Below are 57671 nucleotides of genomic sequence, written 5' to 3' on the forward strand. Positions count from 1 at the left end.
GCAGAATTGGTCATCGAGGCCGTCCCGGAATCACTCGACATCAAGCAGGCCACCTACGAGGCCCTGGCGGCCGTGGCGCCGGAGAACACCGTGTTCGCCACCAACTCCTCCACCCTGCTGCCTTCGGCCATCGCACCGCACACCGGGCGCCCGGAGAAATTCCTGGCCCTGCACTACGCCAACCACGTCTGGCAGAACAACACCGGAGAAGTCATGGGCACCGAGCTCACCGGCAGCGAAGCCTACGACGCCGTGGTCGACTTCGCCGAACGCACCGGCCTCGTGGCCATCCGCGTCCTCAAGGAGCAGCCGGGCTACCTGCTCAATTCCCTGCTGGTCCCGTTCCTCCAGGCCGCAAGCCACCTGCTGGTCAACGGCGTGGCCGACGCACCGACGATCGACAAAACCTGGAAGCTGGGCACCGGCGCCCCGAAGGGGCCATTCGAGATCTACGACATCGTCGGACTGAACACCGCCTACAACATCTCCAGCAGGGGTGACGAGACCAGCCAGAAGTTCGCCGCCATGCTCAAGAGCGAGTACATCGAGAAGGGCAAGCTGGGCGCCGCTGCCGGCGAAGGCTTCTACAAGTACAACTAACGGCGCGGCCAGCTGAACAGCTCGGGCAACTGCTGACCGTGATCGACCAGCAGGTCGATTTCGATGCCGTCGCTGTCATAGTCCACTCCATCGGGCAGCGTGGACAGCGAACGCCAGACGCGGCGCACTGGCGTGCCATCGGGGCGTGAGGGGTGGATGGCCAGCTCGCGGATCGCCGCAACAGAACCGCTGACGGTCCTGGTCTTCGCGCCATGGACGGCGAACTGCTCGTGCTGATCACACATGTAATAGGGCTGTTCACCGCGCGTGACGTAGGCCAGCACCCACTCGACACGCTGGCCGAGGCCCAGCGCCTGACCGCAGCAGGCCTGCTCGGCGGGGTCGAGGATCACGGTGATCTGCATCATGCCAGTATAGAAGCATGCCACGCATGAAGCGGGGACCGCGGCGGCTGTCGGCAGCCACCCCGGTCCCCGCTATTCTCGGTTGTCAGTGCCCGCGTGCAGTGCCGCGTGCCTTCAGGGCTGCGGCCACGCCGAGCCCAGCCAGGACCAGACCCAGGGGCAGGAACCACAGGCTGCCCACCCCTGTCTGCGCCAGGCCATCCGTGGCTGGTTCCGCGGCCGAGGTTTCCCCGGCGTCCGGCGCGCCCGCTGAGCCGTCACCCGTGCCCTCGCTGGTGGACGGAGTGCTCGACGGCGAGGTGCTCGGTGCAGCCGAATCGGTGGGAGTCGAGGATGCGGTGGGCGCCGCAGATTCGGTCGGGGCGGTACTCGACGCAGGCGCCAGGGCGAAGACTTCGGCCTCGGCCCCGAGGCTGGCGAAGACGGTTTCCCCGCTGGCGTCCTTCACCGCGTCGTTGTCCGTCACCACGTAGACCTGGCCGTTGCCGGCGACAGTGAGGCCTTCAAGCTTTTCCTGGGTCCGGCCGTTGGTCCGCTCCAGCACCGGCAGGACGTCCACCGTCAGCTTCTTCTCCAGCAGGGGAACCGTGTCGTTTGGCGCGCTGGCCGAGGTTTCGGGCAGGGCGAACTGGTATACGGCCTTCAGCTTGGCGTTCTCGCCGATGCGCTTGTCGCGCTCGATCACCGCAAAGCTGCCGTCCGAGAGCCGGGTGATCTCCGAGAGCCCGTTCCAGCTCCCGTCGTCCCCGGCATCCTCCAGCAGGTAGCCGTACCAGGAGAATTCTCCGCTGTCTGGAAGGTAGCGCCCGATGCGGACGAAGTCCTCGCCCGCCACCTCGCGCTGCAGGGCGAAGACCACTTCTTCCGCCTCCCCCGCGCCGAAGGCCGCAACTCCTTCCAACCCCTGGCCCTTCAACGTCCCGACGATGTCCTGCGGCAGCTGCACCCGCTCGGCGACCGCGCCGTCGGCATCGATGCGCACCAGCGTGTTGCCCGCGCCCTCGGCTCCCTCGCTGGCCGCCCAGAAGCCGCCCCCTGCACGGGCGGAGATGCCTTCCAGGTCCAATTTCGCCGGGGCGCCGTCCTCGGTCACCGGCAGGGAGCCCGTGACCAGCCCCCGGCCGGCATCGATGGTGTAGATCAGCGGTTCGTAGGCATTGTCACTGACCGCGAAAATCTGGTGCGCAGCCTCCGGGTCGGCGCTCAGCCCGCTGAGCGCTCCAAAGGGCACCGGAGCGGACGGATCGGAAGACAGCTGCGGGAACTGCGGCGCGGCGGCACCGAAACTGAACAGGGTCAGCGCCGAACGCACACCCTCGTCGGCCTCGTCGGTTTCCGAGGAGACGGCGAGCAGGTCGCGGCCCGGGATCGGAAGGATCCCTTCGGGACCATTGGTGGTGGGCAGCGTCTGCAGGTATTTCGGCTCGCGCGGGTCGCTCAGGTCGTAGACCGCCACGAAATTTCCGCGTTCGGAGGCGACGAAGCCGTACTCGACACCCCGGTACTCATGCACGGCCAGGCCTTCGGGCTCGGTGCCCTTCTTGCCTGCGCGGCCTTCGGGGAACAACCCCTGGGACAGCGCGAGGTGCTCAAAACGGTTTCCGGCGTCCCACACCGGTTCGCCGGTGAGGGAATCGAAAATCGTGAAGCCGCGGCTGCCGCCCTTCCAATCCCCCTCGTTGGCGGTCGCAAGGTAGCGGTCCTGGATCCATCCGATGGCATCCGGTTCGCGGGGAACTCCCTGAAGCGAACCGCTGGGGTCGAGTTTTCCGTCGTCTTGCGTGTCGATGCCGTCCAGATCCACGGATCCGGCGCTGAACGCCTTGGTGATCTTTCCGGTCGGCAGGTCGATGAGGACAATGCCATTGTTTTCCTGGAGGGTTACCGCCACCTGGTTGCGGTCATTGATAGTGACATATTCGGGTTCCGGATCTTGCGGGGTATCAAGTCCGGCCTGGGCAAGCTGGTCGAGGGCTACCGGCTTTTCGCGGGTGCCGCCGGTCAGCGGAACTTCGCGAAGCGTCCATTCGTCCGGGGTGCCGCCCAGCAGATCGAGGATGGCCACCGAACCGGCCGGAGCCTGCGGCAGTCCGCCGTCCCCGGCATCTTCATCGCGTTCATTCTCGATGGCGATCGCCGCGTAGGCGCCGTCGGCGGACAGGGCGATGGAGTCGGGCTGCCCGGACAGCTCGATGCTGTGCACAAGTTTGCGATCCGCGATGCGCACCACGTCCACGCGGCCCGACGGGTCGGTGTAGCTCTTGGAGGTGTTGACGACCACGAGCACGTACTCGCCGTAGGCGGCGACGCTGGTCGGCTCGTCCTCGGCGCTGCCCAGCTGGTGCAGCGGAAGGGTTCCCAAGCCCGCTGGATTCGAAGCGTCCGAGATATCGACGAACCCGATCCGGCGGGACACCGCGTCGGTGTAGATCAGCGTTGTGCCGTCTGCGGAAACGGTGGAGATTTCCGCGGCGGTCTCAGCCGCGGCCCCCTCGGGGTGGTTCTGGTAAACCGGGTAGGTGGCGGTGCGTTCAAAATAGTTCCCGGTGTCCGCGCTGGCGGCTGCGGACAGTGTCAGCGGCGCCAGACCGCCGGCCCCCAATGCCAGCGCGGCGATAATGCCTGCTGACCTCTTTGCGGTTCGATTCACGTGGGTAGTCCCCCAAAAAAATAGCTTAGTGTTTGCTCAAGATGGCCTCCCAAGAGTCTCAAGCCTTTGCAACCAGCTGGCGAACACCAGGCGACGCGCGGGTGTCCGCCTATCGTCGTTTTCGGCGGACCGCACCCCGCGGCAGGCAGACAGCCGCTAAACCCAGGGCGTGAATGTGCCGCTTCGAGCCAACCGCTCGCCCACCGGACCGACGACCGAGAATGAATCCCGCGCGGCAGCACCCTGAATTGCGTCCCGTTGGGTCAGCGTGGTGCCGTCGGCCAGGTCGATGCTCATCTCAAGGAGCAGGCTGGCACCCGTTGCCCGTTGCTCGTCGCGAAGGCACCCGGCGGCGACCGCCTCCACGATCTGTCCCAGCTGCATGATCGACGGCTCGTCCAGCAGGAAGGTCCATTCGACGCCGGCAATCCGCAACAGCAGCTGTGCCGGGATGTCGGTGAAATCAAGCCGCCAGTGCACCGCGGCTGCTCCCCGGGCCCTGGGCAGGAGCGATCCCCAACCTGCAGCGTCGATCCGCACCTCCGCCACGTGGCCGTAACGCTGCGCCACATCGGCAGCGAGTTCACGCAATTGGTCGGCTGCAGGACTGGATTCGAACTGCGCCAGGGCGGCGAATTCGCGCACTCCCGGCTCCGCCGGGCATTCCAATTGCGGATCCCAGTCGCAGATGTCCGGCAGCTGCCCGGGGTCCTGCAGCTTCAGGGTGACATGGATCAGGTCGTGGTCGAAGTCAGTGCCCGCCGGAACGCTGGTGGTCGAGGTGATCCGGGCAGGCTCCCCGGTCGGCAGCAGCTGGACCGGATCGCCGATGGCCGGCTCGTAGCGGCGGTCGATGTAGTGGATCTCCTTCACCGTGCCGTGAACCGCCGCGACCGGCACCCCTGATTCGCTGAGCGTGTCATGGTCATTCAGTTCGTAGACCACGGTGCCATCCGGATGGCGGAGCCTGGCAATCTCCCACTGCACCTGCTGACCCACCTCGAACCCCGGGTGGCAGCAGGCATGAAGCGCCCCATAGATTTCCAACTCGATCTGCATGGCACCACGCTAACCGAGCTGGTTGAACGGCAACGGGAACGAACCGGTCAAAGCCCGATAAGATTGCCGGGTGGCTCATATTGACGTGACAGACATCCAGTATTTCCTTTCCGACGGCACCCAGCTGCTGGGCGGGGTGACCTTCAAGGTCACCGCCGGTTCCAAGACGGCGCTGATCGGTCCCAACGGCACCGGCAAGACAACCCTGTTCAAGATCATCGCCGGCGACCTGAAAGCCGACGAAGGCTCCATCAACCGCACCGGCACCCTGGGCATCATGCGCCAGTTCGTCGGGCAGGTGCGCGACGAGTCCACGGTGAAGGACCTGCTGCTGTCCACCGCCGCCCCGGCTCTGGCCCAGGCCGCCGCAAAGGTCGCCGAATACGAGGCCAAGATGCTCACCAGCGAGGACGAGAAAGTCCACATGCGCTACGCCGAGGCGATCATCGAATGGGGCGACGCCGGCGGCTACGAACTGGAAACCACCTGGGACAAGGTCTGCATGGCCGCCCTGGGCGTCGGCTTCGACAAGGCCGGCGACCGGTTGGCCCGCACGCTGTCCGGCGGCGAGCAGAAGCGCCTGGTCCTCGAAGCGCTCTTCGAAGGCAATGACGAACTGCTGCTGCTCGACGAGCCGGACAACTACCTGGACGTGCCGGGCAAGCGCTGGCTCGAGGACACCATGTCTCGCTCCAACAAGACCGTGCTGTTCATCAGCCACGACCGCGAGCTGCTGAACAACGCCGCCACCCGCATCGTGACCCTGGAGCCGGGCCACGGCGGGGCCACCGCCTGGGTGCACGGCGGCGCCTTCGGCTCCTATGTGGAGGCCCGCAAGGAGCGCAACGAACGCTTCGAGGAGCTGCGCAAGCGCTGGGACGAGGAGCACGCCAAGCTCAAGGAGCTGGTGAACATGTACAAGACCAAGGCAGCGTTCCGCTCCGACATGGCCAACCGCTACCAGGCCGCGACCACCCGGCTGGAGAAGTTCCTGGAGGCCGGCCCTCCGCAGGCCATCCCGCTGGAGCAGAACGTGAACATGCGCCTGAAGGGCGGGCGCACCGCCAAGCGTGCCGTGGTCGCGGAAAAGCTTGAGCTGACCAACCTGATGAAGCCCTTCGACGCGGAGATCTGGTTCGGGGACCGCGTGGGTGTGCTCGGCTCCAACGGTTCGGGCAAGTCGCACTTCCTGCGCCTGCTGGCCTCCGGCGGCACGGACCCGGAGCGCGAGCACTTGCCGGTGTCCGACGTGGTCATCGAACCGGTTCAGCACGCCGGCACCGTGAAGCTCGGCGCCCGCATCCGCCCGGGCTACTTCGCCCAGACGCACTCGCGCCCGGATCTGTTCGGGCGCACCCTGCTGGAGATCCTGCACCGCGGCGACGAACACCGCTCTGGCCTGCCGCGCGAGGCGGCCGCCGGCGCGCTGGACAGCTACGGGCTGGCTGGCCAGTCCGAGCAGAAATTCGATTCGCTCTCCGGCGGCCAGCAGGCGCGCTTCCAGATCCTGCTGCTGCAGCTCTCCGGCGCCACCCTGCTGCTGCTCGACGAGCCCACCGACAACCTCGACCTGCATTCGGGCGAGGCGCTGGAGCGCGCCATCGACGCGTTCGAGGGCACGGTGCTGGCCGTCACCCACGACCGCTGGTTCGCCCGCGGCTTCGACCGCTTCCTGGTCTTCGGCTCGGACGGCAAGGTCTACGAATCCGACACCCCGGTGTGGGACGAGACCCGGGTGCAGCGCGAACGCTAGGTCCTACGGCTGACCCTACGCGGCGAGGTGCCTGGTGCTGGCGGCGGGCTTGGGCATCCTGCTCCCCTGCCACGCGCTGAAGCACAGGGCCGCGGCCAGGGCGAGAAGTGCACCGAGGGCCGCGGCGCCGCTGGTGCTCCACAACCCGTTTTGCGCGAACAGCGCCGGCACCGTACTCGACGGGATGCCGGCGCTGACCAGCAGCCATCCGGCGAAACGTTGCAGGTCGATGCGCCCCAGCCTGCTCACGCCCAGCGCGTGCTGCAGGAACAGGCACAGCCACATGATCGCCCAGGCAAGCCAAATGACCGCGAAAACCGGGTCGAAGTCCAGGGACATGAGCGCCTTGTAGACGGCAATGCCCGCCACGAAGCTGCCGAACCAGCCGAAGGCTGTTGCATCGAAGCCCAAGAGCGTATTCAGCCCTACCAGCAGGTAGGTCATGCCGAACAAGTAGCTGGGCCACGTATCGTTGATCAGCACGTGATCGCCCTCGGCCTGCACCATGATCAGCGTGGGCAGCAGGATCTGCACCCCGCCGACCAGCAGGTTCAGCACAGCGGCCGACCGCGCCGGAATCCGGCCCAGTGAAACCAGCCCGTTGACAAACAGGATGAGGCCTACAAAAACCAGCCCGACATGGACCATGGGTTCCTCCACTCGCACGCGGCGCACCCGGATGCGGATCCGGGCATCGGGACCCGCGTCCTGCCGCTAACCACAGTTTCAGATACCGATGCCCGGGTGGCAAGTCCGCGCCGAATCGTTACTCCACGAGTTTGCCTTCCTGGGACACCTCGGTGATCAGTTCCGCGATCTGCGCCGGAACTTCGGGAATCGGTTCGCGGGTGATCCCGGTGCTCGGCGACCAAACCAGGTTCACCTGCAGCGCCGGGTCCATGGCCGGGTAGTCGCTGCGGTTGTGGCAGCCTCGGGTTTCGCGGCGTTCCAGCGCCGCTTCCAGCGTGGCGCGGGCGGCCAGCGCCGAGGACTGCAGGTCGAAGGCGTGGGCCAGGTCCTGGTACCCGGCGATGTCCGGGTGGATTCCCACGTTGGCCATGCGCTGCTCGATGGCCTGAAGCTTCGCCAGGCCTTCCAGCAGCCCGGCCTCGTCGCGCACCACCCCGGCGTGCTCGGTCATCAGGTCGCGGATGGCGCGCTGCAAGTTGCGCACGTTTTCCTGTCCGCGGGATCCGAGCAGCTCGGCGATGTGGGCGCGGGCGGCGGCGATGGCCTGCGCCGAGCGCGGCTGGGAGGCCAGCGACGCGGAGTACTGCGCCGCGTGCTGTCCCACGATGCGCCCGAAGACCAGCAGCTCGATCAGCGAGTTGCCGCCCAGCCGGTTGGCCCCGTGCAGCCCGGAGGAGGCCTCGCCGATGGCGTAGAGCCCGGGAACTTCGGTGGCATGGGTCAGCGGGTCCACCCAGACCCCGCCCATGGAGTAGTGCGCGGTCGGTGCGATCTCCATCTTCTGCTGGGTGATGTCCAGCATCTGCAGTTCCATCATGGCCTGGTAGACCCGCGGCAGGCGCTTCATGATGACCTCGCGGTCAAGGTGCGAGACGTCCAGCCACACCCCGCCGTTCTCGGTGCCGCGTCCCTCGCGGATCTCGGTGTAGGCGGCCAGCGCGACCCGGTCGCGGGTGGACAGCTCCATGCGCTTGGCGTCGTAGCGGGCCATGAAGCGTTCGCCCAGCGCATTGGTCAGGATTCCGCCTTCGCCGCGCGCGGCCTCGGAGACCAGGGTTCCGGCGTCGCTTTCCGGTTCGATGATGCCCGAGGGGTGGAACTGCACCAGCTCGGGGTCGCGCAGCCGGGCGCCGGCCTGGACGGCCAGGCGGAACGAGTCGCCGGTGTTCTCGTCGCGGCGCGAGCTGCTGCGGCGCCAGATGCGGTTGTGCCCGCCGGCGGCCAGGATCACCGCGTCGGCGTGGATGAGGTAGCCGGTGCCGTGGTTGACGTCGAAGCCGTAGGCGCCGAAGATCTGCCCTTCGGCGGTGAGCAGCTCGGTGATGTACACGGTGTCGAGGATCGGCACCTGCAGCTGCTCGGCCCGCTTGATCAGCGTGCGCTGGATCTCCAGGCCGGTGTAGTCCCCGGCGAAGGCGGTACGGCGGAAGGTGTGGGCGCCGAAGAAGCGCTGCGAGATGCGGCCGTCCACCTCGCGGGCGAAGTTCATCCCATAGCGTTCAAGGTCTTCGATGCCGCGGGCGGCGCCCTGGGCGACCACCTGCACGGTGCGCGGGTCGGCCAGGAAGTAGCTTTCCTTGATGGTGTCGGCCGCGTGCTGCTGCCAGCTGTCTTCCTCGTCCATGGTGCCCAGCGCCGCATTGATGCCGCCGGCGGCCAGGGAGGTGTGCGCGTCGTGGCGCGAGCGCTTGCCCACCGCCAACACGTCGACGCCCTGCTCGGCCAATTCGATCGCGGCGCGCAGGCCGGATCCTCCGGTGCCGATGACGAGGACTGACGTGGATATCTGTTGTTCTGGTTTCATGTTTTCCAGCATCTGCCCGGCTCCACGATACGTCCAATGAATTATCCTCATCATTTCCATAGCGGTAGGCTATGCATCATGAATCTAGAGCAACTTCGTGGGTTCGCCACCATTGCCCGCGTGGGGCACTTCACACGCGCGGCCGAGGCCCTGCACCTCTCCCAGCCGTCGCTGAGCCGGCAGATCTCCACGCTGGAGCACGATCTGGGCACCACGCTGGTCAACCGCACGCGCGGCAACCTCACGCTGACCGCCGCGGGGCGCGCTCTGCTTCCGCTGGCTACCCGGATGCTGGCAGATGCGGAGTCGATTCGCGTGGAGATGGCCGAACTAGCCGGATTGCGCCGCGGCCGGGTGCGCTTGGGCGCGCCGCCGACGCTATGCGTGTCGCTGGTGGCCGAGGTGCTGGAAACCTATCGCGCGACGTATCCCGGCATCGAGTTGCAGATCTCCGAGGCAGGTTCCCGGACGCTGCTGGAGCAGCTCACCGGCGGCCAGCTCGACTTGGCGCTGATCGTCACCAGCGAGCACGCGGTGACCGAGCCAAGCTTGGCGCACACCGAAGTGCTGGTGGAGCAGCTGGTGGTGGCCGATTCGATGCAGCATCCTCGATTGGGCCAGGGTCCGGTGGAATTGCGGGACCTGGCAATGGTGCCGCAGATCGCCTTCTCCCCCAGCTACGACTTGCGGGCGGCGACGCAGAGCGCCTACCGTACGTTGGGGCTGAGCCCCAACGTGGTCATTGACGGCGGTGAAATGGACGCAGTGCTGCGCTTCGTCCAGCTCGGACTGGGCGTGGCCATCGTGCCGGCCACGGCCTTGGTCGGACGGAGCCAGCTGCACGGCAGGGCGCTGCGCAGCTCTGCACGCAAGGACACGGATCTTGCCCAGCCGAACCTTGAACGCACCATCGGGCTGGCGCATCGCCGCGACACCCCTCCCGGGGCGGCGGCCATCGCGATGCGCGAGCTGCTGTTGCAGACCGCGGGCCAGTTGGCCCAGCGCCACCCGCAGATCAGCCTGCGATCTTGATACCCAGATGGTCGGCCAGCTGCGGCGCTAGCGACATGAGCTGCAGCTGCGTGACCTGCGCGCCGCGCAGCCCGGTCACCCCGTCGACCATATCGAATTCAAGGCCAGTCAGGTCCACCGAACTCAGCTTCGCCTGATGGGCCGCCAGCACCTTGGTCCGCGATCTGGTGAAGCGCACCCGTTGCAGGGTGCCCAAATCCAGTTCGTCGAACTGGCAATCGCGGAACTCCACATCGCGCAGCGTGGCGCCGCGCAGGTTCAGCCAGCCAAACTTGCAGTTCTCCACCAGCAGCGAGTCGACGCTGGACTCGGCCAGGTCGGCCGAGCCAAAGCGGCTGTGCGAGATGCGCACCTCGTCCAGGCGCACGCCGGCGGCGGCCAGCACCGGAGCGGAGACCTGGTTCAGCTCGCTCTGCAACACCCGGGCATTGCACAGCGAGAAGCGGTCGGCGTTCAGTCCGGAGAATTCGCACTGCTCGAACCGCACGTCGTCGGCCGCAATCTCCCCGTCCAGCCCGGCAAAGCGCAGCTGGTCGAGGTAGCCTCCGGCGTCCAGATCCCCCGCGTAGCCCTCGGCCAGCTCGGGCAGGATGAACGGACGGATCTTGGGGGCTGGCATGGTGCTCCTGACGTGCGGCGTGAATGGTACTGCCACCCCACTGTACGCGCCCGATCCCCTAGAACTCGTCGATCACCAGCTTCTTCATGCCCATCATGTGCTCAAAGGCATTTGGCCTGGACATGAGCTCACCCAGGTTGGCGGGAACAATTTGCCAGCTGACCCCGAACTTGTCCGCGAGCCAGCCGCACTGCTCCGCTTCGGGCACCGCGCTCATGGCATCCCACACCCGGTCCAGCTCCTCCTGCCCGTCGCAGGGCCACTCCAGCGAGACGCCGGGAGTGAAGGAGAAGTCCTGCTCGACACCGGAGTCCATGGCGGTCACCCAGTCGTCGTCCAACGCGAAGTCGGAGAACATCACCGATCCGGCGGCCGCCGGCGCGGTGGGCTCGGGATAGGTGACGAACATGCCCTCGCGGGCGCCGAACACTTCCTTGTAGTGGGCCACCGCTTCCGCCGCGCGGTTCTGGGCCGCTCCGCCGAAGAGCAGGCTGGGCATCACGAAGGGACGCGGATCACCCTCCGGGCCGCTCAGGATCAGCTGCCAGGACACGTTGTACTTGTCCTGCACCCAGCCGTAGCGGGGGCTGTAGGGGTATTCGCCCAGCTCCATCAGCACCTGCCCGCCGGCCGACAGCTTGGCCCAAGTGGCGTCCAGATCGGCCCGGGCCCCGTCGACGCTGCCCTCGTAGTCCGCCGGGTCGAAATTCAGCATCAGCGAGATCGAGGGGTTGGGGGTGAAATCGGGGCCGGCATTGACCAGGGTGATCCGCTGGCCGCGCACGTACACCGCAACCGTCAGGGCTTGGCCTGCCAGCGGCTGCTGGAAGTCCAGCAGGCCCTCGGTGGGGTAGCGCGATTCCACCTCCATGGAGCTCCCGGGCAGGGCATCGGCATAGAAGTTTCCGGCTTCCTCGCCGGTGCCGTTCATCCACAAATTGACTCTGAGCTTCTGCATGACTGGTCCTCACGAATGTGCGCTCTTGCGATGCCGATCTGCCCACCGGCATGCCCGGGTATGGCCAGGTCGCGCGGCCGCGGCGGATGCCGTCCGCGCACCTGATGCTACCTGCTGCGCAGCGCGCGCGGAATACTTCGAGACCGATTCCCAGTTCGGGTTTGCCAGCCCTACACCGCGCTGTTGCCCGGGGTTTGCGCCGGACGCCCAGCCGCCGGCGCCCGTCCGGAAAATTCGTCCATGGAGTGGTAGATGCCCAGCACCTTTTCGGCCAGCAAATCCCAGGCCGCCCGCGGCAGCACCCCGCGCAGCGCCTGCCCCAGCTTGCTGGTCCACGGCAGCAGCACCATGGGGGTGGCACGCAGCATCGCATCCCACGCGCGGTCCGCCACCTGCTGCTTCTGTAGCATCGGGGTGAAGAGCATACGCCGGGCCCCGGCGAACATTCCGGTATCCACGTAGGTCGGGCAGAAGGTGGTCACCGCCAGGTTCCTTCCCGGCTCCCGCTCGAGCTCGAGGCGCAGCGAGTCGCTGAAGCTGGCGACAGCGGCCTTGGACGCCGCGTACACACTCATGTTCGGGTTCGATACCAGCGCCGCTGCCGAGGCAATGGTCAGGATGCGGCCCGGCCGCCGCACTCCCAGCTGCGGCAGCAGCGCATGGGTCAGGTACATCGGCGCCAGCGCATTGACCGCCATGGCGGAGTGGATCTGCCCGGTGCTGTGCTGGGCGAAGGGCTTGCCGGTCACCACCCCGGCGTTGTTGACCAGGATGTCGATGCCGCCAGCCGCCAGCGCCTGCGCTGCGCCCTCGGCGATCTGCGCGGGGTCGGCCAGGTCCACCACCCGGGTCTCGATGGCGGTCTGCGGGAATGCCGCGCGCAGGGCGCCGGCAGCCTGTTCCAGCAGCAACTCGTTGAGGTCCCAGAGGACCACCCGCGCCGCGTTGTCGGCGCAGGCCCGGCGGGCGAACAGCTCCCCCATGCCCTGGGCCGCCCCGGTGATCAGCACCGTCAAACCGTGGACCGATTCCAAAACCTGCGTGCGCGCCATGGTGCACCTTTCCCTGTGGGTTTGAAAAGGCCAGAATATCTTGTGAGATGCCCCATAGGGGTGAGGCTGCCCCGGCGCCCCGGGCAGCCGGTGCACCACGCTAGCCTTGAATCTGCGGGATCGCTCCGCAGCCTACGCAGCCGACGACGAAGTGAGGACCGAATGCGCATCGACCAATTGGATGCAGACCTGATCGAGCTGCTCACCGACTCCCCCATGCTGCCGGTCATGGAGTGCGCCCGCCGCCTCGGGGTGGCCCGCGGCACCGTCAGCAGCCGGCTGGCCCGGCTGCACGAGGCCGGGGTGATCCGCGGGATCGTCCCGCGCATCGAGCCCGCCGGCTTCGGATACACGCTGGTGGCCTTCTGTTCGGTGGAGATCATCCAGAAGTACGGACACGATCCGGTAGCCACCGCCCTGGAGGAGGCGATCCCGGAAATCGTGGACATGTACACCGTCACCGGGACCTCCGACCTGCAGCTGCGCGTCGTGGCCCGCACCCCGGAAGACCTGCAGGACATCTTCAACAGGATCAACACCGTCCCGGGTGTCGCGCGCACCTCCTCGTCCTTCGCGCTGCACGAGCATTTCCAGGGACGCACGCTGCCCCTGGTAGAAGCCTGTGCGAAAGCCGGTTCGGCGACTGTGCAGACTGACCAGTAAAATGGGGTGTTGACCAATTTTCGCTATGCAGGTTGCATAGCGGTGCGCGCGGCGATTGAAACGGCGGAAGACGCCGCCCTAGAGTCGTAGCTTGTGAATCGCGACACGCGAGGATATGAGCGGGGCCACCCGCACCCCCATTTGTGCCCATGGTCTTCAGAGAGGAACCCATGACCCTTCACCAGCGCCCTTCATTGCAGGCAGTTCCCGCTTACAAGCAGGGAAAGCCCGCCGCCGCTGGAGCCTCCAAGCTCTCGTCCAACGAGTCGCCGCACGAACCGCTGCCGTCGGTGCTCGACGCCATCCGCGACGGACTCCAGAGCATCCACCGCTACCCGAGCATCGCCGCCCCACAGGTCACTGCCGAATTGGCCGCCCTGCACAACGTGGATCCGGCGCACCTGACCCTGGGTGCCGGCTCCGTCGAGGTTGCAGCGCAGCTGATCCATGCGGTGGCCGCCGAGGGCGATGAGGTCATGTACGCCTGGCGCTCCTTCGAGGCCTACCCGTCGCTGGTGCGCATCGCCGGGGCCACCCCGGTCGAGGTGCCGTTGGATGCCGAGGCCAAGCACGACCTGGACGCCATGCTGGCCGCGGTCACCGAGAAGACCCGCCTGATTTTCATCTGCAACCCGAACAACCCGACGGGCACCGTGGTGGAAGCCGAGGCGCTGGAGCGCTTCATCGCCGCCGTGCCGCGCGAGGTGCTGATCGTGATCGACGAGGCCTACGTGCACTTCGACCGCTCGGCCGTCCGCGCCGACGGGGTCCAGCTGTTCAAGCAGAACCCTAACGTCGCCGTGCTGCACACCTTCTCCAAGGCCTACGGCCTGGCCGGCCTGCGCATCGGCTACGCCATCAGCCCGCTGGAGGTCGCCGAGAACCTGCGCAAGGTCGCCATCCCGTTCGGCGTCTCCGACCTCGCCCAGCGCGCGGCCGTGGCCTCGCTGCACGCCGCCGACGAGCTGGCGCTGCGGATCAACGAGGTGGTCGCCCAGCGCGAGCGCATGTACGCGGGCCTGGCCGCCGCCGGCTGCCCGGTCATCGCCTCCGAGGCCAACTTCGTGTGGATCGCAGCCGGTGCCGACACCGCGCAGATCGAAGCCCGACTTGAGGCCGGCGGCGTGGTCGCCCGCGCCTTCCCGGGCGAGGGCCTGCGCATCTCCTCCGGTTCCGAGCTGGATGTGGACCGCGTGCTGGCCGCGCTGGGCGCCGATTCCGCCGCCGTGGCCGCCACCGAAGGGGCCACCGCGTGAGCGCGGCCGTGAAGGACCAGCCCAAGCAGCAGCTGCACGCGGGGCTGACCCGCCGCCAGATTTCCATGATGGGCCTGGGCGGCGCGATCGGCGCCGGCTTGTTCGTCGGTTCCGGCCAGGCGATCTCCATCGCCGGCCCGGCCGTGCTGGTGTCCTACCTGCTGGCCGGCACCGTGATCATCGTAATCATGGCCATGCTGGCCGAGATGGTCGCAGCCAACCCTTCATCGGGCGCCTTCAGCACCTTCGCCCACAAGGCGATGGGCCGTTCGGCCGGAAGCACCCTGGGGTGGCTGTACTGGATCCAGCTGGTTGTGGTGGTGGCCGCCGAGGCCACCGGCGCCGCGGCCATTGTCTCCGGCTGGTTCCCCAACGTCCCGCAGTGGGGCTGGGTCCTGCTCTTCGTGATCGCCCTGTCCGGCGCGAACCTGCTGGGCGTGCGCAACTACGGCCGCTTCGAATACTGGTTCGCCGTCATCAAGGTCGCGGCGATCATCGCCTTCCTGGTGCTCGGCGCCCTGGTGCTCACCTACGTCATCCCGACCGATCAGCCGGTGGGTCTGGGGAACCTGGCCGCGCATGGCGGATTCGCCCCGGGCGGCATGGCAGGCATCGCCGCCGCGGTGCTGATCGTGATCTTCTCCTTCGGCGGCACCGAAGTGGTGGCCATCGCCGCCGCCGAATCCAACAATCCGGCGGACAACATCAAGCGGGTAGTGCGCTCGGTGATGGCTCGAATCCTGGTCTTCTACCTGGGCTCCATCCTGGTCATCGTCGCCGTGGTGCCGTGGAATGACCCGGCCATCGTGACCGGGCCGTTCGCCGCGGTGCTCAGCGTGCTGAGCGTCCCGGGTGTCGAGGTCGTCATGAACGCCGTAGTGGTCATCGCGCTGCTCTCGGCCATGAACGCCAACATCTACGGCTCCTCGCGCATGCTGTATTCGCTGGGCAAGCGCAAGCTGGCCCCGGTGGCAGTAACCCACGTGACCGGCAAGGGTGTTCCCGCCAAGGCCGTGATCAGCTCCGTTGCCTTCTCCTTTCTGGCCGTTGGCCTGAACTGGATCTGGCCGGAGAAGGTCATGCCGATCCTGCTGAACGTGGTCGGCTCCACGATCATCGTGATCTGGTCATTCATCGCTGTCACGCAGTACATCCTGCGCCGCCGCGCCGACCGGAACGGCGATCACCTGCCGGTGCGCCTGTGGGGTTTCCCGTACCTGTCCATCGCGACCATGGTGGTCCTGGCAGGCATCATCGGTGTCTCCATGACCGATGCGGCAGCCCGCACCCAGCTGCTGCTGACCGCGGGACTGACCGCAGTGATCTGGATCGTTTCCAAGATCGCGCTGCGCAACGTACCTGAAGTGATCGACGTAGAGCACGTCGACGAGGTCGCCTAGGCCCCCTGGCCAATGGCTCCGATCCGCACTGCGGGTCGGAGCCATTGTCGATTTCAAGGTGGTTTTCACTTGGCGCGATGCCCGATTTCGCGTTCCCGGAATTGTGTTCTATGATTATCAAGTTGCCTCATCAGGTAGCAATCCTCACGGGGGTATGGCGCAGTTGGTAGCGCGTCTGCATGGCATGCAGAAGGTCAGGGGTTCGAATCCCCTTACCTCCACGAAAATCAATCCCAGGATGCCTAGGCATCCTGGGATTTTTTCTTGTCCGGGCTCGATAAACCCACTCCTACAGCGGATTCGCCCACACTGCAGACATTTCGAACTCGACTCGTTAGCCTTGGCTCAACAACTCTCATTGCGGTCCTGACGCAGTGCCCTCAAGCACCACGAGCACCAACCAGACCTGCAGCAGCGACCACCGACAAGGAGCCGGCATGAGCACACCGAAACCCAGCGGACGCGTGGAGAAAAATGCGAACGGAATCGACCTCGTCCTGACCCGAATACTTCCCCTCGAACTTCAGGAAGCATGGGCGGCAATCACCGAGTCGGAGAAGACATCACGGTGGATCGGGCGCTGGGAGGGAACCGGCGCCCAAGGACAGACCATCAGGCTGCAGATGGGCTTCGAAGAGGGCAGTTCCTGGTCCGACGTCGTCATCACCGAATGCAGGGCACCGAATTATCTGCGGGTTCAAACCGTCGACGATTCCGGATCATGGGACCTGTCTATCGACTTGGCATCAGCGGATGAAGCTACTGAACTGCGTTTCGTGCACCGTGGACTCGTCCCAGGAGCGGTCGGAGACATCGGACCGGGCTGGGAATACTACCTCGACCAGTTGCTCGCTTCTATCACGGGTGGGCCGCTTCCCGTCTGGGATGACTACTACCCCGCCCAACGGGGATACTTCCAAGGGCAGGAAGGCTGAGCGGTTCCGATCTGACCGGCTCAGGCGTCTTCGCACGGTCGATAGTTGACGTCAACACTCCCAAATTTGGGCGCGCCCAGTTTTGCGTTGAAAGTCGATCGGAGTAGTGTTTATCCGGTAGGGGGCTATAGCTCAGTTGGTAGAGTGCTTCGTTCGCAATGAAGAGGTCAGGGGTTCGATTCCCCTTAGCTCCACGGCTTCCCGGCCGGGTTCATGATTCATGAGCCCGGCTGTTTCCGTATCATTCGCTTCCACAATTCGACGTGTGGCAGGTTCGCAGAGAAACCAGCCAAGAGAGCGGGTCTCGTCCCATGGCAGGTAGTCTCCCTCGTCGGTCACCGAAGCACAACATGCCAAGCCGCGTACCGGCGATCTTCCGCTTCATCCAGGATGGAGCGGTCATTCAAGCCCCCAAGGATGCCAACATCGCATCGGTGCTGGAGTTCCCCCGGACTGATGCAAACCGGGTTGGTCTGGCAATCTACCCGGCGCCTTCTCCCGAGGACATCCACCAGCTGGCTGAGGCCTGGAAGCTGCACCCCGTGCTGGTTGACGACCTGCTCCACGCCGGACAGCGTCCGAAGCTCGAACGCTATGGGGACGTGACATTGCTGGTTGTCCGATCTGCGCTGTACCTTGACGAGGCCGAAGAAGTTGAGCTTTCGGAGTTCCACGTACTGCTTCGGCCCGGGGCGTTGGCAATCCTATGCCAGGACAACCGCTGGATTAACGGAATCCCGGGCCGCGACTGGGCCTCGGGCATCGGCAGCAGCCAAGCCGTTCTGGACCATCAGCTCCTGGCTAACCAGGCATTGCTGAAGTTGGGGGCCGAAGCGATTCTCTACCGCCTGCTGGACGAGATCGTCGACGGGTACGTCCCTGCCCTGCAGGGGCTTGGCATCGACAAGGAACAGATCGAGCTGCAGGTTTTCGGCGGCGATGCCACTGTCACCGAGCGAATCTACCGCCTCAGCCAGGAAGTCATCGACATGCAGCATGCGACTGCATCGCTCAGCGAGGTCGTTCGCTCGCTGGCTTCCGGCTTCGAGAAATACAACGTTCCCGGTGAACTGCAGACCTACCTCCAGGACGTGTCGGACCACCTGACGCGGGCCCATACCCAAACACAGGAGTACAGGGATGCCCTGTCCCAGATTCTCAACGTGAACTCCACGCTGGTGGCCCAACGCCAGAACGAGGACATGAAGAAGATCTCCGGTTGGGCGGCCATCTTGTTCGCTCCGACGCTCATTGCCGCAGTTTATGGCATGAACTTCGACAATATGCCTGAGCTGCATTGGGCGCTCGGGTATCCCGTGGCGATCGCGGGCATGGTCCTGTTTGCCGCCGGGCTCTATGGTGTCTTCAAATGGAGGAAGTGGTTCTAGTGGACAAAATCGATTTCAAGAAAACCGATTCCTATCGCGCACCTAAGTCCTTCCAGTTCGTAGAGGTGCCGCAGATGCAGTACCTCATGATCGATGGGCATGGTGACCCGAACACAGCCCAGGCTTACCAAGATGCATTGCAAACCCTTTACCCAGTGGCCTACAAGCTGAAGTTCTCCAGCAAGCTGGCGGGCCGGGACTACGTGGTGCCGCCATTGGAAGGTCTGTGGTGGGCCGAGAGAATGGATTCCTACACCTCAGCGCGCGACAAATCCCAGTGGGACTGGACAATGATGCTGATGGTCCCCGATTGGCTCGGCCCGGAAGACGTCGCAAAGGCGCTGGGCACCGCACAGAACTCGGCCGACCTTCCCGCCGGCGACAAGATCCGCCTTGGAAACCTGTCCGAAGGCCGCTGCCTCCAGGTGCTGCACATCGGCTCGTATGATGACGAAGCGCCAGTTTTGGCTCGAATGCACCAGTACATCAAGGATCAAGGCCTGGATCTGACCGGGAAGCATCACGAGATCTACCTCTCCGACCCTCGTCGAGTCCAACCCGAGAAGCTTCGCACCATATTGCGCCAGCCGGTGGTCCCGGCCGCGAACTAAATATCCCACGAGAGAATCTAGGAGCAAGTCATGAGCACTGTCCTGACCCCGCAGAGCACGGTGGCCGAGGTTCAAACGGCTCTCGCCGAGTTGGAAGACCCGCGCATGCGTGCGGTCAATGAAAAGCACGGCGACGACCTCGGAGTGAATCTCTCCAAGCTTCGCGGGCTGGCGAAAGCCCTGAAAAGCAATCAGGAATTGGCACAGCGGCTATGGGCAACCGGCGAGACTGCCACGCGTCTGGTCGCCATCCTGATCTGCAAGCCACGTATGTTCAGCCTTGATGATCTGGAACGGTGGCTCCGCGAAGCCAGGACTCCAAAGGTACAGGGCTGGTTCGTGAACTACGTAGTGAAGAAGAGCAAGCACCTGGAAGACCTCCGAAAGCTCCTTATGCACGACTCCGATCCTGTTGTTGCCAGTGCCGGCTGGGAATTGACTGCGCACCAGGTCGTCAAGGCTCCGGAGAATCTGGAGCTTGCGCAATTGCTGGACATCGTCGAAGCCGAAATGAAGACCGCGCCCGACCGCTTGCAGTGGGCGATGAACAATACCTTGGCTCAGATCGGCATCGAGCATGAGCCGCTGCGGTCTCGTGCACTGCAAATCGGTGAGGACTTGCAGGTTTTGGCTGACTATCCAACACCTCCGGGATGTACCTCCCCCTTCGCACCCATCTGGATCAATGAGATGGTCAGCCGCAAGTCCACTTCACAGCAATAGCCGACAAGCTGCCCCGCGCGATTTACGTTCCACGACTACAGCCCTGTGCGAGGCAGGATGAACAGGTACCGTGGTCAGTTGGGCTTCTGCGCCAATCGGCCACGGTGACGTGAGGTTGACGCAAGCCAGAAAATCGTCTGGGCAGCAACTACGGTCGCGGTGCCCATCGCGACGGTTCCGATAGTCCAGGCACCCCACACCGTGCCGAGACCCAGCAAGCCAACCGCTGTCGTTGCCACGGCAACGGCAGCAAACAGGATTATTCTCCTCAGAGTTTCGTGGTTCTCGACACCATGCTTCCTCCCGGCTAACAGCTCCTGCGCCTGCACTAGCGCCACGCCGATGCCCGAACCTGTTGCGAACGCAATGACTCCCGGATCGGGGGAAGCAGTTTGAATCGAAAAAATCACTCCTGCGGCAATCACCAAGATCGCAGCCGCATCGATAGCGGCCGCAAAGACCTGCCATCGCCCCGCTCCCCCGTCGAGCTGGCGCTTGCGCGGAATGAAGTCCCACGCTCGGGCTGTCAGCCATCTGCTTGAGACCAAGCCGATGGCCAGGGATCCAGTGGGCGCGACTAGCGCCGCAAACAGGTTATTCGTAGCAACCCATACGACTGCCCCGATGGCGACAACCACCGGTACTGAATGCAATCGTGCAAACCACCATCCACGCAAATAAAGTCCGCGCGCCTCGGCCACTTCGAGAGGATGCAAGAACTTTTTCTCCGAGAAATCTGGCAGATCTACAGCTTCGTTCATCTCATTCATTTCGAGCTCCACGGCGTGGTTTTTATGAAGTCGGTGCCTACTTTGCCTTTGGCGAGTTCGTAGACTTTCTGCCTGGCCACTCCCAGAGAGCTGGCCACGGTGACTGCGCTGTATTCCTCCAGCAACACTTCAATGCTGGCCGCACGTATGGACGCTGCGCGAGTGACCAGATGGGAAGCGAGTGCGCTGACTTCGGCGGCGATGAGAGCGACTACACGCTCTCCACCGAATTCAGCTGCCCACGAAGCTCGTCCGGAAGCAGCGGCCGCGTAGAGTCGGTCCCCGGCGTCATGGAGATGGTACTCAACAATTTCCGGAGTGACACCAGCCGCTTGGAATCGCCCGATTGCAGCTTCCAAAACAGCAACTGGTTCGCGCCGACGATGCGCGAGCACACGTAACCACTCCGGATCAGCATGAACATCAATGCTGCACGGGATAATGTCACCCCCGGGGTTACACGTCATGCACTCAAGGATCGACCCCATCAGCCATGCTGTCAATAGGTGTTGGGCCACGGATCGTCCAGCAATGCTAAGACATGTCGCCGCCAAGGGCTGAAACGGATAGTTTTGGCACGGTTCACGCCAGCCACCGCCGATACCGATGTCAGAGACATATCATTAGGAGCCACTGCAGAGCTACTGGCCGGACAAGCAGAAATCCCCCGGCCGATGGCCGGGGATTCTGATCAAATTTTGTAAAGGATGTCTGTGCTCATCTGTCAACGATGTCTAGACTCTTCACATTTGTGGAGGTAAGGGGATTCGAACCCCTGACCTTCTGCATGCCATGCAGACGCGCTACCAACTGCGCCATACCCCCGCGAGGATTGCTACCTGATCAGGCAACTCATCTATCATAGATGAAATTTTGAACAGGATGCAAATCCATCGTGACTAGTTCTTTTTGCCGCTGACAGCAGGCAGCTCGATGACCGGGCAATCCGACCACAAGCGTTCCAGCGCGTAGAAGACGCGGTCTTCCTGGTGCTGCACGTGGACTACCACATCTCCGTAGTCGAGGAGCACCCAGCGGCCAAGGCCGAAGCCTTCACGGCGAACCGGACGCAGGTCGAATTTCTCGATCACCTTCGCCTGGATTTCATCCACGATGGCGTTAACCTGAGGCTCGGAACTACCGGAGACGATCAGGAAGGCATCGGTGATGCCCAAACGTTCGGCCACGTCGAGTGCGACCATATCCTCGGCAAGTTTTTCTGCGGCGGCAAGTGCCGCGGTATGCACGAGGGCAATTGAGTCTGCGTGTGCGCCCATGAAGTTGGGTGTCTCCTTTAGGAAGGGGTGGGTCAAGGACTTAATTGTCCTATAAAAACTAGTTGGTCAACAACATGATCAGGCCGGCGACCAGGGCCGCACTGCCAACGCCCAGCGCCACGATCATGGCGATGAGCATGTTATTGGCACGGCGGACGCCGTGAGTCTGCACGTCGAGCGGCTGTAGACCTTGGGCGTTGACTGCCTCGATGCGAGGTAGTTCGACAGCCTTGCTCTCCGGTGCCGATGCCGCCGCTGGTTTGGCTGCCGCGGGGGCCTTGGTAACCGGCGTCGGTTTGGCTGCTGGAGCTGGCTTCGCAACAGGCTTTTGTACTGGCTTTGCAGCCGGTTTTGCTGCGGCCGCGGGTTTCGGTGCCGGCTTGGCGGGGGCCTTCGCCGCGGGTTTCGGCGCGGGCTTTACTGCCGGCTTGGAATCGATCTTTCCCTGGGCGTCCAACGACAGCGAAACACTTTCGGTTTTCGGACCGGAGACGCCAGTTTTGGCGATCCGTTCTTCTACCTCACGGATATTGCCCATCGCGCCGGTGAAGGGGTCCGATGCAACATCTTCCTTGCCCTGCTTGGAGTTTTCAATACGCAAACGTTCGCGCTCAGCCGCCCGTCGCGAGATGATTGCGGCACGCGCAGCCATTTCACGTTGGTGGGCCAGCACTTCGAGGTCGATTTCTGAATCATCTTCGCCCAGCAAAACCGGGTCTACAGGAGATTTCGGGTCGTGTGCACGCCGCGCGGCCAAGGCTTCCTCGACGCTCATGACCGTGGTGTCTGGAGCATTCTCTGCTCCTGACGGCTTGGCGGGCTTGGTTCCCGACACAGGCTTAGCCGCAGCGGCGCCCTTGTTCTGATCGGCCAGGGCCTGCAGGCGCAGCTGTCGACGAGTCAGCGGCTTCGGGTCATCAGCGGGCTCCACCGTGGGAACGTGGCTTGTCAGCGAGCCGACTTCTTCTTCGAGGCGTCGGCGTTCACGCAAGGCTTCGCGGTCACGGGCGCGGCGCAAAGAAGCACGCTCCCCCAATGCTTCAGGCTTCTGCACCGCAGGTGATTCAGCTGACGTCGATACGGCAGTTTTGGAGGCAGCAGGCTTGCTCTCTGCGGGCTTCGACTGCGCGGGCTTGTTCGATGCGCTCTTAGCCGGCGCGAGTTTGGTTTCAGCGGGTTTCGCCGCCGCAGGCTTGGAATCGACAGGCTTGGCAGGCTGAGGCTTTGGCGCGGACTTGGCGGCCGGAGCCTTTTCAGCGGGCTTCGGGGCGGGTTTCGCTGGAGTTTTCGGGTTGCCAGAGTTGGCGGCTGGCTGCTTGGCCGCCGCGGCTGGCTTAGCTGCTGGCTTGGCGGGCGCCTTGGCCTCCGCGGCTGGCTTAGCTGCTGGCTTGGCGGGCGCCTTGGCCTCCGCGGCCTTGGCTAGAGCAGGCTTTGGAGCCGAAGATGCGGATTTTGCCGCACCAGACGAGTCCTTGGAATCGGAGTTGGCGGATTCAGCCTTGGCCTTCTTGTCCGCCTGTTCCTTGGCGGCCTGTTCAGCCTTGCTATTGGCGAGCAGCGCCTCCATTTCGGCGCGTCGCTTTTCACGCAATGCCCGCCTGCTGGAAACTGGCTGCGAGTTATCGCTCATCTGGTGCTACTCCCGACCGCATAGACAAATACCGTCACCTTAATCGATTATGCCGTGCAATACGGCTCAATGTGAGGTTACGACTCGGTATAGAGCCCATATTTTGCAATGTACTGCACCACACCATCGGGTACCAGGTACCAGACGGGCTTATCCTCTGCGACGCGTACACGGCAGTCGGTGGAGGAAATAGACAGTGCAGGAATCTCCAACTGTGAGACGTTGTCCCGCCCCACATCGGCAATCACGTACCCAGGACGGCTGACGCCGACGAAATGCGCCAAGTCCCAGACCTGGTCGATATCGCGCCAGCTCATGATCTGGCTCATGGCATCAGCGCCGGTGATGAAGAACAGCTCTGCCTCCGGTCGCTGCGCACGCAAGTCAAGCAGCGTATCCCGGGTGTAGGTGGCGCCCTCGCGATCGATGTCCACGCGGCTGACGGTGAACCGCGGGTTGGATGCTGTCGCAATGACGGTCATCAGGTACCGGTGTTCGGCGTCGGTGACCTTGCGGTCAGCCTTCTGCCATGGTTCGCCGGTGGGCACGAAGACCACTTCATCCAGGTCGTATTCCGCGGCCACTTCGCTCGCGGCAACCAGGTGGCCGTTGTGAATGGGGTCAAAAGTACCGCCCATCACGCCGAGGCGCAATGGGCGGTTCTTGACTTGCTCGTCCGCCAAGATTAGTGGTGCTCAGGGTGGGACTTGAACTGGCGGTGCTCGTCGAAATCGTCAGGCTTGATCTCGTGGCGCAGACCCACGTTGGTGTAGGAAACAGTGACCAGCAGCAACAGCATAAATGCCAAGAAGATGCCGCCGCCAATGATCAGGGCCCAGGTATGCGAATCCAACCCAGTGGTGCTTGCGGCTGCGGAAGCCATAATCAGCGCGTTCAAGATAATTCTCCAGTTGTTTTCCTCGTTGCCCGCCGCGTCGGGGGCCAGCCCCGGGCAGTGGCCCGAAAGGTCACTTACGTTCTTCTACATGGTACCGAATAAGGCGGTCAGAAACTATTTACGGATGTGCCCATCGCCTTGGACGATCCATTTGGTCGTGGTCAGCTCGGCCAGTCCCATCGGTCCGCGGGCATGCATCTTCTGGGTGGAAATGCCGACCTCGGCGCCCAAGCCCAGCTGGCCGCCATCGGTGAAGCGGGTCGAGGCGTTCACGATGACCGCAGCGGAGTCGATCTCGGAGACGAAGCGCTCCGAATTGCGCAGCGAGGAGGTGATGATCGCCTCGGTGTGTCCGGTGGAGTAGGCGCGGATGTGCTCGAAGGCCTGGTCCATGTCATCCACTACCTTGACCGCGAGATCCAGGTCGAGGTATTCGTTGGCCCAGTCGTCCTCCCCCGCCGGTACCGTGGTGATCTCCGGAACCAGTGCCGCGGCGCGTTCCTCGGCATGCAGGGTGACCCCGGCGGCGGACAAGGCCTGCAGCACGCCGGCAGCGGCCGCGGCGTTCTGGTGGATCAGCAGGGTTTCAACGGTATTGCAGACGCTCGGACGCTGGGTCTTGGCGTTGAGCAGGATGTCGGTGGCCATCTCCAGGTCCGCGCTTTCATCCAGGTAGATGTGCACGTTGCCTTCGCCGGTTTCGATGACCGGCACCTTGGCGGTGGTGACCACACGCTGGATCAGTTCTCGTCCGCCGCGCGGGATGAGCACGTCGATCTTGCCGCGTGCGCCCATCATGGCGTCGGCGCCTTCGCGGCCGTATTCGTCCACGGAGATCACCAGATCCCGCGGCAGCGAAACGGAGTCCAGGGCGTCACGGATGAAGCCGACCAGGGCCAGGTTCGAGTTCAGCGCAGCGGAGCCTCCGCGCAGCAGCACCGCGTTGCCGCTTTTCAGCGACAGACCGGCGATGTCAACGGTGACGTTGGGACGGGCTTCGTAGATGGTGCCGATAACACCCATGGGAACGTTCACCTGGCGCATGCGCAGGCCGTTGGGCAGGGTCTCTCCGCGCACGACGCGGCCCACCGGATCGGGCAGGCCTGCCAGTTCATGCAAGGCGGAAATCAGCGAATCGATGCGCGGGTCATCCAGCTTCAGGCGGTCCAGCATCGCCGCCGAGGTCCCGTTGGCCTTGCCGGCTTCGAGGTCCTTGGCGTTCGCGGCGATGATCCCTGCGCGGTTGGCGTCGATGGACGCCGCAATGGCGCGCAGGGCCTTGTCCTTCCAGTCGCGGTTGGCGCGGGCCAGCACGCGCGAGGCGCGGCGGGCCCGGTCGGCCAGCTTGTGGACGGCTGCATCGGTCTCGGAAACGGTGAGGGTCATGCACCCATTGTAGGTTCCGTAGCCTAGATCAACGCCAAGTCATCGACATGTACCACGGGTTTTTCGTAACCTTCGCCGAGGTCCGTGAGCAGCGCGGAGGTCGAGCGGCCGTACATCGCCGGCAGTTCCAGCGCGGCGTAGTTCACCAGCCCGCGGGCCACCACGGTCCCGGAGGCGTCGCAGATCTCCACCGCGTCCCCGGCCTCGAAGTCGCCGGTGGCCGAGGTGATGCCCGCGGCCAGCAGCGACTTCTCGCCGCTGCGGATGGCGCGCACCGCGCCGGCGTCCAGCATCAGCCGGCCGTGGGCCACCGCAAGGTGGGCCAGCCAGACGTCGCGAGCCGAGCGGCGGGTGTTGCGCGCGGCGAACCAGGTGCCCACGTCCTCCCCCGCCAGCGCGCGGGCGGCGTTGGCGGTGGAGGTGACCAGGGCGGGAATGCCGGCCGAGGCGCTGAGCGTGGCCGCCTGCACCTTGGTGATCATGCCTCCGGTGCCCACCGAGGAACCCGAGGTGCCCAGGTCGATGGCCCTGATCTCGTCCGGGTGCCCGACCAGCGGGATGCGGCTGCCGCCCTGGGCAGGGTGGGCGTCGTAGACGGAGTCCACGTCGGAGAACAGCAGCAGCGTGTCGGCCTTGACCAGGTGGGCCACCAGCGAGGCCAGGCGGTCGTTGTCGCCGAAGCGGATCTCGTGGGTGGCGACCGTGTCGTTCTCGTTCACGATCGGCAGCACCCCGAGGTTCAGCAGCCGCACCAGCGCGCGCAGCGCGTTGGTGTAGGTGGTGCGACGCATCAGGTCATCCGCGGTGAGCAGCACCTGGGCCACGGTGATCCCCTGCTGCGCGAACTGCGCGGTGTACTGCGCGAGCAAGAGCCCCTGACCCACCGAGGCGGCGGCCTGCTGGGTAGCCAGGTCCTTGGGGCGCTTGGCCAGCGCCAGCGGGGCCAGGCCCGCGGCGATGGCCCCGGAGGACACTAGCACGACCTCGGTGCCCGAGGCCACGGTCCTGGAGAGCGTTTCCACCAGGAAGTCCATCCGCTCTTGCGAGATGCCGCCTTCCACGGTGGTCAGCGAGCTGGAGCCCACCTTGACGACCAGGCGTTTGGCCTGGGGCAGCTGGGCGCGGGAGGTGATTGCGGAAAGGGTTTTGGTGGTGTTCACTGATCTTCCTGGGTGCGCTGCTTCGCCTTGCGCTCGGCGGCCTTTGCATGCACCGACTCGGTCCAGATGCCTGCGCGGCGCTCGGCTTCCAGCTCGTCGCGGGCAGCGGCCTTGGCGGCCTTGCGCTCCTCGTGCTCGGCGCGCTTCTCCTCGCGGGTCTTGCGGTCGCCGCGGTCCTCCAGGCGCACGTCTTCGCCGCGGCGGCTGCCCAGCAGCTCCGCTCCGGCGGCCATGGTCGGTTCCCAGTCGAAGACCACCGAGTTCTCCTCAGCGCCGATGACCACTGCGTCGCCCGGCTTGGCGCCGGACTTGAACAGCTGGTTTTCCACGCCGAGCTTGGCCAGCCGGTCAGCCAGGTAGCCCACGGCCTCGTCATTGCGGAAGTCGGTCTGCATGATCCAGCGCTCGGGCTTCTCTCCGATGACTCGCCACAGCGGTTCAAGGTTCTGCTCTTCACGGCGGATGTAGAATTCCTGCTTGTTCACCGAGCGCGGCCGGATCACCGGCACCTCGACGACCGGGGTTTCCACGACGCGCGAGGCGCGGGCTTCTTCGACCAGCTTGGCCATCGCGAAGGAAAGATCGCGCAGGCCGTCGCGGGACAGCGCCGAGATCTCGAAGACCTGGTAGCCGCGGCGTTCCAGCTCGGGGCGCACGAATTCGGCCATGTCCTTGCCGTCTGGCATGTCGACCTTGTTCAACGCCACCAGCTTGGGACGCTCGACCAGTGGAATGATGGTGCCGTCGGTTCCGGCGAAGGTGGAGTCGGCTTCGTAGTTGGCCAGCTCGGCTTCGATGGTCTCCAGATCCGAGATCGGATCGCGGTCGGATTCCAGCGAGGCGCAGTCCAGCACGTGCACGATGGCCGCGCAGCGCTCGACGTGGCGCAGGAACTCGTGGCCCAGGCCCTTGCCCTCCGAGGCTCCGGGGATCAGGCCCGGCACGTCGGCGACGGTGAAGCGGACTTCGCCGGCCTGCACCACACCGAGGTTCGGGACCAGGGTGGTGAACGGATAGTCGGCGATCTTCGGACGTGCGGCGGAGACCGCGGCGATCAGCGAGGACTTGCCGGCCGAGGGGTAGCCCACCAGCGCGATATCCGCCACGGACTTGAGCTCCATGACGACGTCTTGCTCCTGGCCGGGAATGCCCAGCAGGGCGAAGCCGGGGGCCTTGCGCTTGTCGGAGGAGATGGCGGCATTGCCCAGTCCGCCCTGGCCGCCGGCGGCGGCAAGGAACTCGTCGCCCACGTTGACCAGGTCGGCGAGGATGTCGCCGTCGCGGGTCTTGATCACGGTGCCGGCGGGAACACCGAGGATCAGGTCCAGGCCCTGCTTGCCCGGGCGCAGGCCGCCCTTGCCCGGCTCGCCGTTGCCGGCCTTGCGGTGCGGCAGGTGGTGGAAGTCCAGCAGCGTGGTGACCTGCGGGTCCACGCGCAGGATGATGTCGCCGCCGTCGCCGCCGTTGCCGCCGTCGGGGCCGCCCAGTGGCTTGAACTTCTCACGCTTAATGGACACGCAACCGTGACCACCGTTGCCTGCGGTGGCATGAAGGGTAACGCGATCAACGAATGCAGCCACGGGGCCATCTACTCCTAGAAAAGGGGTGCGAACTTCTGCTCGCTTAAAAGTCTAACTACGCACGCAAGGGGCGGACCGGAATCGGCCCACCCCTTGTGTACTAAAAATGCTGTTGCGTACCTAAGTTAGGCAGCAGCCACAATGTTCACCACGCGGCGACCACGACGGGTGCCGAACTCGACTGCACCGGCAGCCAGAGCGAACAGGGTGTCGTCCTTGCCGCGGCCAACGCCGGCGCCCGGGTGGAAGTGGGTGCCACGCTGGCGAACGATGATTTCGCCTGCCTTGACTTCCTGACCACCGAAGCGCTTTACGCCCAGGTACTGTGCGTTGGAATCGCGACCGTTGCGAGTGGAACTCGCACCTTTCTTATGTGCCATGATTTAGCCTCTTTCGCTACAAAAAATGGATAGTACGATCGCCTAATTAGGCGATCGAGGTGACCTTGACCTTGGTCAGAGCAGCGCGGAAACCCTGGCGCTTCTTGTAACCGGTCTTGTTCTTGTACTTCTGGATAACGATCTTCTGACCGCGAAGGTTTTCAACAACCTCGGCGGTGACCTTGACCTTAGCCAGATCGGCAGCGGCGGAAGTTACCTTCTCGCCATCCACCAGCAGCAAGGCAGGAAGCTCAATGGAGCTACCTGGGGCAGCCTGAAGACGGTCAACGGTGATCAGGTCTCCAACGGAAACCTTTTCCTGGTGGCCGCCTGCGCGGACAATTGCGTACACCACGTGGGTACTCACTTCTACTCGACGTTTATTGTCTTACCGGCGCAGAAATCAACCCGCAAACCTAATATCAGGTCCGTTACGCAGGGATCTCATGCGCTTGTGCCTTGACGCCGAGCGGACCAAAAGTCCGTGATCTTGGCGTTTAGCACCGATCAACTAGATTACGCTAGTCCACGCCACTGGGGCAAATACAAACTGCCCCAGTGGGTGAACCGTGACCAAGTTCATCTATTTCAATTCGCGGACCGGAACTCCCACACCGAACATGACCGGAGCACCGGCCGATTCGGCAGGCTTTTCAGTCTGCGAACTGACGGCATCCATCTGTACTACCGAACCGGTAGCAGCGGATACCTCGACCACTTCAACCGCAGCATTCGCATCGCCCTGGACCGAGGTGGCCCGACGGCTGCGTCGCTTTGGTTTGGTGGAACTCTGTGGGGCCGCCGAAGCGGCAGGTGCCGCAGCGGCGGCGACTGCCGGCTCAGTGGCCGGAGCCTGGGACGCAGGCAGGGCGAGGCCGGTCAGGACCGGCTGGTCCCCCGCTGCGGCGTCCTGCGGGCGCGAGGCACGGCGTGAACGGCTGCGGACAGGCTTGGAGGAAACCTGTTCGTCGTTATTCACCGGCTCGGCGGCTGGCTGCTGCACCTCGGCCTGGTTCTCGGTCCCCTGCTGCTCGTCCTGGGCGCGGTTGCGTCCACGGGAGCGCGAGCGGCGGCGAGACTTGCGGCCCGCGTCGGCCAGCTCGTCCTGTCCTTCACCCTCGGGCAGCGCTGCTTCCAGCGATTCCAAGGTCAGGGACGTGTCGGCGGACTCGGTGTCAACGTGCTTCGGCATGGGGATCTCGTCGCCGTTGATGTTCACGGCGTGTTCCGTCCCGTGATCCAGGTGCGAGGCCGCGGCGATGTTGGCCAGGGCATGGCGAGTCGCTTCGGTCTTCTCCTCGACGACTTCTCCCTGCTCCTGCTCGACAGGCTTGCTCTCGTCCTTGTCCCCACCGCGGCGGCGGCGGTTGCGCGAAGGCTTCTCCGAGTACTTCTTCGTGTGGCTCTCGCCATGCGAATTGAAGGACTTGCGCGATTCGACGGGCTCCTCGTGGGTGATCACGCCGGCGCCGGCGCAATGCTCGCACTCTTCGCCGAAGACTTCCAGCAGACCGGTGCCCATGCGCTTGCGCGTCATCTGCACCAGACCCAGGGATGTCACCTCGGCCACCTGGTGCTTGGTACGGTCCCGGCCGAGGCATTCGACCAGGCGACGCAGCACCAGGTCGCGGTTCGATTCCAGGACCATGTCGATGAAGTCGATGACGATGATGCCGCCGATGTCGCGCAGGCGCAGCTGCCGTACTACTTCTTCGGCTGCTTCCAGGTTGTTCTTGGTGACAGTCTCTTCGAGGTTGCCGCCCGAACCGGTGAACTTGCCGGTGTTGACGTCGATGACCGTCATCGCTTCGGTGCGGTCGATGACCAGCGAACCGCCCGAGGGCAGGAAGACCTTGCGATCCAGCGCCTTGGCGATCTGCTCGTCCACGCGGTAGGTGGCGAAGATGTCCTCGTCCTGCTCCCACTTCTCCAGGCGGCCCATCAGATCCGGGGCCACGTACATGACGTAGGCCTCGATCGTGTCCCAGGCATGCTCGCCGGAGACGATCAGCTTGGTGAAGTCCTCGTTGAAGACGTCTCGGACGACCTTGATGGTCAGGTCCGGCTCCGAGTACAGCAGCTCAGGGGCCAAGGTCTTGGTCGAGTTCGACTGCTCCTCGATGCCTTCCCACTGGGCGCGCAGGCGGTTGATGTCATTGGTCAGCTCCTCTTCCGAGGCGCCTTCCGCTGCGGTGCGCACGATCACGCCGGCATTCTCCGGCAGGTGGTCCTTCAGGATCTTCTTCAGGCGCTGGCGCTCGACGTCCGGCAACTTGCGGGAGATACCGGTCATGGAACCGCCCGGCACGTACACCAGGTAGCGGCCCGGCAGCGAGACCTGGCTGGTCAGGCGGGCACCCTTATGGCCTACCGGGTCCTTGGTGACCTGCACCAGCACAGAATCCCCGGCCTTCAGGGCGTTCTCGATGCGGCGCGGCGCTCCTTCGAGGCCCGCCACGTCCCAGTTCACTTCGCCGGCGTACAGCACGGCGTTGCGTCCGCGGCCGATGTCCACGAATGCGGCTTCCATGGAAGGTAGCACGTTCTGCACCTTGCCCAGGTACACGTTGCCGATCAGCGAATCCTGCTGGGTCTTGGACACGAAATGCTCGGCCAGGACGCCGTCCTCCAGAACGCCGATCTGGATGCGGTCTTCACGCTGGCGCACGATCATCTTGCGCTCCACGGACTCGCGGCGCGCCAGGAACTCAGCCTCGGTGATCACCTGGCGGCGACGGCCGGTCTCCCGGGATTCGCGGCGGCGCTGGCGCTTGGCTTCCAGACGGGTGGAACCGCGCACCGAAGCGACCTTGCTGTTCACGCTGGCGTGGCTCTCGATGCCGGCACGCGGGGCGCGGACGCGGGTGACCGTGTTCGGCGGATCGTCCTGCGATCCGCCTTCGAGCTCCAGATCGACATCGCCGCGGCGGCGACGGCGACGGCGGCGCGAGGTGACGTCTTCTTCTTCCTCGGACTGCTCCTCGGCCTCCGCATGCGGTGCGGTGCGGGTCTTCTTCGCGACGGCCTGGGCCAGCACCGAATGCGCCGACTCAGGGATCGCAAACGGGTTCATGATCATGGTGCTCCCGTGCTCGGCCAGCAGTGCGCCGGTGCGGTCTTCTGGCTCGGCGTTCGCCTCGGCCTCGATGGCCGCCTGGGCAATGGCCTCGACGGTTTCCAGGGATGCAGCAGGCGCTGCAGGCTCCACGACTTCAGCGGCGGGGGCTTGCACCTGTTCGGTGGCTTCGGCCTCGACGGCCTGCTGCTTTGCCGCCTGCTCATTCAAGGCTTCGTCGGCTTCCGCGCTGCGGGCGCTCTGGGCTCGACGGTCGGCTTGGCGGCTTGCGCGCTTGCTGGAGTCAGGGGTTGACACCTGGGTGCGGCGGGTGGCCCGCCAGCGGTACTGGGTGTCTTCAACGCCGGCAGCGGCATTAAGCTCTGCCAGGGTCATGGCGCGACGCAATGGACGAGCCGGGGTGGTGGATACCTGGGTGCGGCGGGCGCGCGTCGAACGATTGCCTCGCTTGCTTCCCTGCGCCCCACCCTTTCGCTGATTTGATGCGCTCATTTAATTTCGCGTACTCCTATTAACGTCCAGCTTCGGCATCCTCCACAGACGGCGCCTTGGCTGAATCTACAAACATGACGTGCGGCTCGGCCTACTTCTATGAGTCGGCCGGACACAAAAGCTCTATATATTCCGCAGCTGTCCACGCCCCGGAACCGGAGTACCGATCCCGACGCAGCAACTGCGGCTCAACGCGGCCCTTTCAAACCAGCTGCTTTCCTTTGCAGCCCTTCGATCCGCGGTATTCCCTCGGGAGGCGCACATATTGGGCACTCAACCGAAGCGATGCATCGCCTGACGATCTGTCGTTTCGAAAGTCTCTCGTTGGGTTGAAAGCAGACTGTGGATCCGCGAACAACCACTCCTATTCTCTCATATTTCGTTCACATCGCGTTCACGGGCACATATCCGTTGCACAGAAAATCTTTTTAGGATGAGAACGCACACGGCGGAGTCATCCGCTTTCCTAGGAACATATGGAATAGTCAAAGCATGGTTTCATCACTTGAAAATCAACAGACCCCGGGCGTGTTGCCTTGGTGGGCGAGGGATCGCGGGTTCGGCCTGTTCACCATCGTCACCGGCATCATCGCATGGGTCGCCGCCGGGATCCTGGTCCTGGAGCGGATCGAACTCTACAAGAACCCTGACTACGTCACGAGCTGCGACGTCAATCCATGGATTTCCTGCGGCACGGTCATGAAAACCGAACAGGCAGGCATCTTCGGTTTCCCCAACCCGTTCTTCGGCATCGTCTGCTTCGCCGTCGTGGTCGCCATCGGCTTCGCACTGCTGGCTGGAGCCACCAAGCTGCAGCGCTGGTTCTGGATCTGCTTCCAGCTGGGCGTCACCGCGGCGCTGGGCCTGGTCATCTGGTTCTGGTTCCAGGCGCTGTACGAAATCAACGCCCTTTGCCTCTACTGCATGGTCGTCTGGACCATGGTCATCCCGCTCTTTGTCTTCACTACAGGACGCAATGTGCTGACCGGCGTGATCCCCGCCGGCGAAGGAGTGAAGAAGCTGTTCCGCGAATGGAGCTGGATCATCACCGCCATTCTGTGGCTGCTGGTCGCCGCGACCGTGATCCTGCGTTTCCCGAACGCTTTCTTCGGATAGGCATGGGCAGCATTTCTGCGCGGCGCCTAACCCTGGGGATCATCGCCATGGCGATGATCCCCGCTGGTTTAAGCGCACGATACCTTGGCGGCGGATTGGCCGCAGACCTCTCCGGCGGGGTGCTGTATGCGGCGTTGTTCTACGTGTTCTTCGCCTTGATCCTGGTACGCCGCTCCCCCTGGATTCCAGCGTCCCTGGCGATGCTGTGGTGCTTCGGGATCGAATTCCTGCAGCTCACCGGCCTGCCGGCGCTTCTGGTTTCCATGCTCCCGGCGGCCCATCTGGTGTTCGGTTCTGGCTTCGCGGCGCTGGATCTAGCCGCCTACGCGCTGGGAATCCTGCTGGCCGCGGCGCTGGACCTTTGGCTGGGCCAACGCTTCAGGTCCGCGGCGAAGACCCGCTGAGGCGCTTCGGCGTGTCCGATGCGCCACCGCAACCCCCGGGACGGCTTAACTTCCTACCCATAGGGGCTTTTCCGGTTCACTGGTGGCCACGCTCGCCTGCCGTGGAATGCGGAGCCTGAATTACGCAACAGGGTAGATTGGATGCATGGCCAGTGACATATGGAACACAGAGAATGCCCAGGACTACGGAATCAACCTGCTGATTTCTGAGCACATCCGCCTGCGCGAACTGCAGGAATCCGACCTCCCGATCCTGACCCAGTGGTGGAACAGCCCGGAATTCATGGCTCTGCAAGGATCCTTGGTGCTCCCGCATCCGGGGACCGAAGCCGCCGAGCTCTTCAAGGGGCGCAGCCTCAACCGCGGCACCACCGACGGAGTGGGCCTGTGCATCACGCTTCCCGACGACACCCTGATCGGCCACACGGCGCTGTACAACTACAACGCTCCGGCCCGTTCGGCCGAGCTGATGATCATGATCGGCGGATCCAACGTCGGCCAGGGCTACGGCACCATGGCGACCAAGATGATTGTCGACTTCGGCTTCCGCGAAATGGGGCTGAACCGCATCGGGCTGAGCGTGTGGGCCTACAACGAACGCGCGCTGCGCACCTTCAACCGCGCAGGATTCCGGGAAGAGGGACGCGAACGCCAGGCCGGCTTCCATGACGGCAAGTTCCACGACCGGATCATCATGGGCCTGCTGGCCAGCGAGTACTTCGGGCCGCGCTCCTAACCTGCCTCGAACCTCCACCCAGCAAACGATCAACCCAACACTGAGCTGGCAAAAGATCATCCTCACGGTGTTGATCTACCGGCTGTTCATTTCGCTAGCCTATTGTTGGAGCTATCACAAACGGCATTGAGGAGCGAGTATGAGTTTGTTTCGCAGGGCGAAACCCGCGACGAAGGAGAAGCCGACGCAGGCCAAAGCCGACGCGGCATTGGGCTTGACCACCGAGCAGCCACCCGAATTCACCGTCAGCGGGCTCTGGACAGACCTGCTTGGACGCATGGGCATCCGCAGCGCACAGATCCTGGTGGTCGGCGCGCTGGCGGCATTCATCATCATCGGCATGCTCCGGCTCACCACCATCGTCATCCCGACCATCCTTGCGGTCATCATTTCCTGCGCGCTCTGGCCGTTGGTGGTCCGACTGCGCCGGGTGGTCAATGCACTGCTCGCTGCATGGATCGTGTTCCTCGGTTCGCTGCTGGTGCTCGGCGGAATCGGCACCGGCTTGGTGTTCTCGGTGACCAACGAATGGTCGACCCTGGTCGACAAGGCGGTCCAGGGCTTCAACCAGCTCAACGAGATCATCCAGGAAGTACTGGGCGATCTTCCGTTCACCATCGACCAGGAGCAGATCGACAAGACCGTCCAGACCGTCACCGGATTCCTGACCAGCTCCCAGTTCGGTACCGGAGCGCTGAATACCATCAGCGCCGCCGGCAGCTTCATCACCGGCCTGATCCTGTTGCTGGTCATCCTGTTCTTCTTCCTGAAGGACGGGGACCGCATCTGGGCCTTCGCGGTCTCCTGGACCCCGAAGCACTACCGCAACAAGTGGATCCTGTCCGGAGACCGTGCTCTGCACACCTTCGGCGGCTACATTCGCGGCACCTCGATCGTGGCGGCCGTTGACTCGATCGGCATCACCGCCACCCTGCTGATCCTGCAGGTGCCGCTGGCCATTCCGCTGGGCGTCATCGTCTTCCTCGGCTCGTTCGTCCCGATGGTCGGTGCGACCGTAGCCGGTGTGCTGGCCACCCTGGTTGCGCTGGTCACCAATGGCCCGGTGGTCGCACTGATCGTGCTGGCCGCCGTCATCATTGTGAACCAGTTGGAAGGCAACTTCCTGCAGCCGGTCGTCATGGCCAATGCCCTGAGCCTGCACGCGCTGGTCGTCCTGATGGCCCTGACCGCTGGCACCGTGCTGGCCGGCATCATCGGAGCGGTGCTTGCCGTACCACTGACCGCCGCGACCTGGGCCGTGGTCAAGGTCTGGACCGGGCGTGAGAAATCGGATCCGGCCGTCGAGGCCAAGCAGGACATCATCGCGGAAGTCGCGCTGGACGAGGAAGCATCCGCCATCGAACGGCTGGATGCCAAGGAAAAGGCCGCCAAGGAACGGGCGTTGAAGGAGAAAGCCGACGCCGGGAAACCTGCCCATTCGCTCTCCGAAGAGCCAAGGGACGCGGCCGAGTAGGTCCGCACCACCCTCCGATGCACGTTCAGGGGTCCAGCTTCCACCATCCGGGAGCTGGGCCCCTTGCTTTCCACCGGGTGCCCGCAGCAGGCTGTCCGCCGACGAAAGGGACATCGGGAACCGCATGAAACAGATCATGGAGCACAGGCTGCACGATGGCACGCGCCTTGCCCTGCGCAGCTTCACCAGCAGGACGTCGATACCGTGCATGCCTACGCCGCGGATCCGCTGGTCTGCCGGTACGTCGACTGGGGACCCAACTTCCGGTCCGGCTCCGAGGCGTTCATCAACGAGGCCAGGGCCTCCGCTGCGGGAGCCTTCAACCTTGCGGCCACTCTGGACAGCGAAGTCATCGGCGCGGGAGCCGTATGGACCACGAGCGAGCAACACGCCAGCGGAGAGCTGGGTTACGTCCTGAACAGCCGTCACTGGGGCCGGGGGTACGCAACGATAGTTGCCGGAATGCTGCTTGACCTGGGTTTCGCAACCGTGGGCCTGCAGCGCATTGAAGCCACCTGCGCCCCTCAGAACACCGCCTCGCGCAGGGTGCTTGAAAAATCGGGATTCAGCTACGAGGGACTGCTGCGCGGCCACCAGCGAACGGCGTCCGGGCGCCGGGACTCGCTGCTGCACGCCAGACTCTCCTCCAACTAGCCTCGACCCGCAGCCCCGGGCGGCCCGGGGGCTGCGATGCCGGCGGCGGGACTCCACGAATTCATCAATCCGTGTCACAAAATGATGCTGAAGATTGTATTGCCCGATGTTTGTGTGTTTAATGTGACTCATGTGAATTACCTGGAGCGATGCGAAGACCCCTCGTCCCCCGGATGGCCACCCGGCCGTCTAGTGCCGTGGACCCCCATCCACGGTGTGGGCATCGCCCCATCCTCGACGCTTTGAGCACATAACCCCCAGGAGGAATCTGCATGCTGAATTTCAGCTATGAAGAAGCCCTACAGAATTTCCCGCACCTATTGGACAACGTGGCGACCGGCCACCAGGTCATCACCGTTCAGGGCGCAAACCATGAATCGGTGGTCCTGATCTCCAAGGACGACTTCGATTCCATCAGCACAGGTGGCCGCCCGGCCCCGACGCTGGCAGCTTCTCCTCCCGGGGCCAACAACAATCTCGACGGCTGGTTGTAGGCTTTCCCGTTAAGCGCAGAATCCCAGGGACCCCGAAGGGTCCCTGGGATTCTGCGCTTCATCGGCTAGTTGCCGAACCAGATGCCGATCTCACGGGCGGCGGACTCCGGCGAGTCCGAGCCGTGGACCAGGTTCTGCTGAACCTTCAGGCCCCAGTCGCGGCCCAGATCGCCGCGGATGGTGCCCGGAGCGGCAGTGGTCGGGTCGGTGGTGCCTGCCAGCGAACGGAAGCCGGTGATGACCGCATGGCCCTCGGCGACGATGGCGACCACCGGGCCGGAGAGCATGAACTCGACCAGCGGCTCGTAGAACGGCTTGCCTTCGTGCTCGGCGTAGTGCTGGGCGAGCAGTTCGCGGGTCGCGGAGACCTGCTTCAGCTCGGCGATGGTGTAGCCCTTGGCTTCGATGCGGGCGATGATCTGGCCGGTCAAGCCGCGCTTGACGCCGTCCGGCTTGACCAGGATCAGGGTACGTTCAGTCATGTGACTACCTCTTCGTATCGGTGGATGAAACTTCGTGGGTGAACTGGACTAGGCCTGTTCGGGGTGCGCCTGGTCCCAGGCTTCCTGGGCCGCGGCTCGCTTGGCGTTGTCGCGGTCCATGCTTTCGCCCTTGGACAGCGCGTACCACCAGCACAGCGCGAAGGCGCTGGCCAGGTAGAACATGTCCACCAGGATGAAGCCGCTGAGGAAGAACACCACCTGCAGGGCCCAGCCGATGATGAAACCGATCTTCTTGGTCAGCAGCGCGCAGTTCACGATGCACAGCACCGCGATGGCGGCGCCCAGGCCGAGGACCACGGCAGGTTCGCCGCGCTTCAGCCCGAAGGCCGCCAGCGTGACGAACACCGCCAGCAGCGCCTCGCAGACCAGGACGGTGGAGGCGAACATCGTTTTAACCGAGCGCTGCTTTTTCTGCATGCCCGGGCGCCACTCGCGCTGGGCGCGGGTCAGCTTGGCCATTAGGCTCCTCCCTTGAGCAGTGTCGTAATCTCGCCCACCAGTGTAATCGAGCCGGTCACCAGCACGCCGCCGGACAAGTCGTTGCCTGCCTCGGCCCGTCCCACGGACCACTCGATGGCGTCTTCCAGGTCTTCGGTGACGTGGATGTCCTCTTCGGGCCAGCCGGCGGCCAGCGCCATGTTGGCCAGTTCCCCGGCCGGGATGGCCCGCGGCGAGGAGGACTGGGTGATGCACAGGTCCTCGACCAGGTCGCCGTACTCCTCGCGCATGGTGTAGAGCATGGCTTCGGCGTCCTTTTCCTGCAGGATGCCCACCATGAGCACCAGCCGGGAGAAGCCGAAGGATTCGCGGATGGCCTCGGCCGAGACGCGGATGCCGTCCGGGTTGTGCCCGGCGTCCACCAGGATGCTCGGCGCGGTGCGCACCAGTTCCAGGCGGCCCGGGCTGGAGGTTTCGGCGAAACCCTCGCGGACCAGGTCCGCGTTCAGCTCGCGCTCTCCCCCGCCCAGGAATGCTTCCACGGCGGCCAGCGCCACGGCGGAGTTCTGCGCCTGGTGGGCACCGAACAGCGGCAGGAAGATCTCCTCGTAGGTTGCGGCCTGGCCCTGGATGGCCAGCAGCTGTCCGCCCACGGCAACCTGGCGGTCCAGCAGCTTGAAGTCCAGGGACTCGAAGGCCATGGGCACCTCCAGCTCGCGGGCGCGGGCCAGCAGCACGTCGGCGGCGTCCACCGGCTGCACCGAGGAGACCAGGTAGCCGCCGGGCTTCAGGATGCCCACCTTTTCCTGGGCGATCAGCTCGGTGGTGTCGCCCAGCAGGTCGGTGTGGTCCAGCGAGATCGGGGTGACCACCGAAACGTCGCCGTCCGCCACGTTGGTGGCATCGGTGATGCCGCCCAGGCCCACCTCCAGGACCACCACGTCCACCGGGGCCTCCGCGAAGACCGCGAAGGCCAGGATGGTGACGGCCTCGAAGTAGGTCAGGCGGGTTTCCCCGCGCTCGTCCAGCTCCGCGTCGACGATCTCCAGGAAGGGGCTGATCTCGTCCCAGACGCGCACGAAGGTCTCGTCCGCGACCGGTTCGCCGTCCACGCTGATGCGCTCGGTCACGGAGACCAGGTGCGGCGAGGAGTAGCGGCCGGTGCGCAGATCATGCGCGCGCAGCAGGGACTCGATCATGCGGGCCGTCGAGGTCTTGCCGTTGGTGCCGGTGATGTGGATGACCGGGCAGGCCTTCTGCGGCTCACCGAGGATCTCCATGGCGCGGAACATCGGTTCCATGCGCGGTTCCATCTTGTTCTCCGGCGCGCGGTCCAGCAGTTCGCGGTAGACGCGGTTCAGGTCGCTCACTTGGCTGCGTCCTGCATGACGACGACGGTGACTTGTTCGGATTCGACCGAGTCGTCCACGAGCAGCTCCAGCTGCGCGGTCAACGTCTCCCCGGCCACCAGCTCGCGGTTGGCTTCCAGCGCAGCGATGACCTCTGCCTTGGCGGTGACCACGGTGCGGATGCGATCCGAGACCTGCAGGTCCGCGTCCTTGCGGGCGGACTGGATGGAGCGGATCATGTCGCGGGCGGCGCCTTCGGCGGCCAGCTCGTCGGTGACCTCGGTGTCCAGCACCAGGAAGCCGCCGTCGATGACCGCCGCGGCGATGTCCGCCGCTTCGTCCACCACGGTGTCCAGGGTGTATTCCCCGGCGGCGAGTTCCAGGCCGCCGGCGGTCACCACGCCGTCGGTGACGGACCAGTCACCGGACTTGGCGCCCTTGATGGCCTGCTGCACGTTCTTGCCCAGGCGCGGGCCGGCGGCGCGGGCGTTGACGACCAGCTGCTGGCTGATGCCGTAGCTGGCGGCGTCCACGCCGGCCGCGTCGATCAAGGTGAGCGACTTCAGGTTCAGTTCGTCCTTGATGATCGACTCGTAGGTGCCGGACAGTCCAGCGGCATCGGTGAGCACGATCTTCAGCTCGGCCAAGGGCAGGCGCACCCGCAGGTTCTTGGCCTTGCGCAGCGAGGAGCCCACCGAGCAGATCTTGCGGGTGGTTTCCATGGCTTCCAGCGCCGAGGTGTCGGTCGGGAAGTCGTTGGCATCCGGCCAGTCGGTCAGGTGCACCGAGCGCTGCCCGGTCAACCCGCGGTAGATCTCCTCGCTGGCCAGCGGCAGCAGCGAGGCGGTGACCTTCACCAGGGTTTCCAAGGCGGTGTACAGGGTGTCGAAGGCCTGGGTGTCCTCGTCGAAGAAGCGCTGGCGGCTGCGGCGCACGTACCAGTTGGTCAGCGTGTCCATGTAGCGGCGCACTGCCTCGGTGGCGTCGGAGACCTCATAGGAATCCAGCGCCTCGGTGACCTCGCGCACCAGCTGGCCGGTGGCGGCCAGCATGTACTGATCCAGCGGGTCGGTGGAAGCGGTGGAGAACTTCGCCTCGTAGCCGGCGCCGTTGTTCGCGGCGTTGGTGTAGAGGTTGAAGAAGTGCCACACGTTCCACAGCGGCAGCAGCACCTGGCGCACGCCCTCGCGGATGCCCTGTTCGGTGACGATCAGGTTGCCGCCGCGCAGGATCGGGCTGGCCATCAGGAACCAGCGCATCGCGTCGGAGCCGTCGCGGTCCAGGACCTCGGTGACGTTCGGGTAGTTCTGCAGGGACTTGGACATCTTCTGCCCGTCGCTGCCGAGCACGATGCCGTGGGAGATCACGTTGGTGTAGGCCGGGCGGTCGAACAGCGCGGTGGCCAGGATGTGCATGGTGTAGAACCAGCCGCGGGTCTGGCCGATGTACTCCACGATGAAGTCCGCCGGGTTGTGCCCGCCGTCGAACCATTCGCGGTTCTCGAACGGGTAGTGCACCTGGGCGTAGGGCATCGAGCCGGAGTCGAACCAGACATCCAGCACGTCCTCGACGCGGCGCAGGGTGCCGCCGGCGGCGCAGCCCTCGTGGGCGGCGGTCAGCTCGTCGATGAACGGGCGGTGCAGGTCGGGTTCGCCGTCGTGGTTCAGCGGCAGGCGGCCGAAGAAGTTCTTCAGCTCGTCCAGCGACCCGAAGACCTCGCGGTGCTCGCACTCCACGCCGTCGCACTCCCAGACCGGGATCGGGGAGCCCCAGAAGCGGTTGCGGGAGATCGACCAGTCGCGGGCGTTCTCCAGCCACTTGCCGAACTGGCCGTGCTTCACGTTGCCCGGGATCCAGTTGATCTGCTCGTTCAACTCCAGCATGCGGTCCTTGATCTTGGTGACCTCGACGTACCAGGAGGAGATCGCGCGGTAGATCAGCGGGGTGCGGCAGCGCCAGCAATGCGGGTAGGAGTGCTCGTAGGAGGCCTGCTTGACCAGGCGGCCGTCGGCCTTGAGCACGTTGGTGATGGTCTTGTTGGCTTCGAAGACCTGCACGCCGGCGATGTCGTTCAGCGGGCCGCCGGTGAAGACGGGCAGGAACTTGGCGCCCTCGTCCACGGAGAGGATTACCGGGATGCCGTGGGCTTCGCAGACCTTCTGGTCTTCCTCGCCGTAGGCGGGTGCCTGGTGGACCAGTCCGGTGCCGTCCGCGGTGGTGACGTAGTCGGCGGTGAGGATCTGCCAGGCGTTGTCGGTGCCGTACTTCTCGGTATCGGTGTAGGTGTCCCACAGCGGCGCATAGCGCACGCCGGCCAGCTGCGCGCCGGTGTAGCTAGCGGTGATGGCTGCGGCGGCGGCCTTGGCGTCCTTGTAGCCCAGGTCCTTGGCGTAGGAACCCAGCAGGTCCTTGGCCAGCAGGAACGGGCCGGCGGCCTCGGAGGCCTTCACGCCCTTCTCGCCTGCGGGAACCACGACGTATTCGACGTCCGGGTGCACGGCCAGCGCCTCGTTGGTCGGCAGGGTCCACGGGGTGGTCGTCCAGGCCAGGGCCTGCACGCCGGCCAGCTCGGCCGAGACCGGGTTCTCGCCGGCGAGGATGGTGAAGCCCACGGTGACGGTCTGGTCCTGGCGGTCCTTGTAGACGTCGTCGTCCATGCGCAGCTCGTGGTTGGACAGCGGGGTCTCGTCCTTCCAGCAGTACGGGAGCACGCGGAAGCCCTGGTAGGTCAGCCCCTTGTCGCTCAGCTGCTTGAAGGCCCAGATGACCGACTCCATGTACTCGACATTCAGGGTCTTGTAGTCGTTCTCGAAGTCCACCCAGCGGGCCTGGCGGGTGACGTAGTTCTGCCATTCGTCGGCGTACTTCATCACGGAGGTGCGGCAGGCGTCGTTGAACTTGTCGATGCCCATCTCCAGGATGTGCTGCTTGTCGTTCATGCCCAGCTGCTTCATGGCCTCCAGCTCGGCCGGCAGGCCGTGGGTGTCCCAGCCGAAGCGGCGCTCCACGCGCTTTCCGCGCTGGGTCTGGTAGCGGGCGACCAGGTCCTTGACGTAGCCGGTCAGCAGGTGGCCGTAGTGCGGCAGGCCGTTGGCGAAGGGAGGTCCGTCGTAGAAGACGAATTCTTCGCCCTCACGCTGGTCGATGGAGGCCTGGAAAGTGTTGTCGTTTTTCCAGTAGTCGAGCACGCGCTTCTCAATGTCTGGGAAACGCGGCGAAGCCGGGGTCGAACCGGTTGGGTCAGTAGTGACCTTCGGGTAGAAGCTCATCGCTTTGGCCGTCCTTCAAGCGTAGGGTCGATAAATCCTTGCCTACGAGGACGACGCATGCGCCGCGGTACCACCCCGCTTATCCCCCGCCCGATGCTGTGGGCACCGGCGGGACATCGCTTCTCTTCAGCTGTGACGGGCTGGACCCGGCCGGTTCTACTGGGCGTGAGACGAACGTGATCGACAAACGCTGTTCTTCCGACGACTCCCCGGTGATGGCCGGTTCAAAGTCATGATTCATCCATCGTATCGCGACTTGGGCACTGTGAAAATTCCGGGCGCACATCAATGTGCGCAGTGAGCGCACCGTCACACCTCCAGCATGCACAATTCGGAGAATTGAGTCGCTCTTCGACAGGGCAAGCAGGAAAGTTCCCACAAGCCTCATTTTCAGGATAGCCCCTGGGCACCCCCTTGCCGCAAGGCCCCGGGCGAGGCGCATAATCAATGCTTGCACCGCTAGTCTGACGTCATTTCCGGAGGCCCCAAATGCCCGACACCCCCATAGCCACCGATCCATTTGTCCAACAATTCTTCGCCCTCTCCGGCGCCAAGGCAGGACTGACGAACCCGGCAACGCTCGACGCGGACAACTACCGATTGCACGCAATCGCCCAGCGTACGGAGCAGCTTCGCACGCAGACCCGACATCGACTCATCACCCGCGGGACTGACCGGGCGGGTGTACTGCAGCAATCCATGGAGAGGGACGTGGAAGTCAGCGCGCTGGGTGCACGGCTGGCGCGACTGGATCATCTCGGCCCGCAGGCCTGCCTAGGATTCATGCAGACAACGACCGGCGAGCGCCTTTTTATCGGGCGCCTTGGCCTGAGCGACGAACAGGGCAGCCCACTCATGATCGACTGGCGTGCGCCTGCTGCGGAACCGTTTTTTGCTGCGACCCATGCGAACCCGCAGGGTTTGGTGATGCGCAGGAGATATCGCTGGCGCAAGCAGATGATTGCCGGCTACTTCGACGAGGTATTCGATCTGGAACGTCTGGGTGAGAGCACCTCACTGGATGACCATTCGGCGTTTCTAGCTTCGCTGGGTGAGCAGCGCACCGGGAAGATGCAAGATGTCCTGGCTACGATTCAAGGCGACCAGGATGCGATCATCCGCCGCCCATCGGCCGGAGCCCTCGTAGTGGACGGTGGGCCGGGGACGGGCAAGACCGTTGTGGCGCTGCACCGGGCCGCGTATCTGCTGCATGCGGATGCGCGGGTAAAGAACCGGGGCGGCCGCGTGCTTGTGGTGAGTCCCCATGATTCCTATACAGCCTATGTTTCCGATATCCTACCGAATTTGGGCGAAGACGAGGTTCTCGTGTCAACGCTTTCGAACATGGTTTCGAATGCTGGTGGTGCCCGGGTGGAAACCGACTCGGTGATTGGCCGGATCAAGGGGACCTCCGCCATGGTTGATGCCGTGGAACGAGCCGTGAGGGTTTTCGAACAGCCTCCCGCACAGGGTCTGGTCATTGAAACTCCCTGGGATGAGCTCATGCTCTCCCCCGACCAATGGACGGCTGCGGTGGACTGCCTCGAATCGGGTTTGGACCACAACACCGCGCGATCCCAGCTCCGTGAGGTGCTCGTCGAGCAGTTGGCGGCCAAGGCAACCAGCGAGGATGCCAGCGGTTCAGAATCCCGGCATGCATTAGCTGCCAACGACCAGCTGGATGCCTGTTTGGAGGAGTACTGGCCTGTCTTGGATCCGGAGAGGCTCCTTCGGACCCTGTATTCGAACGCACCCTTGCTGCGGTACTGCGCCCGGGGATTGAGTTTGGATGACATCGACACGCTGCTGCAGGCAGAGACCGGCGAAACATGGACCGAATCTGACTTGCCCCTGCTGGACGCAGCCCGCGCACTGGTCGGCGACCCGCACGGTGAACAAATCCGTGTGCAGCGTGCCGCCGCATTATCCTCCGCGCGCACCCTGATGCGACAGGTCGTTGACGACCTGATCGCTTCTGCCGACGACAAAGAAGACCTGTCCTCGCAGCTGATGAATGCCGACCTGCAGGACCAACTGGTTGAGCAGCGAGCCCCGGAGGAACCGGTTGGCGACGTATCCGCGGGCCCCTTCTCGCACGTGATTGTCGATGAAGCACAGGATCTGACGGATGCCCAGTGGGCCATGGTGCTCAGTCGCTGCCCCTCGGGCAGCCTGACGATTGTCGGCGATCGTGCGCAGGCAACTGCCGGGTTCAGCGGTTCCTGGGCTGAGCGCCTGGCCCGGGCGGGCATACGCGACGTTCATGTTGCAGCGCTGAACATCAACTATCGGACCACCGCTCAGGTCATGGACGCTGCGGCTACGGCCATCCGCCAGCAAGTGCCCGGGGCGAATGTTCCGGTGTCCGTACGCACCAACGGAGCCCCGGTACGTTACGCGCACCCGGACGATCTGGAGCCCATTCTCAATGCCTGGTTGCAAAGCCACGCTGAAGGTGTTGCCGCGGTCATCGGCCATGACGCGTTCACTGCACGGTTGAGGGTGGCTGCGTTGAGCCCTGGACAAGCCAAGGGACTGGAGTTCGATCTGGTTCTGCTGTATCGTCCCGAGCGTTTCGGTTCCGGTGTGGAAGGGGCAGTGCGGCGCTACGTCTCCATGACCCGCGCTACGGCGCAGCTGGTGGTGCTGCAGGATCCGGACGCAACGCGCGCCTCATGACTTCGGCGTGCTTTTTCGGGAGTGCCGGCAAGGTGTCCGCGCCGTAGTTGGATGGCGGAAATCGGCTACAGCTCGAGGTCTTTCCATTCAAATCGGGTGACGGTTCCGTTGGCCCAGTCCTCACGCAGAATCGAATAGGCGATCGAAGCCAAATGTCGTCCATCAGCCGTTGGCCATCCCATTCTGTAGTGAGCTTCCTTTAGAAACCCAGAGCGAATAAAGGTCTTGCGCATGGCGATGTTGTCTTCCCGTGTCTGTCCTTCGAAGCGGAGAGTGTTCGGCATCGATTCGAACACCATGCCGCACAGGGCGCGCAGCACCTCGGCTCCGATGCCTTGGCCTCTTTGGGATTCGGCCAGACGCAGATCAAACAGCGGGGATCCACCGTCCTGCAAGTCTTCCAGGACCACCATGCCACGACGTTGTCCGCCTCGGACGGCCCAGTAGCCCTGCCGGTCTTCATTCCAGAAATGGCTGCTATCGACTCTCGCCCGCACGTCAGCTTCGCCGGGCGCTTGATGGACGTGGAACGGGAATCGATTGGTGGTGAGGAACTCGATCAGATCGCCCCTATCAGCGGCCGACATCTGCACGAAAGTGATGCTCATGCTCCGAGCATAGCTACGCGGGTAGTTCCTGTCCCCCGGTTCTCTCCCCCGATTCGGGAAACAACATCTTGCAAAGGAATCGACAGCTGGTTCGAGCCAGTGGAATCGGCGAGCGCATATAGCTTTTCTTTCCCGAACAACGGGCATGGCCCGCACGGGTTGTTGGGTAGTCTCAAGATATGAGTCTTTACCCGGCTGCAGCGCCCCACCTGGATTCCGGCCACCAGCTGATCACTTCTCCAGCGATCCTTCGCTGGGGCCAACATGTGGTCACGGCCATCTTGCTCGCGGTGGTGGTGCTGCGCGGCCTCTCCACCGACGCCAGCCTCTGGCCTGTGCTCTTGGCGTCAGCGTTATTTGCCGGATGGTATGTGGCTGGTTTTGTCCGCATGGCAGTACGCGGGGAATCCAAGCTGCCTTCCTGGTGGATTGCCGTTCTCATGGCCACCTGGGTGGCAAGCCTGTGGACGACCCCGGAATTCATGTGGCTGGCGTTCAGCCTCTGGCTGCTGTTAGGCCATCAGCTGCCCCTGCTCCCGTCCATCCTCTGGTCATTGGTGCTTTACGCCTTCACCATCATGACCCCGTACCTGCACAATGGGCACTCTTCCCTGGCATCCGTCGTCGGACCCTTGGTGGGCGGATTGTTCGCCTGGGGCATCTCCCGCGGTTATCTGCAGCTTGAACGCGATGCGGAAATCCGCAGCAAGCTCGTGGATTCATTGATGCGCGCCCAGCAGGAAATGGCGGATCTCCAGGAAGAGCTGGCCCGCTCGCAGCATGAGGCGGGCATCGCCGCAGAACGCACCCGCTTGGCGCGGGAAATCCACGACACCGTGGCCCAGCAGCTTTCCTCCATCGGCCTTCATGCAAAGGCCGCCACTGCAGCCGGTGACCCGCAGTCTGCCCAGGATGCGCTGGCGCGTATTGACGAGCTCTCCGGACAGTCGCTCAACGACTTGCGTCGGATCATCGCAGCGCTGGCTCCTGCGGAGCTGGACGCCCAGGCGCTCGCCGGTGCCCTGGAACGTGTTCTGGCGTCGTTCGAAACTGATTCGAAGGTCGCGACTCGCCTGAATATTGAAGAAGGCATCCCTGCGTTGGAACCGGGGATCCAGATTGCGCTGCTGCGTACGGCCCAGTCGGCGCTGTCCAACGTGCGGCGCCATGCCCAGGCAACGCAGGTGAGCCTGAACCTCGGGGTGCTCTCCAATGAGGTCCGCATGGATATCGTGGATGACGGCATAGGATTTGATGTCGAGTCCCCACGCCATGGGGCAACACCCTCGGGCGGATTTGGCCTGACCGCGATGACCCAGCGTCTGGGCGAGCTCGGTGGCGGCTTGGACATTGAAAGCTCACCAGGTGAGGGCACCGCCCTGTGTGCACACCTGCCCCTGAATCTTCGAAAGGACGAGCAGTGATCAACGTGTTGCTGGTTGACGACCATCCGATTGTCCGCACCGGGCTGCGGGCATTGCTGGCCAACTATCCGGAAATTTCCGTGCTCGGTGAGGCGGCCAGCGGCGAGGAAGCGGTAGCCATCACCCGGCGGGAACCGGCCGATGTGGTGCTGTGCGATCTCCGTCTAGGCGATGGCATGAACGGCGTGGCAACTACCGCGGCCTTGCGGGCCTTGCCCAATCCCCCGCAGGTGCTCATCCTGACCACCTTCGACAAAGATGCGGAAATCGTCCAGTGCATCGAAGCCGGAGCCGCGGGCTATTTGCTGAAAGATGTTTCGTCCCAAACCATCATCGACTCGATTCGCCAGGCTGCGGCGGGGCAGCTCGTCCTGGCACCTGAAATGACCCAACGGGTGCTGGCCGGAATGCGCAAGCCCAAGGTGGAGCTCACCCAGCGCGAATCCGAAGTCCTGGAACAGCTGGCGACCGGCGCCAGCAACAAGCAGATCGCCAAGTCACTTTTCGTCTCAGAAGCGACCGTCAAAACCCATCTGGTGCATATTTTCGACAAGCTGCAGGCCAGCTCCCGCACCGGGGCAATCCATGCTGCCAAGGACCTCGGCCTGCTTTAGCCCGCGTCATGACGAGGCGACGCGCCCGGGGAGGCCTCAACCGTTTGGTTGATCTTTGAATCAGCACAAGCCACGATGGCAGACCCTATTAATCAGCGTTGACTGGAAGTATGAAAGTTCCAGTGATTTCCCGGGTTGCCAGTTCGCTGACTTCTCGGCGTTCAGCTCGTTGGTGGACCGTGGCCCTGCTGGCCGTGGTCGTGTTGCTCTTTGGCGCATTGAGCGGGGTGGATGCCCCGAAGCGCGCTGACAGCTCGCTCGTTGCCGGCTCCGATTCCGCCAAGGTCGCCGAGCTGGTCGCGCAGAACAGCGACAGCACCACGACCTCCGCAATTCTTGTCGCCAACGGTTCCAACGGGGCCGCATTGAGCGGTGACCAGATCGACCAGGTCAAAAAGCTGGCTCCGCAGATGGCTTCCGAGCTTCCGGTCAAGGCGGGTCCGGCGCTGCCCAGCGAAGATGCCCAGGCCGTGATGGTCCCGATTTCCTGGGACACCGTCGACCTCGATGCCGACAAGCAGACGCTGACCGACATCCGAGACTGGCTTGGAACCCATGAGTTGTCAGGGGTCCAGCTGCAGATGACCGGCTCCACCGCCTTCGCCGCGGATGTCAGCCAGGCTTTCGCCGGTGCTGACTTCACCCTGCTGGCCGTGACCGTCGGCATTGTGGCCGTGCTGCTGATTGCCACCTACCGCTCGCCGATCCTCTGGCTCATTCCGTTGGCCGTGGTCGCACTGGCCGACCGCAGCGCCTCCATGGTCGCCAATGTTCTGGGCAACGCCTGGGACCTGCACTTCGATTCCGGCGTGCTCAGTGTCTTGGTCTTCGGTGCGGGCACCAACTACGCACTGCTGCTGATCTCCCGCTACCGCGATGAACTGCAGAAGAACGAGGACCACCGCAAGGCGCTGGCCAAGGCCTGGGCCGCCAGCTTCGAAGCGATTCTCACGTCCAACCTCACCGTGGTGCTGGCCCTGCTGACCCTGTCGCTGGCCGTTATGGAAGACACCCGCGGCCTGGGCATTGTCTGCGCCGCCGGCCTGCTCATCGCAGCGCTGTTCGTCTTCCTGCTGCTGCCGCCAATCCTCGCACTGTGCGGACGCAAGGTGTTCTGGCCACTGGTCCCCAAGCCGGGCCAGCCGAGCACCCGGGGCAAGTACTTCGGAAAGGCTGCCACCGCGGTCATGCGCAAACCGGGGACCAATCTCGCGGCACTGGCAGTGCTGCTGCTGGTACTCGCCGGCGCGCTGACCGGAACCCGCCTTGGACTGGACCAGACCCAGCAGTTCCGCACCCCGACCGAATCGGCGAGCGCCATGAACGTGCTCTCCGAGCACTACCCGGCCGGTGAAGTCCAGCCGATCACCGTGCTGGTTGATGGATCCGACACCGGTGCCTTGCAGGAGCAGATCAAGGGCCTGGACGGGGTGCTGCGCGTCGGCGAATCCCACGAACTCGCGAATTCCTCCTGGCAGCAATTCTCCGTGATCTCCTCGGATGACCCCTCCAGCTCCGCGGCCATGGACCTGGTCGCCCAGATCCGCTCGACCGCCGGCGAGGCAAGCTCCGCCACGGTCTTGGTGGGCGGCCAGACCGCAGCCCAATACGACTCGCATCAGGGACACCTGCGCGACCTGTATGTCATCGCCCCGTTGATCATGATCATCTGCTTCGCCATGCTCGGCTGGCTGACCCGGTCCTGGAAGACGGCCCTGTCGCTGGGCTTGGTCAACCTGCTCAGCGCCGCGGCGGCCGTGGGACTCGGATCCCTGATTTCCTCCATGGTCTTCGACGTCTCGGCATTGGATGTCCAGGTTCCGTTGCTGGCCTTCGTGTTCCTGGTCGCCCTGAGTGTTGACTACACGATCTTCTTCACCCAGCGGGTGCGCCAGAACTCCGCCGCTTCGCCGCTTCGTGAAGCCGTGGCCAATGCCGCACGCAGCACGGGCTCGGTGATCACCAGCGCCGGGCTGGTCCTGGCAGGCGTCTTCGCGGCCCTGTCCGCCCTGCCGCTGATGGTCCTGGGACAACTGGGACTCATCGTGGGCCTCGGCGTCCTGCTGGATACCTTCGTGGTCCGCACCCTGCTGCTGCCGGCCCTCTTCGCAGTCCTCGGTTCAAACAACAAGCCGGTCTTCGGCAAGGGTTCAGGCATCCAGCATGCCGATGAATCCGAAACTTCACCATCGACAGAAAGCACCATCAATGCGTAAGCTCGTCAATCTTTCGTTCATCTACATGGCTGTCGGCGTGGCCTCCGGCCTGTTCTACCGGGAATTCACCAAGATGAACGACTTCCCGGAAGGCGGCTGGACCCAGCTGTCGGTCGTCCACACCCACCTGCTGGTCCTAGGGTTCATGGTCCTGCTCCTGGTGCTGCTGCTGGAGAAGGCATTCAACATCAGCGCCCATGCCAAGCTCTACGCGTGGTTCATGTGGACCTACAACATCGGTGTCATCCTGACCGCGGCAATGCTCACCGTGCACGGCTCGCTGACCGTGCTGGGCAAGGAGTCCAGCGCCATGATTGCCGGCATCGCCGGGCTGGGACACATTGCCCTGACCGTCGGCATGATCCTGCTGTTCGTGATGCTGCGCCGCAGCGTTCCCGCTGCCAAGGCTTCGAAGGCTGTTGGCGCCTAAGGCCCCGAGCCGTGCGCCAACGCACCAAACGCCACGGCCGTTCACCTGATGCACTTCAGGGAACGGCCGTGGCGTTCTTGCTCATACGTGGCGACATTGCTTGATCATCCAGTTAAAACTGGATCATGAAACTTGCCGGGCAAGCAATTCGACACACGGCACATTGAGACAGCCGGAAACGCCAAAGGAAGAAAATATAACCACGAATATTTATTGGATCTAATGCAAAAATAGTGGCAACAGGCTAGGATCTGAAAAACGTAGGAAGTCCGTGTTGCCCGTCAATCAAAAAACGATTTCGTTTTCTCTGGGAATCTCCAGTAAGTTGATTCCCTTGCCCCTCATTGCCCAATGAGAGCTAGGAGTAAGAGATCGCACCAATAGGTGCCGCCCACCCGCGGTTAGCATTCACACCGGCATAATGAACCAAGCCAGGCGCGAGATTAAGCACTAAAGTAGGCACTGACAGAACCTGCTATGCCTGTCAACCGGCCGTCGAAGCCTCCGCTTATGAGTTGAGAATGTGGTAGACGCGCCACTTAAGATTGCGCTTGATACGCTGGTAAATTTACCTGATGGCCAAATCCTTCCACTTCCCGTTTCTGTACCTATTTGCGGGCTTCCTCATCATGGGTCATGCGCGTGATCGCGACCATGTGCAACGCACTGCTCAGGCTCCTGTCGCCACCGCGGTTGAGCCGATGCCCGGTGGCATTCCCCGATGAGATCGGGATCGGGTTCACACCGACAAGCGAGGCGTACACGGCTTCCGAGTGGACCCGGCTCTGGTGGGTCCAGACGGCCAGGCAGGTGGCGGCCATGATGGTTCCGAAGACCTTCACGTCCAGCAGCGGCGCCGCCTCGCCGCGATTCCTGTACCCGTTCAACCCTGAAACACGTTGTCCTCGTCGACGTCAACGGTGACGGTTTCGCCGATGTCGTGTACGTCGTCTATGACGCCGTCACCGTCTGAACTAACCGCTCAGGAAGCGGCTTCGCACCGTCCTTCACCTTAGAAGGCACGCCGCCGACCTCGCCGGGACCGGCACCGTGGGACTGTTCTGGGCTGGAACAGAGATCAGCTCTCATTAAACGGCATCCTTTTTCGGGACAGCACAGATTAGAAGAGATACACATAGAGATCGCTTCAATCTCGCATACGCATTAAATGCGTGTAGAGTCTCAACATGGACTACCGAACCCTCGGCGCTCTCTTGCGCAAGGCTCGCGAAGCGAGTGGACTCGAACAGAGCGCGGTCGCGCGACACCTCGGCCTCCGTCAGCAGGCAATCAGCACATGGGAACGTGGTGCATCTAGGCCCCGACTCAACCAATTGTCCCAACTCTGCGAACTGCTCGATTTGGAACTTGCCATCGTCCGAGCAGCGGGAGAGTACGACCCACCTATAATCCCGGCGGGTCAGCCTCGGCCTCGTGTCTTGCCTTTCGAACAACTTACTGATGAGGCTTTCGAGGCCTTCATCCGCGACCTTTACCGCGGTCTACACCCTGAGTTGGAGGTCACGCGGAATGGTTCCACCGGCTACAAGCAATTTGGTGTCGATGTGTTCGCAACTGGCCAGGGTACTCGACTCGGTATTCAGTGCAAGCATGAAAAACGCTTTGGTCCCGCTGATGTCAAGAAGGTGGTGAAGGAAGTCCGCTCCGAAGCCGAAATAACGTCCGGGCTTCTTGCTCTCAGCCGCCCGACGGCTAGCCCAGGGGCACGGCTTGAGATACAGAAGCACCCAGGGTGGAAACTGTGGGACGGAGAGGATCTGACTACACGTGTGCGCGATCTTCCGAATGAAACGCAGCTCCGGTTGATCGACGCCTATTTCCCTCGAATGCGTGAGCAGTTTCTCGGCATACCGGCTTCCTCGCCGTGGCTGCTAGTCACTGAGTATGAGCCTGCGCTGGCAGGCAGGCTTGGATACGACAGGCAATTCGGTCTCGTAGGACGAGACAGTGAATTACAGCGGCTTTCCCAACTGATCGCAGACCATGAACGCATCGTGCTTGTGGTCGGGCGCGGCGGCATAGGGAAAACCCGGCTTCTAACCGAATTGGCGCGCACGGAGTCTGCACGACAGGTACGCTTCGCGTCGAAGGGCCCAATATCTGCCGAAACGTTCGATCTCCTTCCCGAGGGCGCTCCGGTCATCCTCCTCGACGATGCCCTTAGCCTCGATTCTTCTGCCGAATCGCTTGTCGCTGGGATCTGTGCAGCCCGTCCAGATGCCACGGTGGTGCTCTCAATTCGCCCGCAGCTTGAACCCGAGTTGCTCAACCGATTGTCTATTGCACACGCCTCAGCCAGCAAGATCAAGGTTGAAGTAACGGATCTACCTATCTCTGAAGCCGAGGAGCTCGCACGAGAAGCACTTGGAAAGCTCGCTTCGCCATGGACGGTGGAGCAATTGGGTCGTGCCGGATATGACTGTCCCTTGCTGATTGTTATCGGTGCACACCTCATCAAGGATGGGCACCTCCTCGCCGAGTCGCTTCTTGGAAAAGGTGACCTTCGTGAAGAAATCCTGACCCATTTCGCTGACGTGCTGACCCGTGGTTCAAACGGTGAGCAGCAACGCGCCGTTCTTGACGCGATTGCCTCTGTGCAGCCCGCTCGACTCGACGACTCGGAATCGCTGGGCTCACTAACTGCTCTAAGCGATCAGCCGGAACACGCAGTACTCCGCACCATTGACGAATTGGAAGATTTGGGCATTGTCATGCGCCGGGCGCAGTCAGTGCGCGTCGTGCCAGATCTTCTCGGTGAGGCAATTCTTGAACGCGCCTTGGTTACCCGCAGTGGAATTGACACAAGATGGTCAGCCCGTATCTCTCAGCTCGTCCGTGGTGGTGCGTTGGCCAATGCTATTCGCAATGTCAGCCTCATCGATTGGCATCGGCGCCAGAACAGTGACTCACGTCTGGGTTCAGCACTTTGGGCGAGCTTGACGGAGTCCGTTCTTGAAATGAGCAACTCCGAGCGCAAAAGCGTCATTAGTGGCGTCGAAGCAGTGGCCGCCGTGCACGCCGGAGACGCATTGGACCTTGCACAGCAGATCATTAACAATCCCGCCCCAGACGAAGAGAACGTCATTGCGCGCCTATGGGGAGGTGACCCATACGTCACCGCCGAATCCACCAACCAAACCCTAACTGGCCTCATTCGCAATGCGACCTACGACCCGGACTATTTGGAACGAGGCATGGAGCTGCTGTATGCAATCGGACGAAACGATAGCCGGGCAGAACATCAAAACCCGGGGCACGCGATGCGACTGCTCCGCGAAATCGGCAAGTACAGCCCCCGCAGGCCGGTCAGTTTCAATACACGATTCCTTGAAACCGTCGGTCACTGGCTCGCTGACAACAAACGGACGGCTGACCACCCTGCCTTGATATCGCTCCTCAAAGGGGTACTTGCTACAGAAGTCACAATTACAGAGTCCAGACGAGGGTCGATAACGATGACCCGACACAACATCAGCATGGAAACTGTACAACCGCTACGGCGCCAGGCTATAGAGATCGCCGGACAGCACCTACGGTCAGAACCGCGAACAGCACTTGCTGCGATCGACATCTTGTCAGAAGCTCTACGAACAGCTGGTCGAAATGCAGCCACGACTTCGGAAACCGAGCTCGTCCTCGACTTCATCGGCGACGTACTGGCAGATCCGAGTGCATCCCCAAGCGTCCGGCTGTCGGCTGTTCGCGCTCTCAATTGGCAAGCGAACTACGGGACTGGCGAGTGTGGCATGCAGGCACGTGTTGTACGTCGACGGCTTGTAATCGACACCGACTACATGTTTACCCGGTTACTGCGCCCCGGTTGGGCCATTGATGACGACTATGAAGAGAATACTGCTGAAGAACAAACAGATCAAGCAATGTCTCGATATGAGCGCTCAATGAACTCGTCGGATCGCATGACCAGCGAGATCGCGAACGAATGGTCGCTGACTCTCACCGATCAGGAAATACTTGAGCGCATGCACCGGCTCATGCGGGACGAGCAATTAGCTACCGGCAAGTTCCTTTCACCAGACCAGTTTCTGGTACGACTCTTTGAGGATCGTCCGGGGATTGCTCGAACCGCCCTCGCAAGACCTTCAGTTGGTGACGACGCATCGATGACCACGCAGCGTGTAGCCATGATGACGCTGTTCGCCCTCAAAGACCCGATAGCCGATGTTGCCGCGTCGACTCTCATGGGTATGAGTGTAGATGGCGCGCACCTTGTAGCGTCCGCAATCGCGAGCCAACGAGGAGCGACAATCATGGATGGTCAAAGGATGGTAGTTCGGCAACTCGCCGCCCTGAACGACGAGACCATCACGACCAAGCTTCTTGGCGCCGCCCGTTGGTGGCAACCGGAAGACCACGACCTTGTTCTCGAACTAGTCATGGGTGCATCGGTTGGCCGAGACACGGGTCTTGCTGAAGTGGTGGCCGACCTGTTGACCGATGGAAGGGTTCTAAGTTGGCTGGAACTGCCCGAATCCGACCGACAAACGTTGCTTGCACGCTTTGCGTTGACGCCGTCGCTAGACAGCTACGGTTTCGCCCGCCTACTGAATATGCAGATCAAGGATGACCCCGCGTCAGCACTTCGTCTGCTCCAGAATCGCATAGACAACGCAGCTGAAAAAGACCATAATACCTACGAGGCACTCCCCTACAGCTGGTCTGACCCCCTGGAGTTCAGGTCGACTGTCTACTTTCCAAAAGCCCTCGCCGAGATAGTCGAATGGATCATAGACGGTGACGACGGGCAACGGGAAACGTGGGGAACGCAACTCTTCGAGCAAGTCGCTAGACACTTCGATGCAGAAGTACTCACTATCCTCCTCGATCTGATCCGCACACGAGAGGATCGCCGTATCCAGCTCGTAGAGAACCTACTCCAGAACGCACCCCGACGTTTCGTGCTGGAAAACGCCGCTTTTGTGGAAGACGCGATTCGAATCGCACAAGATCTGGCCCCCCTCAGCAAGCAACGCGTAATTAATGGTCTAATCGCCTCCTTCTTGTACGGATCATATTCCCGCACAGTGGGTGCTGACGATCCGGACGATATTGCGTTGAGAGATGGAGCAACCGAATTAGCCAAAAACCACCCGGAAGGATCGCTCGTCCGATGCTTCTACGAAGACGTGGCCCGAAGAGCCTCAAACCGAATCGCAGAAGAGCGGCTAAGCGATCAGTCCCATTGGGAAACGCGGCAGTGGCAGTAGGCAGGGGGCAAGCCAAGAATCCCGGGCCCTGGGAGATGCGATCGACTGGCTGCACTATTGTGCAGCCAGCTTTACGACAGACGGTCTGCAGACCGTAATTTAAGCACCCCCAAAAATATCTCAGACTTTCGCAACACGTTCTAAGTGAAGATGTCACTTACTAGCGCGACAAAGCTCTTTCAAATTCTTGGTTGGACAGTTGCCTCAGTTTCCACTGTCTTGGGAATATTCTTCCTGACCACCCAAAATACGATTGGGATGGAAAGCAGGTTGGACCGGTGGAATTTTATTCATCGCAAGTAATCGATCTGGTGCCAATCGGCCTCGTCCGCCTTGGAGTCGGTATCTTGTCGCTGGTTGCCCTATGCCTCGTAGAGGTCCCTCTTCGTAGATCTCTATAAGCTGCCTCGGCTAGCCAATTTAGACACCATTCTTCGGGACAGCAATAGACAGAGAACACGGAGCAATGCAATTCCCAAAAATTGCAGCCGCATCGGCACTTCTGCGTGGGTCGCGTCTTTTTTATCAAATATTGCGTCGGGAAAAAACCGAAGACTTTTCAGCTGCTTTGAACTAGTCGGGCTAGGACGATTTCAGCGATGCGGCTTCATGGTGCCTGCGGTAAGCAACTGCCCCGCGTATAGCTGCGCGATCCCGGGCCGCTCGCTTCTTGAGCAGCACCGCCATCGCATCGCCGTCGTATCGGCCCAGCGGCTGCGGAGGCAAGTTGCCCGGTGCAAGCCATCTGCGAACCAGCAGCAGCACCAGCACGAAAACGAAGAACAACTCGATGCCAAGGAAGACCAGGTACGCCAGCGATGTTTGCCTGTTCTCTGCGTTCATCCACAGCACCGGCAGCGCGGCCATGGCCGCGACGGCGAGGATTTTGGCGCCGATCGCCAACAGTGCGAAATACGTTTCCGGATGCGAAACCCAGATGCTATAGCGGCTCCCCCTGCTATGGCGGATCGCCAGCGACGCGGCGAGAACTGCGTCGATGATCAACAGGTTCACCACCGATGTGGCGGAAGACAGGAACAGGACCGTCGCCCAATGGCGCGCCAGGCCTGCCGTTCCGTGGACCACCGCAATGTATGCGACGAGCACCCCCAGGTGGACCAGCATCATGAGTACCACGATCCAGAGCTTGCGGCGCACCAGCGAAGCCCGGGCACGAACCTGCCGCCCCGCCCTTGGCCGCCCCCACTGCTTGGCATACCAGCGGTCATAACCCTGCAGCGGTTCATCCCCCAGCAGCTCAAGCACCGCATCGGCCTGGGCGGCGTTGACCTCGTCTAGGTGTCCCAGTTGCAGCAGCAACGCGCCCACGGCGGCACACACCAGGTGTTCCAGCCGCTCGATGCCGGAGGTGAACAACACCCCGATGAATCCCAAGCCGATCATGCTGCCCAGGAAGAGCCGGCAGTTGTGGATGATGCGGCTCTTGACCGGCCGCTCCACCGGGTAGGGGGCCAGCGGCGCGTTGGCCGCGATGCTTGGCGGTGTCAGCGCCAGTGCGATCACGATGGCCACAATGACTGCGTAGCCTGCCAGAATCAGTCCGGGGCCCGGTACCGTCACCGCCTCGATCCACGCGGAAAAACCGATCCAGACACCCTCGCGCAGCAGCGGCAGCGTCAAAGGGATATACACGCTCAGTGCGAGGATTGCAGCCATCTGCCCCGGCTGGTCTCGACCGTACAGTCGCGTCCCCTCGGACAGATGCCTCAGTGATGAAAGAAAAGCATTGCGCATTGACGGCACACCATCCACTTCATGCCGAGGCCGTGGCGGCTTCGGGGTCGACCTG

At 63.4% G+C, this 57671-nt stretch carries 48 protein-coding genes, 3 tRNA genes and 2 pseudogenes (1 of these 53 running past the window's edge); 25 read left to right on the forward strand and 28 right to left on the reverse strand.

All coding sequences use genetic code 11. The features are described 5' to 3' along the window. On the forward strand, window positions 1-600 hold the 3' portion of the coding sequence (locus JQN66_RS09315; RefSeq protein WP_188946934.1) for a 3-hydroxyacyl-CoA dehydrogenase. It extends 252 nt beyond the left edge of the window; the window shows 600 of its 852 coding nt (coding positions 253-852); its start codon lies off the left edge, out of view; it ends in the stop codon at window positions 598-600. On the opposite strand, the gene JQN66_RS09320 is transcribed toward JQN66_RS09315, so the two are convergent. The 3 genes from JQN66_RS09320 to JQN66_RS09330 form a co-directional block, all read right to left on the reverse strand. Beyond that, complete coding sequence (locus tag JQN66_RS09320) at window positions 597-968, reverse strand: DUF6578 domain-containing protein (RefSeq protein WP_204674511.1); 372 nt, start codon at window positions 966-968, stop codon at window positions 597-599. The genes JQN66_RS09315 and JQN66_RS09320 overlap by 4 nt on opposite strands. 82 nt (window positions 969-1050) lie before the next feature. After that, entirely contained in the window at window positions 1051-3615 is a 2565-nt protein-coding gene (locus JQN66_RS09325; protein WP_204674513.1) for an esterase-like activity of phytase family protein, read from the reverse strand. Between the two features lie 156 nt (window positions 3616-3771). Then, complete coding sequence (locus JQN66_RS09330; RefSeq protein WP_204674515.1) at window positions 3772-4674, reverse strand: hypothetical protein; 903 nt, start codon at window positions 4672-4674, stop codon at window positions 3772-3774. A 70-nt stretch (window positions 4675-4744) separates the two neighbouring features. Between JQN66_RS09330 and JQN66_RS09335 the strand changes: the two genes are divergently transcribed. Beyond that, the gene (locus tag JQN66_RS09335; protein WP_204674517.1) at window positions 4745-6427 is read left to right on the forward strand and encodes an ABC-F family ATP-binding cassette domain-containing protein; all 1683 of its coding nucleotides are present in this window, start codon (window positions 4745-4747) and stop codon (window positions 6425-6427) included. A gap of 15 nt (window positions 6428-6442) precedes the next feature. Here JQN66_RS09335 and JQN66_RS09340 read toward each other — a convergent pair whose 3' ends face one another. Continuing rightward, complete coding sequence (locus tag JQN66_RS09340; RefSeq protein WP_204674519.1) at window positions 6443-7093, reverse strand: AmiS/UreI family transporter; 651 nt, start codon at window positions 7091-7093, stop codon at window positions 6443-6445. Window positions 7094-7193: 100 nt separating this feature from the next. Next, complete coding sequence (locus JQN66_RS09345; RefSeq protein ID WP_204674521.1) at window positions 7194-8921, reverse strand: L-aspartate oxidase; 1728 nt, start codon at window positions 8919-8921, stop codon at window positions 7194-7196. A gap of 78 nt (window positions 8922-8999) precedes the next feature. On the opposite strand from JQN66_RS09345, the gene JQN66_RS09350 reads away from it, so the two are divergent. After that, complete coding sequence (locus tag JQN66_RS09350; RefSeq protein ID WP_204674523.1) at window positions 9000-9953, forward strand: LysR family transcriptional regulator; 954 nt, start codon at window positions 9000-9002, stop codon at window positions 9951-9953. On the opposite strand, the gene JQN66_RS09355 is transcribed toward JQN66_RS09350, so the two are convergent. The 3 genes from JQN66_RS09355 to JQN66_RS09365 all read right to left on the reverse strand — a co-directional run bounded on the left by JQN66_RS09355 (window position 9937) and on the right by JQN66_RS09365 (window position 12582). Then, entirely contained in the window at window positions 9937-10572 is a 636-nt protein-coding gene (locus tag JQN66_RS09355) for a pentapeptide repeat-containing protein (RefSeq protein WP_204674525.1), read from the reverse strand. The genes JQN66_RS09350 and JQN66_RS09355 overlap by 17 nt on opposite strands. 58 nt (window positions 10573-10630) lie before the next feature. Then, window positions 10631-11530, reverse strand: coding sequence for a VOC family protein (locus tag JQN66_RS09360; RefSeq protein ID WP_204674527.1), 900 nt, complete (start codon window positions 11528-11530; stop codon window positions 10631-10633). A gap of 170 nt (window positions 11531-11700) precedes the next feature. After that, window positions 11701-12582, reverse strand: coding sequence for an SDR family NAD(P)-dependent oxidoreductase (locus JQN66_RS09365; RefSeq protein ID WP_204674529.1), 882 nt, complete (start codon window positions 12580-12582; stop codon window positions 11701-11703). A gap of 162 nt (window positions 12583-12744) precedes the next feature. Here JQN66_RS09365 and JQN66_RS09370 point away from each other — a divergent pair, with 162 nt between their 5' ends. The 9 genes from JQN66_RS09370 to JQN66_RS09410 all read left to right on the forward strand — a co-directional run bounded on the left by JQN66_RS09370 (window position 12745) and on the right by JQN66_RS09410 (window position 19558). Continuing rightward, window positions 12745-13245: an Lrp/AsnC family transcriptional regulator gene (locus JQN66_RS09370; RefSeq protein ID WP_188946923.1), complete on the forward strand. Its 501-nt coding sequence runs from the start codon at window positions 12745-12747 to the stop codon at window positions 13243-13245. 170 nt (window positions 13246-13415) lie between these two features. After that, entirely contained in the window at window positions 13416-14501 is a 1086-nt protein-coding gene (hisC, locus tag JQN66_RS09375) for a histidinol-phosphate transaminase (protein ID WP_204674531.1), read from the forward strand. Next, entirely contained in the window at window positions 14498-15901 is a 1404-nt protein-coding gene (locus tag JQN66_RS09380; RefSeq protein ID WP_204674533.1) for an amino acid permease, read from the forward strand. The genes hisC and JQN66_RS09380 overlap by 4 nt, the downstream gene beginning before the upstream one ends. Before the next feature lie 148 nt (window positions 15902-16049). Continuing rightward, window positions 16050-16122, forward strand: a tRNA-Ala gene (locus tag JQN66_RS09385). Between the two features lie 216 nt (window positions 16123-16338). Beyond that, window positions 16339-16836, forward strand: coding sequence for an SRPBCC domain-containing protein (locus JQN66_RS09390; RefSeq protein ID WP_204674535.1), 498 nt, complete (start codon window positions 16339-16341; stop codon window positions 16834-16836). A gap of 121 nt (window positions 16837-16957) precedes the next feature. Continuing rightward, window positions 16958-17030: transfer RNA gene (locus JQN66_RS09395), tRNA-Ala, on the forward strand. Window positions 17031-17186: 156 nt separating this feature from the next. Continuing rightward, window positions 17187-18224: a magnesium and cobalt transport protein CorA gene (locus tag JQN66_RS09400; protein ID WP_239463972.1), complete on the forward strand. Its 1038-nt coding sequence runs from the start codon at window positions 17187-17189 to the stop codon at window positions 18222-18224. Further along, window positions 18206-18835 carry a GyrI-like domain-containing protein gene (locus JQN66_RS09405; RefSeq protein ID WP_204674540.1) on the forward strand — a complete coding sequence of 210 codons (630 nt, stop codon included), beginning with the start codon at window positions 18206-18208 and terminating at the stop codon, window positions 18833-18835. The genes JQN66_RS09400 and JQN66_RS09405 overlap by 19 nt, the downstream gene beginning before the upstream one ends. Window positions 18836-18865: 30 nt before the next feature. After that, window positions 18866-19558 (forward strand): DNA alkylation repair protein, encoded by a 693-nt coding sequence (locus tag JQN66_RS09410; RefSeq protein WP_188946917.1) that lies wholly within the window; start codon window positions 18866-18868, stop codon window positions 19556-19558. A 74-nt stretch (window positions 19559-19632) separates the two neighbouring features. On the opposite strand, the gene JQN66_RS09415 is transcribed toward JQN66_RS09410, so the two are convergent. The 13 genes from JQN66_RS09415 to JQN66_RS09475 all read right to left on the reverse strand — a co-directional run bounded on the left by JQN66_RS09415 (window position 19633) and on the right by JQN66_RS09475 (window position 32207). Further along, complete coding sequence (locus tag JQN66_RS09415) at window positions 19633-20328, reverse strand: hypothetical protein (protein ID WP_204674542.1); 696 nt, start codon at window positions 20326-20328, stop codon at window positions 19633-19635. Beyond that, on the reverse strand, window positions 20325-20846 hold the full coding sequence (locus JQN66_RS09420; RefSeq protein ID WP_204674544.1) for a hypothetical protein: 522 nt from the start codon (window positions 20844-20846) through the stop codon (window positions 20325-20327). The genes JQN66_RS09415 and JQN66_RS09420 overlap by 4 nt, the downstream gene beginning before the upstream one ends. 234 nt (window positions 20847-21080) lie before the next feature. Then, a tRNA-Ala gene (locus JQN66_RS09425) sits at window positions 21081-21153 on the reverse strand. A gap of 74 nt (window positions 21154-21227) precedes the next feature. Beyond that, entirely contained in the window at window positions 21228-21605 is a 378-nt protein-coding gene (gene rsfS / locus JQN66_RS09430; protein WP_188946913.1) for a ribosome silencing factor, read from the reverse strand. A 58-nt stretch (window positions 21606-21663) separates the two neighbouring features. Then, window positions 21664-23235: a hypothetical protein gene (locus tag JQN66_RS18495; RefSeq protein WP_239463974.1), complete on the reverse strand. Its 1572-nt coding sequence runs from the start codon at window positions 23233-23235 to the stop codon at window positions 21664-21666. A 77-nt stretch (window positions 23236-23312) separates the two neighbouring features. After that, window positions 23313-23873 (reverse strand): nicotinate-nucleotide adenylyltransferase, encoded by a 561-nt coding sequence (gene nadD / locus JQN66_RS09440; RefSeq protein ID WP_239464203.1) that lies wholly within the window; start codon window positions 23871-23873, stop codon window positions 23313-23315. Window positions 23874-23920: 47 nt separating this feature from the next. Further along, window positions 23921-24133, reverse strand: a complete 213-nt coding sequence (locus tag JQN66_RS09445; protein WP_204674549.1) for a hypothetical protein — start codon at window positions 24131-24133, stop codon at window positions 23921-23923. Between the two features lie 114 nt (window positions 24134-24247). Beyond that, a complete protein-coding gene (locus JQN66_RS09450) occupies window positions 24248-25519 on the reverse strand; it encodes a glutamate-5-semialdehyde dehydrogenase (protein ID WP_204674551.1) in 1272 nt (423 codons plus the stop codon). Between the two features lie 23 nt (window positions 25520-25542). After that, window positions 25543-26679: a glutamate 5-kinase gene (gene proB / locus JQN66_RS09455; RefSeq protein ID WP_204674553.1), complete on the reverse strand. Its 1137-nt coding sequence runs from the start codon at window positions 26677-26679 to the stop codon at window positions 25543-25545. Further along, a complete protein-coding gene (gene obgE, locus JQN66_RS09460) occupies window positions 26676-28259 on the reverse strand; it encodes a GTPase ObgE (protein WP_204674555.1) in 1584 nt (527 codons plus the stop codon). Before obgE ends, proB begins: the two co-directional genes overlap by 4 nt. 125 nt (window positions 28260-28384) lie before the next feature. Further along, the gene (gene rpmA / locus JQN66_RS09465; RefSeq protein WP_022875303.1) at window positions 28385-28639 is read right to left on the reverse strand and encodes a 50S ribosomal protein L27; all 255 of its coding nucleotides are present in this window, start codon (window positions 28637-28639) and stop codon (window positions 28385-28387) included. A 46-nt stretch (window positions 28640-28685) separates the two neighbouring features. Beyond that, a complete protein-coding gene (gene rplU, locus JQN66_RS09470; protein WP_047119274.1) occupies window positions 28686-28994 on the reverse strand; it encodes a 50S ribosomal protein L21 in 309 nt (102 codons plus the stop codon). 228 nt (window positions 28995-29222) lie between these two features. Further along, on the reverse strand, window positions 29223-32207 hold the full coding sequence (locus tag JQN66_RS09475) for an Rne/Rng family ribonuclease (RefSeq protein ID WP_239463975.1): 2985 nt from the start codon (window positions 32205-32207) through the stop codon (window positions 29223-29225). A 492-nt stretch (window positions 32208-32699) separates the two neighbouring features. Between JQN66_RS09475 and JQN66_RS09480 the strand changes: the two genes are divergently transcribed. From JQN66_RS09480 to JQN66_RS09505, 6 genes are all read left to right on the forward strand, one after another. Further along, entirely contained in the window at window positions 32700-33323 is a 624-nt protein-coding gene (locus tag JQN66_RS09480; RefSeq protein ID WP_188946905.1) for a vitamin K epoxide reductase family protein, read from the forward strand. 2 nt (window positions 33324-33325) lie between these two features. Then, window positions 33326-33727, forward strand: a complete 402-nt coding sequence (locus tag JQN66_RS09485) for a ribosomal maturation YjgA family protein (protein WP_204674557.1) — start codon at window positions 33326-33328, stop codon at window positions 33725-33727. Between the two features lie 145 nt (window positions 33728-33872). Next, window positions 33873-34463 carry a GNAT family N-acetyltransferase gene (locus JQN66_RS09490; protein ID WP_204674559.1) on the forward strand — a complete coding sequence of 197 codons (591 nt, stop codon included), beginning with the start codon at window positions 33873-33875 and terminating at the stop codon, window positions 34461-34463. Window positions 34464-34602: 139 nt separating this feature from the next. Beyond that, entirely contained in the window at window positions 34603-35937 is a 1335-nt protein-coding gene (locus tag JQN66_RS09495) for an AI-2E family transporter (protein ID WP_204674562.1), read from the forward strand. Between the two features lie 204 nt (window positions 35938-36141). After that, window positions 36142-36591 carry a GNAT family N-acetyltransferase gene (locus JQN66_RS09500; RefSeq protein WP_204674564.1) on the forward strand — a complete coding sequence of 150 codons (450 nt, stop codon included), beginning with the start codon at window positions 36142-36144 and terminating at the stop codon, window positions 36589-36591. A gap of 272 nt (window positions 36592-36863) precedes the next feature. Continuing rightward, window positions 36864-37085, forward strand: a complete 222-nt coding sequence (locus JQN66_RS09505) for a type II toxin-antitoxin system Phd/YefM family antitoxin (protein ID WP_204674566.1) — start codon at window positions 36864-36866, stop codon at window positions 37083-37085. A 65-nt stretch (window positions 37086-37150) separates the two neighbouring features. Here the strand turns inward: JQN66_RS09505 and ndk are convergent, their stop codons facing one another. From ndk to ileS, 4 genes are read right to left on the reverse strand one after another with little or no spacing between them, the layout of a single operon-like run. Further along, a complete protein-coding gene (gene ndk / locus JQN66_RS09510) occupies window positions 37151-37567 on the reverse strand; it encodes a nucleoside-diphosphate kinase (protein WP_188946900.1) in 417 nt (138 codons plus the stop codon). A 48-nt stretch (window positions 37568-37615) separates the two neighbouring features. Then, complete coding sequence (locus JQN66_RS09515) at window positions 37616-38047, reverse strand: DUF4233 domain-containing protein (RefSeq protein ID WP_188946899.1); 432 nt, start codon at window positions 38045-38047, stop codon at window positions 37616-37618. Beyond that, on the reverse strand, window positions 38047-39339 hold the full coding sequence (locus tag JQN66_RS09520) for a bifunctional folylpolyglutamate synthase/dihydrofolate synthase (protein WP_204677540.1): 1293 nt from the start codon (window positions 39337-39339) through the stop codon (window positions 38047-38049). The genes JQN66_RS09515 and JQN66_RS09520 overlap by 1 nt, the downstream gene beginning before the upstream one ends. Before the next feature lie 53 nt (window positions 39340-39392). Next, window positions 39393-42644 carry an isoleucine--tRNA ligase gene (gene ileS, locus JQN66_RS09525; protein ID WP_204674568.1) on the reverse strand — a complete coding sequence of 1084 codons (3252 nt, stop codon included), beginning with the start codon at window positions 42642-42644 and terminating at the stop codon, window positions 39393-39395. 489 nt (window positions 42645-43133) lie between these two features. Here ileS and helR point away from each other — a divergent pair, with 489 nt between their 5' ends. After that, window positions 43134-45323 (forward strand): RNA polymerase recycling motor ATPase HelR, encoded by a 2190-nt coding sequence (helR, locus tag JQN66_RS09530; protein ID WP_204674570.1) that lies wholly within the window; start codon window positions 43134-43136, stop codon window positions 45321-45323. 65 nt (window positions 45324-45388) lie between these two features. On the opposite strand, the gene JQN66_RS09535 is transcribed toward helR, so the two are convergent. Next, on the reverse strand, window positions 45389-45931 hold the full coding sequence (locus JQN66_RS09535; RefSeq protein ID WP_204674572.1) for a GNAT family N-acetyltransferase: 543 nt from the start codon (window positions 45929-45931) through the stop codon (window positions 45389-45391). A 179-nt stretch (window positions 45932-46110) separates the two neighbouring features. Between JQN66_RS09535 and JQN66_RS09540 the strand changes: the two genes are divergently transcribed. The 4 genes from JQN66_RS09540 to JQN66_RS09555 all read left to right on the forward strand — a co-directional run bounded on the left by JQN66_RS09540 (window position 46111) and on the right by JQN66_RS09555 (window position 50615). After that, window positions 46111-47355, forward strand: coding sequence for a sensor histidine kinase (locus tag JQN66_RS09540; protein ID WP_204674574.1), 1245 nt, complete (start codon window positions 46111-46113; stop codon window positions 47353-47355). Continuing rightward, window positions 47352-47969, forward strand: coding sequence for a response regulator (locus JQN66_RS09545; protein WP_204674576.1), 618 nt, complete (start codon window positions 47352-47354; stop codon window positions 47967-47969). The genes JQN66_RS09540 and JQN66_RS09545 overlap by 4 nt, the downstream gene beginning before the upstream one ends. Before the next feature lie 110 nt (window positions 47970-48079). Beyond that, window positions 48080-50185 (forward strand): MMPL family transporter, encoded by a 2106-nt coding sequence (locus tag JQN66_RS09550; RefSeq protein WP_204674578.1) that lies wholly within the window; start codon window positions 48080-48082, stop codon window positions 50183-50185. After that, complete coding sequence (locus JQN66_RS09555) at window positions 50178-50615, forward strand: DUF2871 domain-containing protein (protein ID WP_204674580.1); 438 nt, start codon at window positions 50178-50180, stop codon at window positions 50613-50615. The genes JQN66_RS09550 and JQN66_RS09555 overlap by 8 nt, the downstream gene beginning before the upstream one ends. A gap of 508 nt (window positions 50616-51123) precedes the next feature. Here JQN66_RS09555 and JQN66_RS09560 read toward each other — a convergent pair. Then, a pseudogene (locus JQN66_RS09560) lies at window positions 51124-51478 on the reverse strand (transposase); the annotation flags it as partial. 324 nt (window positions 51479-51802) lie between these two features. On the opposite strand from JQN66_RS09560, the pseudogene JQN66_RS18730 reads away from it, so the two are divergent. Next, window positions 51803-51928, forward strand: a pseudogene (locus tag JQN66_RS18730) (helix-turn-helix domain-containing protein); the annotation flags it as partial. A 126-nt stretch (window positions 51929-52054) separates the two neighbouring features. After that, complete coding sequence (locus JQN66_RS09565) at window positions 52055-55861, forward strand: restriction endonuclease (RefSeq protein ID WP_239463976.1); 3807 nt, start codon at window positions 52055-52057, stop codon at window positions 55859-55861. Between the two features lie 582 nt (window positions 55862-56443). Here the strand turns inward: JQN66_RS09565 and JQN66_RS09570 are convergent. Continuing rightward, window positions 56444-57538: a hypothetical protein gene (locus JQN66_RS09570; protein WP_204674584.1), complete on the reverse strand. Its 1095-nt coding sequence runs from the start codon at window positions 57536-57538 to the stop codon at window positions 56444-56446. Window positions 57539-57671 lie beyond the last annotated feature (133 nt).

This window comes from Glutamicibacter protophormiae, assembly GCF_016894325.1.
Classification (GTDB): Bacteria; Actinomycetota; Actinomycetes; order Actinomycetales; family Micrococcaceae; genus Glutamicibacter; species Glutamicibacter protophormiae.

What these genes read in the sequence shown, in the direction of transcription:
- JQN66_RS09320 (WP_204674511.1), bottom strand. Translation starts at nt 968, where the DNA reads ATGATGCAGATCACCGTGATCCTCGACCCCGCCGAGCAGGCCTGCTGC.
- JQN66_RS09330 (WP_204674515.1), bottom strand. Translation starts at nt 4,674, where the DNA reads ATGCAGATCGAGTTGGAAATCTATGGGGCGCTTCATGCCTGCTGCCAC.
- JQN66_RS09345 (WP_204674521.1), bottom strand. Translation starts at nt 8,921, where the DNA reads ATGAAACCAGAACAACAGATATCCACGTCAGTCCTCGTCATCGGCACC.
- JQN66_RS09350 (WP_204674523.1), top strand. Translation starts at nt 9,000, where the DNA reads ATGAATCTAGAGCAACTTCGTGGGTTCGCCACCATTGCCCGCGTGGGG.
- JQN66_RS09355 (WP_204674525.1), bottom strand. Translation starts at nt 10,572, where the DNA reads ATGCCAGCCCCCAAGATCCGTCCGTTCATCCTGCCCGAGCTGGCCGAG.
- JQN66_RS09360 (WP_204674527.1), bottom strand. Translation starts at nt 11,530, where the DNA reads ATGCAGAAGCTCAGAGTCAATTTGTGGATGAACGGCACCGGCGAGGAA.
- JQN66_RS09365 (WP_204674529.1), bottom strand. Translation starts at nt 12,582, where the DNA reads ATGGCGCGCACGCAGGTTTTGGAATCGGTCCACGGTTTGACGGTGCTG.
- JQN66_RS09370 (WP_188946923.1), top strand. Translation starts at nt 12,745, where the DNA reads ATGCGCATCGACCAATTGGATGCAGACCTGATCGAGCTGCTCACCGAC.
- hisC (WP_204674531.1), top strand. Translation starts at nt 13,416, where the DNA reads ATGACCCTTCACCAGCGCCCTTCATTGCAGGCAGTTCCCGCTTACAAG.
- JQN66_RS09390 (WP_204674535.1), top strand. Translation starts at nt 16,339, where the DNA reads ATGAGCACACCGAAACCCAGCGGACGCGTGGAGAAAAATGCGAACGGA.
- JQN66_RS09400 (WP_239463972.1), top strand. Translation starts at nt 17,187, where the DNA reads ATGCCAAGCCGCGTACCGGCGATCTTCCGCTTCATCCAGGATGGAGCG.
- JQN66_RS09405 (WP_204674540.1), top strand. Translation starts at nt 18,206, where the DNA reads ATGGAGGAAGTGGTTCTAGTGGACAAAATCGATTTCAAGAAAACCGAT.
- JQN66_RS09410 (WP_188946917.1), top strand. Translation starts at nt 18,866, where the DNA reads ATGAGCACTGTCCTGACCCCGCAGAGCACGGTGGCCGAGGTTCAAACG.
- JQN66_RS09415 (WP_204674542.1), bottom strand. Translation starts at nt 20,328, where the DNA reads ATGAATGAGATGAACGAAGCTGTAGATCTGCCAGATTTCTCGGAGAAA.
- rsfS (WP_188946913.1), bottom strand. Translation starts at nt 21,605, where the DNA reads ATGGGCGCACACGCAGACTCAATTGCCCTCGTGCATACCGCGGCACTT.
- JQN66_RS18495 (WP_239463974.1), bottom strand. Translation starts at nt 23,235, where the DNA reads ATGAGCGATAACTCGCAGCCAGTTTCCAGCAGGCGGGCATTGCGTGAA.
- nadD (WP_239464203.1), bottom strand. Translation starts at nt 23,873, where the DNA reads ATGGGCGGTACTTTTGACCCCATTCACAACGGCCACCTGGTTGCCGCG.
- JQN66_RS09450 (WP_204674551.1), bottom strand. Translation starts at nt 25,519, where the DNA reads ATGACCCTCACCGTTTCCGAGACCGATGCAGCCGTCCACAAGCTGGCC.
- rpmA (WP_022875303.1), bottom strand. Translation starts at nt 28,639, where the DNA reads ATGGCACATAAGAAAGGTGCGAGTTCCACTCGCAACGGTCGCGATTCC.
- JQN66_RS09475 (WP_239463975.1), bottom strand. Translation starts at nt 32,207, where the DNA reads ATGAGCGCATCAAATCAGCGAAAGGGTGGGGCGCAGGGAAGCAAGCGA.
- JQN66_RS09480 (WP_188946905.1), top strand. Translation starts at nt 32,700, where the DNA reads ATGGTTTCATCACTTGAAAATCAACAGACCCCGGGCGTGTTGCCTTGG.
- JQN66_RS09485 (WP_204674557.1), top strand. Translation starts at nt 33,326, where the DNA reads ATGGGCAGCATTTCTGCGCGGCGCCTAACCCTGGGGATCATCGCCATG.
- JQN66_RS09490 (WP_204674559.1), top strand. Translation starts at nt 33,873, where the DNA reads ATGGCCAGTGACATATGGAACACAGAGAATGCCCAGGACTACGGAATC.
- JQN66_RS09495 (WP_204674562.1), top strand. Translation starts at nt 34,603, where the DNA reads ATGAGTTTGTTTCGCAGGGCGAAACCCGCGACGAAGGAGAAGCCGACG.
- JQN66_RS09505 (WP_204674566.1), top strand. Translation starts at nt 36,864, where the DNA reads ATGCTGAATTTCAGCTATGAAGAAGCCCTACAGAATTTCCCGCACCTA.
- ndk (WP_188946900.1), bottom strand. Translation starts at nt 37,567, where the DNA reads ATGACTGAACGTACCCTGATCCTGGTCAAGCCGGACGGCGTCAAGCGC.
- JQN66_RS09515 (WP_188946899.1), bottom strand. Translation starts at nt 38,047, where the DNA reads ATGGCCAAGCTGACCCGCGCCCAGCGCGAGTGGCGCCCGGGCATGCAG.
- JQN66_RS09520 (WP_204677540.1), bottom strand. Translation starts at nt 39,339, where the DNA reads ATGGAACCGCGCATGGAACCGATGTTCCGCGCCATGGAGATCCTCGGT.
- ileS (WP_204674568.1), bottom strand. Translation starts at nt 42,644, where the DNA reads ATGAGCTTCTACCCGAAGGTCACTACTGACCCAACCGGTTCGACCCCG.
- helR (WP_204674570.1), top strand. Translation starts at nt 43,134, where the DNA reads ATGCCCGACACCCCCATAGCCACCGATCCATTTGTCCAACAATTCTTC.
- JQN66_RS09535 (WP_204674572.1), bottom strand. Translation starts at nt 45,931, where the DNA reads ATGAGCATCACTTTCGTGCAGATGTCGGCCGCTGATAGGGGCGATCTG.
- JQN66_RS09540 (WP_204674574.1), top strand. Translation starts at nt 46,111, where the DNA reads ATGAGTCTTTACCCGGCTGCAGCGCCCCACCTGGATTCCGGCCACCAG.
- JQN66_RS09550 (WP_204674578.1), top strand. Translation starts at nt 48,080, where the DNA reads ATGAAAGTTCCAGTGATTTCCCGGGTTGCCAGTTCGCTGACTTCTCGG.
- JQN66_RS09555 (WP_204674580.1), top strand. Translation starts at nt 50,178, where the DNA reads ATGCGTAAGCTCGTCAATCTTTCGTTCATCTACATGGCTGTCGGCGTG.
- JQN66_RS09570 (WP_204674584.1), bottom strand. Translation starts at nt 57,538, where the DNA reads ATGGCTGCAATCCTCGCACTGAGCGTGTATATCCCTTTGACGCTGCCG.